Consider the following 57671-nt stretch of genomic DNA (forward strand, 5'->3'; position numbering starts at 1 on the left):
AGTCATGATTCTCATCGGCATTGGGTGACAATGCCGACAGGATCGCCGGGTTCACATCGCACTCGTCCTTGGGGAACAGGCCCTCGTAGCCGAGGTTCATCAGCGCCTTGTTGGCGTTGTAGCGCAGGAACTTCTTGACGTCCTCGGTGAGACCGACCTCGTCGTACAGATCCTGGGTGTACTCGACCTCGTTCTCGTACAGCTCGAACAGCAGCTCGAAGGTGTACGCCTTGAGCTCATCGCGCTCGGCCTGCGAGATCAGCTCCAGGCCCTTCTGGAACTTGTAGCCGATGTAGTAGCCGTGCACGGCCTCATCGCGAATGATCAGGCGGATCATGTCTGCGGTATTGGTGAGCTTGGCCCGCGAGGACCAGTGCATGGGCAGGTAGAAGCCGGAGTAGAACAGGAAGGACTCCAGCAGGGTGGAGGCCACCTTGCGCTTGAGCGGGTCCTCACCGTTGTAGTAGTCCAGCACGATCTCGGCCTTGCGCTGCAGGTTCCGATTCTCCTCGGACCAGCGGAAGGCTTCGTCGATCTCCTTGGAGGAGCAGAGCGTGGAGAAGATCTGGCTGTAGCTCTTCGCGTGCACGGACTCCATGAACGCGATATTGGTGTAGACCGCTTCCTCGTGCGGGGTCAGCGCATCCGGAATGAGGCTGACCGCGCCGACCGTGCCCTGGATGGTGTCCAGCAGGGTCAGGCCGGTGAAAACCCGCATGGTCAGCTGCTTCTCGCTGGGGGTCAGCGTGGCCCACGACGGAATGTCATTGGAGACCGGCACCTTCTCCGGCAACCAGAAGTTGCCGGTGAGTCGATCCCAGACCTCCGCGTCCTTCTCGTCCAGCACACGGTTCCAGTTGATCGCCGATACCCGACTGATCAGTTTCACGCCCGTTCACTCACCCTCTCCAGCCCACCGGCCCGTTGCAGACTTCCTTACCTTGAACACTACTACTGGTGCCGGACAAGAAAGCCCATCACAAGACCTTGTGTCTTCAAGTGGTTGCTGATCAGATGCCGAGCACCAGTTTCGCGGTCATGAAATAGATCACCAGACCGGTCGCGTCGACCAGCGTGGTCACCATCGGGGCCGAGATCACAGCCGGATCGATGCGCAGCTTCTTGGCCAGCAGCGGCATGGTGCCGCCGATGGTGGCCGCCCAACCGCAGATGATGATCAGCGTAATACCAACCACCAGACCGATTTTCGCGCCCACGAAGAGCGCGGCGATGACCATGCCGACCACGGCCAGCATGGCCCCGAGCAGCAGGCCCACCCGGCATTCGCGCCAGATCACCTTGAACAGGTCCGAGACACGCACCTCGCCAACGGCCAGCGCACGCACACACGTGGTGGCCGCCTGCGCTCCCGCATTGCCGCCCGCGCCGATGAGCAGTGGAATGAACAGCGCCAGATGCGCTGCCTGCGCGAGGGTTCCCTCGAACACATCCGTCACCGTCACCGTGAGCGTGGCCGCCACCAGCAGCAGCATCAGCCACAGCGCGCGGTAGCGGGCCAGCTGGAATACCCCGGCCGCCATATAGTGACCGGCCCACGGGGTGGTGCCCGCCTGGCGCGCCACATCCTCGGAGTCGGCGGCCTCGATGACCTCGATGGCGTCATCGATGGTGAGCAGGCCGACCAGTCGGTCCTCGCTGTCCACCACCGGCAGATTGATCAGGTTCGCGCCCTGCATGAGCCGGGCCGCCTTCTCCGCCGAATCGGTGGCGCGAGCGAAAACCGGTTCGGAGACAACGAGATCCGCGATCATGGCATCGGGCGAACTGAGCACCAGATCACGCAGTTCGACCACGCCGATCAGGCGGCGGCCCGCATCCACCACGGGCAGGGTGTAGACGGTCTCCGCGTTCGAGCCCTTGGTGCGCACGGTCTGCAAGGCGGCCGAGACCGGCAGATTACGCGGCAGCGCAACAACTTCCGGTGTCATATAGAAGCCGACCGAACCCTCGGGGTAGCCCAGCAGCAACGCCGTCATCCGACGCTCCTCCTGGCTCAGCCCGGCCAGCACCTTCTTGGCGACCTTGGCGGGAGCCTCGCGCAACATGCGGGCGCGATCGTCCGGATCCATCTCCTCGACCAGATCGCGGAAGCTCTGATCGCGCAGACCGGTCAGGATCTGCTGCTGATCGACGGGCTCGAGCTCCTCGAACACATCGAGGGCGCGATCCTTGTCCAACAGCCGGAAGGCCATGCCCGCCTCGACGGCGTCCATCCGCGCGAGTTCATCGGCGATGACGTGCGGCGGATGATTGTCCAGCCACTCCAGGGTCGCGGCCAGGTGATGGCAGTCGACGATATCGCGCAGCGAATCACCTTGCGCGCGAAGGGAATCGGCGCCCGCATCGGTATGGGCGGGCAGCGTGAGGACAGTGGGCAGCGTCGGAACGACGGGCAGATCGGTCTGCGTCATGGCGGAACACCTCAGCCGAGTGGCGAGTCAGGGGTGAACGGATGGAAGCACCAGGTCACACCGCGAGGCACCTACCCCGTCGCCGCGAAGAACTACCGGCAATACGAGGGGGCGGCGCCGCGCGGCCTTCGACTAGGGGGCTCGCTACGCATGCGACCCACCTCCTCGAAGCCGTCGTACACCGATAGATTCACCCGCCGTTTGCGGGTGCGCCTGCCGCACCGGGTTCGAATTCCCCCGCATACGACATAAAAGCAGTCCATGTGCAGAATACAGGCAGTAGCTGCGACCCGCCCGCGCGGTGTAGCACCTCACGGCGCGAAGGACGCTGACAGGACAGCCTCGACCCCGCCGACCATTCCGTGAGAGGGTCGGGTGGGGTGGATCCCGGCCACGAACACGTCGGGATGACGCGGGGACCGCATGCCGGAATGGCAGAGACCGCGCGCCGGAACGACAAGGGCCGCACGTCATGGTCGGCGGGACGCCGGAATGACAGGCGGCGGGACGTCGAACATTGTGGGGTGACAGGCAGATGGGCGGCTGATAATTTTCCGATCATTTCGCCGTCATGGGCGCTCCGGATACGTTGGGCGGCCGTTCGACATGGCCTACGCTCTGGCTCTGTGCGTGTTTTGGTGTTGGAGGACGATCAGCAACTCAGTCGAGAAGTGACCGATGGTTTGCGGTCGGCGGGGTTCGCGGTGGATTTCGCCTATGACATCGCCGACGCCGACTTCAAGATCGCCATCAATCGCTACGACTGCCTGGTCGTGGACCGCGGCCTGCCCGATGGCGACGGCCTGGACCTGGTCGCCGGGGCCCGGCACGCCGGGCACACCATGCCCGCGCTCATGCTCACCGGCCGCGACGGACTCGATGATCGGCTCGCCGGATTCGAACAGGGCGCGGACGACTACCTGACCAAACCCTTCGCGCTCCCCGAACTGGTGATGCGGGTGCGGGCGCTGTGCCGTCGGCGCGAACAGCCCACCGCCTCGCGAATAGCGGTGGCGGACATCGATATCGACCTCATGCGGCGCCGGGTCACCCGCGGCGGCATCATGCTGTCGCTGACACCGAAGGAGTTCGCGGTGCTCGAACTCATGGCGACCCGGCGCGGCAGTGTGGTCACCCGCACCGACCTCATCGAATGCTGCTGGGACGAAATGGCCGAGCCCGCATCGAATGTGGTGGACGCCGTGGTGGCGAAGTTGCGCCGCAAGCTCGGCGAGCCCTCTGTCATCGAAACCGTGCGTGGCACAGGGTTTCTCATCGGTGGGGCCGCATGAGTTCGCATCGTTCGCCAGCGGTCGCGCGGTTGCGCCGGGCGCGCTGGATGATGACCGGGCTGGTGACCGTCATCACCGCGACCGCGGTGCTGGTGCTGGGTTTCGTGGCCGCCACCATCGATTCGCATTCGCGCGCCATCGAAGCCGACCGGCAGGTCGAGAAGGTGGCGGCCGGGCTCGCGCGCGCCATTCAGCACGATGAGAAGAACGCGCTGGACCTGTCCACGGTGATAGACGACGAGCTGGCGCAGAGCTCCACCGCGGTGGTGGTGCTGGTGCGCGAGCAGGGTCAGCCGTGGAAGCAGTCGCATACCTATCAGCGCTCACTCATGCCGGCCGACAGTGAGATCAGCACCCTGGCCACGCAGGTCGAGGACAATTCCGAAGGCGCGCTGTACAAGTCGCTGCGGCGCACCTCCACCGATATCACCGGGCGGTCGGTGATCGTGGTGGGAACGCCGGTGTACTGGACGGATTGGGACAATATCGTGGTCATCCTGGCCGCCGACCAATCCATGGACAATCCGGATCAGCATCGAATGCTGTTGTGGGCGTTGGCGATCGGTGGCCTCGCGCTGATCGCGGTCTCCACCGCCGCCGCGTATCTGCTGTCGGGCCGCAGCCAGAGTCAAGCGCTGCGCATGCTGGACGAACACGAACAGTTCCTGGGCGATGCCGCACACGAATTGCGCACGCCCCTGACCACTTTGAAGCTGCTCACCGAATCCCGCCCGAAACCCGATGAGGTCCAGCACACCCTGGCCGAGGCCCGCCGCCTCGCCGACCGGATGGCCCGCCTGGTCACCGGCCTGCTGGCGCGCGCCCGAATGCAAACGGGCATAGCCGAGCCCGAACGCACCATGCTGCGCCTGGACCAACTCGCCGAAGCGGTGGCCGAGGAGGCCGCCGATGAGCGCATCCTCGTCACCGCCCACCCCTCGGTGGTCGTCGGTGACCCCCAACTACTGGGCCTGGCCATCCGAAACATGCTGGAGAACGGCCTCACCCACGGCGCGGTGAACCGCTCCGCCCCCGTCGAGGTCCATATCGCCGAGGGCCGGGTGAGCGTGCGCGACCACGGCCCCGGCGTAGACCCCGTCATGTCCGCCAGCCCCTTCAACCGCGGCTCGGCGGGCCGCACCGGCCGCAATGGCATCGGCCTGGCCCTGGTCGCCTGGGTCGCCCAGGCCCACGGCGGCAACGCCTCCATCGAACCCGCGGTCGGCGGCGGCACCATAGCCACCCTCTGGCTGCCGCCCGCGGACCTCACCGCGGGCACGCCGACCGGGTCACGAATGTAACCAGGAGGGGCTCAATTGGGGTTCACGAGAACGAATTTGCTCGCGATACCGTCGTTCAGATCTCGATAGACCGCTACCGCGTCCTCCAAGGGGCGCGACACCGCCGGATCGGGGACGGGTAGTTCGCCGCATTCGAAGGCACGGCGCAGTTTCTCGAGTGCGGCCGCGCTGGCGACCACATCGTGCAGTAGCGAATTGACGCCGATGATGTCGGCCCCGCGACGGTACAGGTCCAGCACCGGAACGTGGGCATGGCCGTCGGCGGGTGCCGGAGGTCACCGCGGCGCGGTCGAGTGCCTCGAGCGCGGTGAGGTACGGGACACCGCACGCGGCGGCCTGCTCGAACGAGAGATTGGCGGGTTTGAGCGCTATGCCGTCCGCGGCGATGGTGAGCAGTTCGGCGTGCGTGCCGTTGCGGGTGAAGCCCAATCCTTTACCGCTGCCCCATACTTCACGGCCGATCAATCACTTCAACTTTCAGATCACATTAGCAGCGGTAAAGAGATTTGCTGCGGTAGCGGGCCGCTCGGGGTAATCTGGGCGTCCCATGGCTCTGGAATCACTCACAATGGTGCGGCACGGCGAGAGCGCCGGGAATGCCGCGGCGGCGCGGGCGGCGCTCGCCGAGTCGGAGGTATTCGACAGCGGTACAAGAGATCCCGATTCGCCGCTGACCGAGTTGGGGCGGCGGCAGGCGGGGGCGGTGGGCGCGTGGCTCGCCGGACGGCCCGAGCGGCGGTGGACGGTGTGGTGTTCGCCGTATCTGCGTGCCCGGGAGACCGCCGATATCGCGCTGCGCGGGACGACCGTATCGGCGTCTCGGGTGGATGAGCGGTTGCGGGATCGGGATATCGGGAGTTTGCACGGGCTCACCGAATTGGGGTGGAGGCGGCGCTATCCCGAGGAGCTCGCGCGGCGGGAACGGCTGGGGCGGTTCTACTATCGGCCGCCGGGTGGGGAATCGTGGACCGATGTCGCACTGCGATTGCGGACGTTGCTGCCCGAATTGGACGGGCACGTACTGGTTTTCGCGCATGACATCGTCGTGGTGATGATGCGGTATGTGCTCGACAATCTCGACGAGAACGCCATACTGGCCATCGAGAAGAACCAGATCCGCAATGCCTCGATCAGTCGCTGGGAGCGATCGGGATCGCGACTCGTGCGCGCCGGATACAACGAGACCGCGCACCTGGGCTGAGCGAGGGTCGCGCAGGTTCTTGTGAGATATCACCGAATGAGGGGCCTCACATTGCGCGCCTTCACAGCGAGCCACCAACTTCACCCTCTCCGGCCCGCCGTGCGTTAGCGTTTCGTTACCGGAGGGCCTGCCCCCGGTGGGTGGAAGGAGCGCCGATGGCCGTCGAAATTCCGGCCCGCGCCGGACTCATTATCTCCGGCACCCCGATGTCCTCGCCATTACAGGACGTCGGACCGTTGGCCCGGCATATGGTCGGGCACTTCATGGAAACCGTCGCACCGTGCGGAACCCTGCCCGGCGACGCCCTGCACGGGGATGTCACCGCCATCACCCGCATGTGCCTCGAGTTGGCCGTGGGCATGCTGGATGGGAAGGACCTGCCGGAGAAGACCAAACGACTCGAGGAGGCCGCCGGGCAGTGGGCGCGCGAGGGCATCCCCATCGACACCATTCACCGCGCCATCCACGAGGGCTTCAAGATCGGGTCCGATCTGGTGATGGGCAATGCCATGTCCCGGCATTTGCGGCAGGACAATCCGGACGGAGGCGCCGAACTGGTGATCGCCGCCGCGGATATGGACAACATCCTGGGCGGCGCCGCCATGGTGGTGGAGTTGCTGGAACGGATGACCTGCGCGGTATCGCTGGCGTATGTCCGGGAACTGCGATCGGTGGTGAGCGAACATCACACCGCGGTGCATACGCTCAGCTCGGCGCTGCTCGGCGGGCACAGCACCTCGACCATGGCCCGCGAATGCGGTATCGAGATCGCCGAATCGTATTACGTACTGGCGGTATCGATTCCGGAGCATCCGGAGGAGCATTCGCCGACCGTGGAGGGCGCGGTGGTGGCGCGGCGCAAACTGCGGCGACTACAGGCCGAGCTCGCCACCGGATACACCGCCAAGGTGCTGTCACTGCTCAGCGTGGACGGCGGGACGATTCTGGTGCCGGGCTGCGCGCTCGCCGACGATCAACTCGACGAACTGATCGAGCGACTATCGCGGGCGGCACGGGTACCCATCGCGGCGACCATGATCTCGGCTACGCCGCAGGGGATTCCGGATGCCGCCGATCAGGCGCATGAACTCCTCGATATCGTGCACCGGCTGCGCTTGACGCGCGGACTGTTCCGCTTCGACGAACTGGCCCTGGAGTATCAGCTCACCCGGCCGGGGCCGGGGCGCGATCATCTCGGCTCGGTGCTCGATCCCCTGGACCTGCACTCCGAACTGCTCGAGACGCTGCGCACGCATATCAGCAATAATCTGAATCGGCAGCGGACGGCGCGAATCCTGCACGTGCACACCAATACCGTGGATTACCGGCTGAAACGGATCGGACAGTTGACGGGCTTCGATCCGACCCAGGCCGCGGGATTGTGGTACTTGCGGTCGGCCTTGGTGGCACGTACCTATCGGGCGGGGTGAGCACATTCGCCCGGGCCCGCGGCGACTACCGCGAAACGGGCTGCGGCACCAGCGCGGTCGCCAGGGTCTGCCAGGCCGGTGCGAGTTGGGTGGTGAAATCCGCCCAACCGTGTATACCGGCGTCCTCGTAGTAGACGGTGGTGGGAATTCCCAAGTCGCTCAGGTGTTTCGCGAACTGCTCGGTGCACAGGCGCGCGCCCGCCTCCAATGCGATACCGCCACCCGCCGCACGCAGCGCCGTGATCGGATCGGCGGCGCGGGCCAGCTGCGTCAGATCCGGGACCGTCGGTAGGCCGGTGGCGGCGGAGAGGTGAATAACCATGCCGCGCAAGGCTTCCGCGCCCAGCGTGCTGTCGTGGGTACGCCAATCGCGGGTGCCCGGCGGGCCCCATAGATTCACTACATCGCCACCCCGGGATGCCACAGTGAGAGTGGTGACGGCCGCGCCGGTGTCATCGAGTGTGGAGTAGCAACCGCTCATTCCAGCGACGGCTTTGTAGAAGCCGGGGTGGCGGTGCGCCAGCATCATCGCGCCCTGCGCGCCCATGGAGACGCCCGCGACGGCGCGCCGGCCGTTCGAATTCAGATACGGCTCGATGGCGCCGGGTAGCTCCGAGGTCAGGAAGGTCTCCCAGCGATTCCAGCCCAGCACGGCATCGGGGCGCTGCCAATCGCTGTACATACTCCCCGTACCGCCCGACGACAGCACCACATCGACCGGTTTGTCGGCGAAGAATTCGGCCGCACCGCCCTTGGTCAGCCAATCCGAAACCTGTTCGGCGTCAACGCCATCCAGTAGATAGAGGGTCGGACGCGGGCCCTGACCGGAGCCGTGCAATACATCCACCGCGACGGCGCGGCCCATGGACTCGGACTCGACGGAGACGCGCTCCCACCGCGGACCGATCGACTCGGCACCGATCACGCTGGACTGCAACGTGATCGGCTTGGTCGCAGATCTGACGGCCGTCGCGCCCGGTAGACCCGCCGCCAGAGTCAGCGCGGCAGCCACCCCGACACCCACCCGCCGCACCACTGCCCCTGCGTGTCCGTTGCGTACTGCTGATTCCTGTCGCACTGCGGTTCTGCTCACGGTCCCCGCATGCCCGAATTCCGATCACGGAAACCCGCCGAGCGACTGCGAGGTTGCACCGCTCGACGGGTGGATCTCCGGCTGTATGCGGCACGGCCGCGCCGGTGTTCCGTTGTCGATTTGCTCAGCGGTCCTTTTCAAGGGCAGGAAGGACCCGACCTCACCTCCAAAACCCTTGTCCCGGTGTGATTTCCGATCACAGCATCGACCGCCCAGCATCTTGATATCCGATGCCGTGACCGAGGCGAGCGTATCCACGGTGACGGGCCGAGCACATCGGTGCGCGCGAGGTTCTGGAGACCTCACAATGCGAGCGCCCCAAGCTCCGGCACCGGCCACGGCACACCTGCGCGTCGGCGCCGCGAAAACGCCCTGCCCATCAGTCATTTCGGTCCCGGAAATCACATAGACCGGCATGATTGGACCCAACCCGGCTGACAATCAAACCCCACAGACTTCTGAAAAGGATTGTTTGGACCATGGATGCGAGCTGTGGTCACCCCAGAGCGACCGAGTAGTCCGCCGACTCACCCATCGCAAGGGCAGCGAAAACAACGAGGGCGCTTCCGGTTTCGTACCGGGAGCGCCCTCGTTGTGGTCAGTGGGTCAGAGCATGCAGCTTACGCAGCCCTCGACTTCGGTTCCCTCCAAAGCCATTTGGCGGATGCGGATGTAGTAGAGGGTTTTGATGCCCTTGCGCCAGGCGTAGATCTGGGCGCGGTTGACGTCGCGGGTGGTCGCGCTGTCTTTGAAGAAGAGGGTGAGGGACAGGCCCTGGTCCACGTGCTGGGTGGCGGCGGCGTAGGTGTCGATGACCTTTTCGAAGCCGATGTCGTAGGCGTCCTGGAAGTAGTCGAGATTGTCGTTCGTCAGGTAGGGGGCCGGGTAGTAGACGCGGCCGATCTTGCCTTCCTTACGGATCTCGATCTTCGAGGCGATCGGGTGGATCGAGCTGGTGGAGTGGTTGATGTAGGAGATGGAACCGGTCGGGGGGACGGCCTGCAGGTTCTGGTTGTAGATGCCGTACTCCATGACCGACGCCTTCAGCTCGCGCCAATCCTCCTGGGTGGGGATGTGCACGCCGGCCTCGGCGAAGATCTCCCGCACCCGCGCGGTCGCGGGCTCCCACACCCGATCGGTGTACTTGTCGAAGTACTCGCCCGAGGCGTACTTGGACTCCGGGAAGCCACCGAAGTACGTGCCGCGCTCCTTGGCGATCAGGTTCGAGGCGCGGACCGCGTGGTAGGCGATCGTATAGAAGTAGATGTTCGTGAAGTCGACGCCCTCTTCGGAGCCGTAGTGCACGCGCTCACGAGCCAGGTAGCCGTGCAGGTTCATCTGCCCCAGGCCGATGGCGTGAGACTCGTTGTTGCCCTGCTCAATTGACGGCACCGAGTAGATGTGCGTCTGATCCGACACCGCGGTGAGCGCCCGAATCGAGGTCTCGACCGTCTTGGCCAGATCCGCCGAATCCATCGTCTTGGCGATATTCAGCGAACCCAGATTGCACGAAATGTCCTTGCCCACCTTGGAGTAGGTCAGGTCATCGTTGTACAGCGACGGCGTCGAAACCTGCAGGATCTCCGAGCACAGGTTCGAGTGGGTGATCTTGCCCTTGATCGGGTTCGCCCGGTTCACCGTGTCCTCGTACATGATGTACGGGTAGCCGGATTCGAACTGCAGCTCGGCAATGGTCTGGAAGAACTCGCGAGCCTTGATCTTGGACTTGCGAATTCGCCCGTCGTCGACCATCTCGTAGTACTTCTCGGTGATATTGATATCCGCGAACGGCACCCCGTAGATGCGCTCCACGTCGTACGGCGAGAAGAGGTACATGTCCTCGTTCTTCTTCGCCAGCTCGAACGTGATGTCCGGAATGACCACACCGAGGGACAGCGTCTTGATGCGGATCTTCTCGTCCGCGTTCTCCCGCTTGGTGTCCAGGAAACGGTAGATGTCCGGGTGATGCGCCTGCAGGTACACCGCGCCCGCACCCTGACGCGCACCCAGCTGGTTCGCGTAGGAGAACGAATCCTCCAGCAGCTTCATGATCGGAATGACACCCGAGGACTGGTTCTCGATCTTCTTGATCGGCGCACCGGTCTCACGAATATTGCTGAGCAGCAAGGCAACACCGCCGCCGCGCTTGGACAGCTGCAGCGCGGAGTTGATGGAGCGCCCGATGGACTCCATATTGTCTTCGATACGCAGCAGGAAGCAGGACACCGGCTCACCGCGCTGCTTCTTGCCCGAGTTCAGGAAGGTCGGGGTGGCGGGCTGGAAACGCCCGGCCATGATCTCCTCGACCAGTTCCTGCGCGAGGGTTTCGTCACCGGCGGCCAGGGTCAGCGCCACCATGCACACGCGATCCTCGAAGCGCTCCAGGTAACGCTGACCGTCGAACGTCTTGAGCGTGTACGAGGTGTAGTACTTGAACGCGCCGAGGAAGGTCGGGAAACGGAACTTCTTGCCGTACGCCTGCTTGAACAGCTTCTTGGTGAAGTCGAAGCTGTACTGGTCGAGAACCTCTGTCTCGTAATAGTTTTCCTTGACCAGGTAGTCGAGCTTCTCGCGCAGGTTGTGGAAGAAGACCGTGTTCTGGTTGACGTGCTGCAGGAAGTACTGGTGCGCGGCCTCGCGGTCCTTGTCGAACTGGATCTCACCGTTCGGGCCGTACAGATTCAGCATCGCGTTCAGCGCGTGATAGTCCAGTCCCGCGGTGGACTCGCCGCTCACGGGGCGTTCTACGCGGGCAGTCTTTCCGACCGGTGCGGTTGTCGTTGCCAAAACGATTCCAATCCCTCTCGGACGCGCTCGACGTCCTCAGCAGTTCCCATGAGTTCGAAGCGATACAGGTACGGCACTCCGGTTTTGCGCGAAATCACTTCGCCCGCAAAGCAGTACGTATCACCGAAGTTCGTATTGCCGGCCGCGATGACGCCGCGCAGCAGCGCGCGGTTGTGGGGATCATTGAGGAATTTGGCCACCTGACGGGGGACGAAATCCTTATCGGATCGCTCACCACCCAGTACATGCCGACCGCCACCGTAGGTGGGGACGATCAGCACGTAGGGTTCGTCGACTCGCAGTGAATCGGCGGTATGAAGCGGTATGCGAACGGCGGGGATACCCAGCCGTTCCACGAAGCGGTGCGTGTTCTCCGATGCGCTGGAGAAGTAGACCAGATTCGTTGTCCGCGTGGACAACTCGGTCATCTCAACTCCTCTCGTCCCGGTCGACCCGCGGGAGCCTCTGATCCGTAGTCAGATGCTCCGGCCCGCTAGGCGACGGCGACGGATTCGGCGAGCGCCTTGATGCGATCCGGGCGGAAGCCGGACCAGTGCGCGTCACCGGCGACGATGACGGGAGCCTGAAGGTAACCCAGTGCCATCACGTAGTCGCGGGCCTCCGGGTTCTCGGAGATATCGATGACGTCGTACGCGACGCCGGCCTTGTCGAGGGCTCGGTACGTGGCGTTGCACTGGACACAAGCTGGCTTGGTGTAAACGGTGATGGTCATTGGTATCTCCCCTTCTCCTTGCCTTCGATCCGTATGCAGTGCACGGCTGAAACAAGAACCATGTTGTAAGTGCGCAAACCCCTGGACGCGGGATCGAAATCCCTGGTCGCGCAGCTCCCTTCGAGGGTCTCGCCGCACGCCTTTCCAGCTCCCAAGACACTACACCTAGTGGCAGACAGATTCATCCAACACGACATGTTGCGACTCACAAAGATGAAATTCATATGAACGAAGTACCAGGACGCTCGATTCGCAACCCGGCACAAGTGAGGCGCAGATCACAATTTCGGCATACAGCACACTTCCGGCAAACACACTGTTCACGCTGATGAACACGCTTCCCGCGAGCCACACGGGTCACGGCCGAAGTGCGGTTTCGAGGTCCGGCGGAGGGGGTGCGCGGAGGTACGAAACCTCCGAAATCGGTCAGCCCTCCGGCGTGTCGCAGTACGGCTCAGCCGATGGTGAAGCTGGAGCCGTCCACCGGACCGGGAGCGAGCAGCCGATTGGTCGCGGCGATGCCGTAGGTCTGGGCGTTGTAGGCCGAGAGCGGTTTGCCGTCGATCTGGATATCGGTGAAGGTGATCGGCGCGAAACCCGGGAGCGCGGCATCGAGGTGACCCTCGAGGACGATCTCGGCGGTGCGCGCGGGCACATCGGAGGGCCGCACCGTGGTGCGCGTCCAATTCGCGGTCCGGTTCTCCAGCGTCATCACGTAGTTGTGGCCGTCCCAGGCCACCGACGAGTGCATGGTGTCACCGGGACGCACCTCGACATCGTCATAGGTCACCGGCGGTGCGGGGTAGCCCTCCCACCACGCGTCGACATCCTTTTCGGGAGTACACACGCCACCGAGGACACCCGTCGCGCAGATCCCGTCCATCGTGCCGCTGATGGCATTGGAGACCCGATCACCGGCATGCATGACCAGCCCCGAGAGTCGCAGATCGGTATAGGCCAGCCCCGCGGCGATGTTCTCGAACAGCAGACCCGGCAGCGCGGCATAGAAGGCAGCGTCACTCGCACACAGGGATTCGACACCCGTCTGCATGAGCGGCAGTGCCACCTGACCATTGAGGTCGCTCGCGCCGTTCAATCCGACCCAGGGCACGACCCGCTGCAGCGTGCCCTCATTGAGGCAGGAGATCTCGGGCTGCGTCCAGGTGGCGCTGACCTCGCGGAAATCGCCCTTCACCACGTATCCGGCCCAATTGCCCAGATAGAGGCTGACATTCGATTCGGCGGCGGCTTCGCCCGCGGTGACCACGGCCGCGGTGGCGGAGACTGCCAGTGCGGCGGTCAGGAAATACCGGCTCCAGGACGAGTTGCCACTCGATAGCTTCATGAGCTGAAGTTAACCCAGAAGCCCACCGAATTGCGCTAGGCCACGGCTGAAAAGCCGTGGCCTAGCGCGGGATTCAGCGACTACCGCCGGAGTCTTCTATTTGTTGCCGGAGAAGTGCCGTTCAGACGTTTGCCTTGACGACCGACTCGGCCAGCAGGCGCACCGTGGCGGCCAGCTGGGTGAGCGCCTCGGCATCGTCGGCCGGGTGCGTCTCGACGAAGCGCTGCCCGATGGTGCCGAAGTTGAGCGAAGCCTCCTCGACCACCTTCGCGCCCGCCACACCGAGGGCCTTGACGGCGTCGGCATGCGACCATTTGGCGGCATTGGCGCTGATGGACGCGCTGATCACGGCCACTTCCTCATCCTTGAGCGCGCCGGCGCCGTACGGGCGCGAGGCCCAGTCGATGGCGTTCTTCAGGACGGCGGGCAAGGTGCCGTTGTATTCGGGGGTCACCAGCAGGACCGCGTCGGCGGCGGCGACGGCCTCGCGCAGGGCAACTGCGGCGGCCGGGACTTCACCTTCTACATCGAGATCCTCGTTGTAGAAGGGGATATCGGCGAGGCCCTCGTAGATGGCGATCTCGACGCCCTCGGGTGCGGTGCGCGCGGCGGCCTCGGCGAGTCGACGGTTGATGGAGGCGGCGCGGAGGCTGCCGACGAGGGCGAGAATGCGAGTCTGCGACATGGTGTTCACTCCTGCGGGTGCTGATCCGGTGGCGGTAGTTTCACGAGAGTAACCGGACTATGGTCCGCTTCCATTCCCGACATTGCCGCGCGAGACCGTGACCTGCGACACCGCATTCGAATCCGGGAAAGCAAAAGGCCCCGCTCTCTGGCGCTCGGCGGCGCTTACGGTAGCATTTAACCGGACCACGGTCCACTTTCATCCCGGCGATTAAGAGGTCCACTGTGACATCGGGCAAAGCACCCGGCACGGGCGCGGAAATACCCATCGGCGTGATCGGCATCGGACCCGCGCTGCCGATCATCGACAGCGAGCCCGCCGAACGCGCGGACGCCGCCCGCAATCGAAAACTGTTGCTGGACGCGGCAGCCGAGCTGGTGCGCACCGGCGGCGCGGACGCGCTCACCATGGACGCCGTCGCCAAACAGGCCGGCGTCGGCAAGGGCACGGTCTTCCGCCGCTTCGGCAATCGCGCCGGACTCATGTATGCGCTACTCGATGAATCGGATCGAAAGCTGCAGGCCGCGTACATGTTCGGGCCACCGCCACTGGGTCCCGGCGCACCGCCGCTGGAGCGACTGTGCGCCTACGGCCGAGCCCGGCTGGCCTTCACCGAAATCGAGGGCGATGTACGGCGCGCGGCCACCGACAACTCCAGCCACTACGGCGGCGCACCGTACAACCTCACCAAGACGCACGTCTCGATCCTGTTGCGCCAGGCCGGAACTCCCGGCGATATAGCACTGCTGGCCGACGCGCTGCTGGCTCCGCTGGGAGCAGCGCTGGTACTGCATCAGATTCGGCGACTCGGCTTCACTCTCGAGCAGGTCGGCGACAACTGGGAAGCGTTGGTGCGCCGAATCGTTCCGGCCACGGACGCGCGGCACCCGGACGACAACCGCACAGTAGAGTGAGCGCATGGGAGACCTGCGCGAAGCGATCATCGCCGAACTCGGCGTATTGCCGAACATCGAACCGAAAACCGAAGTGCGGCGGCGCATCGACTTCCTCAAGGACTATCTGCGCTCCACGCCCACACAGGGTTTCGTCCTAGGTATCAGCGGCGGCCAGGACTCCACCCTGACCGGCCGCCTCTGCCAGCTCGCCGCCGAAGAGCTGCGCGCCGAGGGCCGCGAGGCCACCTTCGTCGGCGTGCGACTGCCCTACGGCAAGCAGTCCGATGAGCAGGACGCGCAGATCGCACTGCGTTTCATCAAGCCCGACCGGTCGGTCACCGTGAACGTCAAGCCCAGCGCCGACGCCGCCGCCGAAGAGGCCGCCTACGGCATCGACGAACTGCTCGGCGGAGCCACTCGACTGCGAGACTTCGTGCGCGGCAATATCAAAGCCCGCGAACGCATGGTGCTGCAGTACGCGGTCGCCGGACAGCTGAACCTGCTCGTCGTCGGCACCGATCACGCCGCCGAGGCGGTCACCGGCTTCTTCACCAAATTCGGCGACGGCGGGGTCGACATCACCCCGCTCACCGGACTGACCAAGCGCCAGGGCGCGGCACTGCTGCAGGAACTCGGCGCACCGCCGAGCGTCTGGCAGAAGGTCCCCACCGCCGACCTCGAGGACGACCGCCCCTCCCTCCCCGACGAGGAAGCCTTGGGGCTCAAGTACTCCCAGATCGACGACTACCTCGAGGGCTTGGATGTCGAGCCGGAGGTCTCCGAGAGGGTGGAGTCGATCTTCCAGAACACCCGCCATAAGCGCGCGGTTCCGGTGACCCCGCTCGATACCTGGTGGAAGTAGCCGGCCCGCCTCTCCGCGACTTCAGCGCACGGCTGAGTGCCGTTCACCGTCATGCACGCGTACCGGCGGTCAGGTGCCACAACCATTCTGGGCGTACCCCGGGAGTTACCCCGAACTCACGAAATCAGTAGTCCCGCCCACCGCGCCCGCTGCACCAACGTGCAGCGGGCGCGATTTTATGTTGGGAGCGGCGGCATTTCAGCGATACACCGAAGGCACGGGGAGGTGGTACAGCTCTTGCTTACAGTGCAGTGAGGTCACTGCGCTGCCATTGGCCAGGGCTGCTGCGGCGAGCAGGAATGCGCCGAGCAGTAGAGCGGGCAACAGTCGCGCCACGGCGACACCTCCCGATCAGAGGGACTGGACAGTCCGGATATCGGGAGAGCGAACATGTCGTTACCAACCTTTTTGCTGTTCAGGTGACCTGTTCGGGGTTGGAGGGTGCGGGGATCAGCCGCCGGCAAACGGGGGCAGCACGTCAACGCGGGGAGTCAGCACCGTCGAGGCGTCGCGGGTGAGTTCATCGCCGATGAGGTACGCGCAGACCTTGAGCATCGGCTCCAGCTTCTCGCCGTAGGTTTGCGTGAGTGTGCTGCGCAGATCGCCGACGGTCGCACCGGACGGTAGGTCCAACTGTTCGCTCGGCTTGCCGACCGCATCGGCTATCGCGGCGAAATAGCGAACCTCAACCACCGATGGCTCCCATCGTTCGTGCGGGCGGGACGAAGCCGGCGGCATCGATACCGTGCCCGGCCGATTTGTTCCACATGGCACCGCGCCACAGCGTGGCGATCTCGGCATCCGAGGCATGCGAGCGCAGGGCCGCGCGAATGTCGTACTCCTGATCACTGAACAGGCATGAGCGTAGACGGCCGTCCGCGGTGAGGCGGGTGCGATCGCAATCCGAACAGAAGCTGCGGGTCACCGAGGCGATAATGCCGACGGTCGCGGGACCGCCGTCCACCTGCCAGCGTTCGGCGGGCGCGGACGGATCGTCGCGGCCGAATTCGGTAAGGGTGAAACGGGTTCCGAGCACGTCCAGGAGTTCGGCGGCGGTGATCATATTCGCGCGCGCCCACTCGTGATCGGCATCCAGGGGCATCTCCTCGATGAAGCGGAGTTCGCAGCCCTCGTCGATACACCAGCGCAGTAGATCGGCGGCGCCGGCCAGGGTCTCGCGCATGAGCACGGCATTGACCTTGATCGGGGTGAGTCCGGCACTCTTGGCCGCGCGGATTCCGGCGAAAACCGACTCGAGTCGATCACGGCGGGTGAGCTTGGCGAAACCCTCCCGATCGACGGTATCGAGGGAGACATTGATGCGATTGAGCCCGGCTGCCACGAGCTTGCTCGCGCGATGTTCGAGGCCGACGCCATTGGTGGTCATGGCCAGCGGCGTATCCGGTAGTTCGGCGCGGCAACCGGCGATGATTTTCTCCAGGTCACGGCGCATGAGCGGTTCGCCGCCGGTGAAGCGCACCTCGTGCACGCCGAGTTCTCGAACAGCCAGCGCGACCAGGCGCACGATCTCGTCGGCGGTGAGCAGTTCATCGACCGGAATGGGCGGCAAACCCTCCTCCGGCATGCAGTACGTGCAGCGCAGCGAACACTTCTCGGTAATGGATACTCGCAGGTCACGTGCGGTGCGGCCGAACCGATCCAGGAGATACGGAGTGTCCGGACGGCCGTCGAGAGAGGGCAGCCCGGTTCGTACTGCGGGCATCCCCATAGCGACCACGGTCATTCGACCATTATGTCCGGCCGCGCAACCCCCCGGGCGGTTCGTCGACCAGGGTTCTCCACATCGGGCTCGCGTATAGGCTCACCGGCATGAGTTCCCGGCATGCACTGGCCCCGGCCCGTTCCGTCGACGACCACCGGCAACGCATCGAAGATCTGCTGCGACCGCTGGCCGCACGCGAGACCGAGGCGGTACCGATGGCGCAGGCGCTCGGACGGCGGCTCGGCGCCGATATGTACTCCCCCCTGGATCTGCCGGTATTCCGGAACTCATCCATGGACGGGTACGCGGTGCGGGCGGAATCGGTGACTGTCGTGCCGGTCACGCTGCCCTTGGGCGGGGTGGTCGCGGCCGGAAACACCGGGGCCGCAATACTGCCCGCCGGCGGTGCGGTGAAAGTCATGACGGGAGCACCGATTCCGGCAGGCGCGGACTGCGTCGTGCCGGTCGAGCACACCACCTCGGACGGCGCCTCGGTGACCATCGAAAGGAGCCGGGGCGCAGGCGATTTCGTACGCGAAGCCGGAACCGATGTGCGCACCGGACAGTTGCTGGCGGCAGCGGGGACATTGCTGAAGCCACGACATATTGCCGCACTCGCGGCAGTCGGATTTCCGGAGCTGCCGGTGTACCGGCGGGTGCGGGCGGCGGTCATCACCACCGGTGACGAGCTGGTTCGAGCCGGACTGCCGCTGCTCCCGGGGCAGATCTACAACTCGAACGGGCTGGCGCTGGCCGCCGCGCTCACCGAGAACGGGGTCGAGGTGGTGTCCATTGCCCACTCGACCGACGACCATCGCGAATTCCGCGGCCGGCTCGACGAGGCCGTCGCCGCGGCCGATGTGGTCTTCACCTCCGGCGGGGTGTCGATGGGCGACTTCGAAGTCGTGAAGGAGGTGCTGTCCACCCTCGGCGGCGAATTCGGCCATGTCGCAATGCAACCCGGTGGGCCGCAGGGCATCACCATCGTCGACGGGACGCCCGTCCTGAACTTCCCCGGTAATCCGGTCAGCACCATGGTGTCGTTCGATATGTTCGCGCGGCCGATCCTGCGCGAGCTCTCCGGGCTGCCGGCTATCACGAGTTCCGAACTCCCCCTGGTGGATTCGCTCCGCTCGCCCAAGGGCAGGCGACAACTGTTGCGCGGCAAACTGACCCCCGCGGGCGTGCAACCTCTGGCCGGGCAGGGGTCTCATCTGATCGCCAACATGGCCCAGGCCGATGTGCTCATCGATATTCCCGCCGAGGCCGTCGAGGTCGCCGCCGGAACCGTTGTCCGCACCTGGCCCCTGTAGATCCGACCGGATGAACCGCCGCCGGTGGGGCCGGATCTGTGCTGCCCTCTGGTGTTGCGGCGCAGACGGCTGTGCAAGGCTTGAGGCATGAGTGAGTTGTCCCACGTCGATCGCGAAGGCCGCGCTCGCATGGTCGATGTGAGCGCCAAGGCCGACACCGCGCGAGTGGCCGTCGCGGCCGGTGAGCTGCACACCACCGCCGAGGTGATCCGCCTGGTACGCGCCGACGGCATGCCCAAAGCCGATGTACTGACCACCGCCCGGCTGGCCGGAATCAATGGCGCGAAGAAGACCTCCGAGCTGATCCCGCTCTGCCATCAACTGGCCCTGTCCTCGGTGAATGTGAGCTTCGGGTACACCGACACCACCATCACCATCGAGGCGATCGCCAAGACCAAGGGCCCCACCGGCGTCGAAATGGAAGCCCTCACCGCGGTCGCCGTCGCCGGACTCACCCTGCACGACATGATCAAAGCCGTCGACCCCGCCGCCTCCCTGCACGCGGTCCGGCTACTCACCAAAGACGGTGGCAAGCACGGACATTGGGTCCGCGAGCAGCAGACCGGGGAGAGTGCCGAAGCAGCGGACCGACCGGCCGATGCGGCAGCGCACACGACCGACGCGGCGCACAGCACAACACATCGCGTAAGCGATGCGGCGGTAGACGCCGAGGCTCCAGCGCACTCCTCCGGTGCGGAGCCGCACATGGCCGCCCAGAGCGCGCAGGCCGCTACGCATCATGGTGCGCATCAGCATCATTCGCACGAGCACGCGGCCGAGCAGGGCGCGGATTCCGGGGCGGCTCCACATCTCACGCCGACACCGGTATTCGGCCGTGGGCAGTCAGCGGTCGTGCTGGTGGCCTCGACCGGCGTCGCAGCGGGCTCGCGGGTGGATACCACCGGTCCAGTGCTAACGAAATGGCTTGGTGATCAAGGCTTCTCGGTGCGAGGGCCGCTCGTTTACGCGGACGCCGATATCGCCTACGGCTTGTCCGAGGCGCTGGCATCGGAACCGGCGCTGGTGATCAGCACCGGCGGCACCGGAGCCTCTCCCACCGACGCCACCCCCGAGGCGACGCTGGCCGTGCTGGACCGCGAACTCCCCGGCGTAGCCGAATCCATCCGCCAGCGCGGCACCGCGAATTTCCCCCTGGCAGCCCTGAGCCGCGGCGTAGCCGGGCTCTCCGGCCGCACCGTAATCGTCAACCTGCCCGGCTCCCCCGGTGGCGTCGAAGACGGAATCGCGGTCCTGGACCAACTTCTCGAACATCTGCTGGCCCAGGTGGCCGGAGGAGGCAGCCATGAGTAGCGGCGGCGACCCACTCACCCGAATCAGCGACCAGCCCCTCGACCCCACCGAGGTCGAGAAGGCGGTGATCGGCCCCGAACACGGCGCGGTAGTCCTGTTCACCGGCACCGTCCGCAATCACGATGGCGGCCAACCGGTCTCAACCCTCGAATACTCCGCCCACCCCGAAGCAGACAAATTCCTCCACCGAGTCTGCACCGAAGTCTCCGAATCCACCGGCCTCCCCGTAGCCGCCATCCACCGCATAGGCCACCTCGCCATAGGCGACCTGGCCATAGCGGTCGCGGTAGCCGCCCCCCACCGCGCGGAAGCCTTCACCACCTGCGCCACCCTCGTAGACCGCATCAAACACGAAGTCCCCATCTGGAAACGCCAACTCTTCACCGACGGCCTCTCCGAATGGGTAAACGCCTGCGGCTAACCCAACCCCCGCGCCCCGAATGCCCGCCCGCGGACCTTGCCGAAGTGCGGATCCCGGCCACAAACATGCCGGGATGACGGGGAGATTCATGGGCATAGGGCAATGGCACCGTTGCACACGACTTTCGAGCCTCGACTCCGACCGACAGGGGCCCTGCGGGCTGGCGAGTCGCCGTCGAATACGACGGCACTCAGCACTGGACCGATCCAGCTCAACGCTCCAAAGACATCGACCGCTTCGCATACCTGGAGGCCCTGGGCTGGCGCGTAATCCGCGTCAACTCCGACCTTCTGCGCCGACGCCCCCGCCTGGTCCTGGAACGAATCCGCGCTGCCCTCCGCGCCCAAGGTGCGCGACTGGACTATTGATCACCAGGCAATGGCCGGGGCATATCGCGAGTGGCCTCCACGGTGAGTGCCTGGTGATCTCGATTGGCCTATTGGATTGGCTCGGTGGAGGGTACGTAGCGCCAGATGGGGAGGAGGGATTGGGGGTCGAGGGGGGTGTCGGCCGTGTGGATGGTGGATTCGAGGCGTTTGGTTAGGGCTTCGGGGTTTAGGCCGGGGCCTATGAGGACGAGGGTGGTGGTGCGGGGTTCGTGGCGGGACCAGGTGGTGGGTTCGATGGTTATGTGGCGGCCGACCATGTGTAGGAGGAATTTTCGGGAGTCTTCGGGGACTGCGAAGGCCAGGAAGCCCTTGGCTCGGAAGAGGCCGGGGGGTGGGTCTTCCAGGAGGGCTATCAGGGCTCGGGGGTTGAGGTCGGTGGGGGTGGTGAAGGTGACGGTTTCGTAGGCGTCGTGGAGGTGGGGGTGGTCGTGGCCGGCGCCACATCCGTTGCCGCACTCGCCGTTGCCGTCGTGGGTGGCGGCTTCCTCCAGGAGGAGTTCGTCGAAGCTGAGTTGTTGGGGGGCGCGGAGGTCGGCGGGGGCGCGGGTGGGGATGTCGAAGAGGAGGGCGGGGTCTATGTGGCCGTGGGTGGTGGCGTAGACGGGGACCTGGCCTACCAGGTCGGTGATTTCGGTGCGGAGGGCGGCCAGGGCTGCGGGGGTTACGCGGTCGGATTTGTTCAGGACCACGAGGTCGGCCATGCGGAGGTGGGTGGCCAGTTCGGGGTGTTGGGTGCGGGATTCGGGGAAGTGTTCGGCGTCTACGAGTTCGATGAGGCCGCCGTAGCGGATGCGGGGGTTGTCGCTGGCGGTGACCATGCGGATGAGGTTGCGGGGTTCGGCCAGGCCGCTGGCCTCGACGACGATTACGTCTATGCGTTGTTTGGGGTGGGCGAGGCGGTCGAAGAGGTCGTCGAGTTCGGTGACGTCGACCGCGCAGCAGACGCAGCCGTTGCCGAGCGAGACCATGGCGTCGACCTGACCGGCCACCAGCATGGCGTCGATATTCACCGCGCCGAAGTCGTTGACCACCACGCCGATACGCAGCTCGCGACTGCGCAGCAGGCGGTTGAGCAGGGTGGTTTTGCCGGCGCCCAGGAATCCGGCCACGATCAGGACTGGGATGCGCCGACTCATTCGGTCCACCCTACCGAGGGGCTGTGCGGCGGACGCCGCATGGATGAAACGGGGCGGAAATACCGGCGTTCTAGCGTGGCGGACATTCGGACCGATCACGGGAGGTGCGCCGTGCTGGTGCGGGACATTCTCGACGCGCCGCAGTTGCGTATGCGACTGCTGCACGGGGATACGGCGGAACTGGAGCGACCGGTCGCTCGGGTCTGCGCCACCGATATGCCCGACCCACGGCCGTTCGTGACCGCGGGCGCGCTGGTGTGCACCGGATTGGTGTGGCGGCAGGACGCCACGGATTCGGATCGATACGTCGGCATGCTGGCCGAGGCCGGAATCGCGGGAGTGGTCGCGGGCCAAGCCCTGCACGGGCATGTACCCGAGGATGTCGTGGCCGCCTGCGAAAAGCATGGACTGCCACTGCTTTCCGCACCGCAGAGCGTGCCGTTCAGCCGGATCATCGAATACCTGGCGGAGCAGGCGGCCGAATTGCGCTGGCGACGTGTGCAATCCCGGGTCGATCGACAGCGCAGACTGCTCGCGGCGATGGCGGGTGGAAGCAGCGTCGGTGATCTGATCGCCGATATGGCACTGGAGCAGGATGTTTCGGCCTGGGTGGTCACCGCGACCGGCCGGGTGATCGCCGGAACGGCGCCCATCTCCGAGGATGAACTGGATCGGATTGTCGGTACCGCGCTCACCGCGCCCCGATTGCCGGCGGTCACCACGGGAGCCGTGCGCGTATTGCAGGTCGGGGCCGGGGATCGAATTACCGCCTGGTACTTGGCGATTCGACCGGCCACCACCGAACCGGAGGTCTTCGGCGCGGACCTGGCCGCCATGACCGAGCTATACCGCCAGCGCAGTATGGAACGCCTGCACCTGGACTGGGAACTCATCGACCGCTTCCCCGCCCAGCCCGCCGATCGCGCCGATGCGCGCGCGGTCGCGGTGGTGTGCGAGCTGCGTCCGGACGAAACCCTTTCCGGGATAGGACTTCCCGAGGTGAGGGTCGCGCTGCACGATGTACTACCCGGCGTCACCACCTCGGTGGACCGGGACGGCCGGCTCATCGCCATTGTCGATGGCAGCCAGGACGATACGGCGGATGCGCTGCGCCGCCGCCTGGGCCGGCTCGCGCCCGCCCTGGCCGGTGCTCGCCTCGCGTTCGGCGTGAGCGCCCAGCAGAGCGACGAAACCCTTCCCGGCACCATCGCCGCCGCGGCGGCCGCCGCCACCGCAGCCCAAGATGACGGCGCGGCGGTAAGCGTCCGAGTCGCCGATATCGACACGGCGGTAGGACTTTTCACCGCCGTCCCGGGCGGCCTGCAACGCCGCTTCGCCGAACGCGTCCTCGGCCCGGTGGTCGACTACGACCGCAAAACCGGCGCGGGCCTGCTGGAAACCCTCGAGGTCTACCTCGGCTGCGAAGGCTCCTGGCGACAAGCCGCCGACCGAATGCACCTGCACCTCAACACAGTTCGCTACCGCATCGGCCGCATAGAGGAACTCACCGGCCGCGACCTCGGCCACATGGAAGACCGCCTGGACCTCTATCTGGCCATGCGCACCCTCACCGCCCACGCCGCCCCGGCCTAGACCCCCGCATCCCAAATCTCGCCCTCCCTCGGGCCCCTTCCCCAGGCCACCTTCCCAAGCCACTTCCCCGGGCCGCTTGCCTGGGCTGTTTTCCCGGCGCTTCCCCGAGGCTGCCTCTTCGGGTCATCCCGGCATGCTTTTGGCCGGGACCCACACCCGCAGCAGTGCAGCATGTCTCGGTGGATCCCGGCCAAAAGCGCGCCGGGATGACGCGGCGGCGGATGACGAGAGAGTCAGACTGCGCCGGTGTGATGACGAGGGCGTACGACCGTACCGGGGTCAGCGCCGGTCCGATGACCAGCGGTCATACCGCGCCGGTGTAGGGGTCCCAGGCGGTGCCGGGGGCGGGGGCGTCTTCGCGGAGGACGGCGGCGTGGATGAGGCCGTAGGGGCGGTCGTCGGCGTAGAAGACTTCGCCGTTGTTGGGGACGTCGAAACGGGTTATGTCGAAGGGCCAGTGGTGTTTGTTGGGGGCGGACATGCGGATTTCGGCTAGGCAGGGGTAGGACTCGAGGGCCGCCCTGCCCATTTCGAAGAGGGTTTGCTGGAGGGCTTTGGAGTGCAGGGTGGCGAATTTGGCGATCATGACCGCGCGGATGCCGTCGTATGTGGCGTTCCAGTCGTCCGGGTCGGTGGCGAAGCGCCAGCGGGCGGTCAGGCTGGTGGCGAGGATGCGGTCGTAGGCAGGTTCCAGGACGGTGAACTCGTCGGTGAGGAAGCCCGCGAACTCGGAGCCGGTGGATTTGAGGATGACGAGGTCCTTGACACCGCCTATCACCCATTCCTGTTGTGCCGCACCGGTTCCCGTCACCGTGACGGCGGCGATACGAACCTCCGGGCCGACCCGGGTCCAGGTGTGGTCGTGACCGCTGCCGGACACCGGAACCCGTTGCCACGCATACTCTTCGATTTCGATGCGCGCCGATGCCACGGTCGCGATGTCATCGGCGAAGTGCCGGGCCAGCGCCTGCCCGTACTGTTCGATACTCCCGTCACCATGCGTCTTGGCGTAGGTGAAGATGGTCTGCTTCTGCGAATCGGTCGGCAGCACCGCGCCCTGATCGCCGACGGTATGCGCTTCATCGAAAGCCCCACGCAGGCAGGACGATACGTTCAGATCGCGGATCTCGTGCCGCGCGGTGTCGCGATAGATGCGCACCACCCGGTTCTCGGCCTTGCCATACTGATGCGGGCCGAGCACGATCTTGCCGGACAACTCGGTCATGGTCGCCTCCCGTGGTCGATGAACACCTTGCCCCACTGTGGCCTATCCGCGCCGCCGCACACGCTGGTTCCGATGACAAAACACCGCACCCGATCCGCCCTCCGCTTAGGCATTTCGGACAAACCACCGGATGGCCGCGGCTGCCTAGCCTGAATCAACCGCACGCGCCGCAAGGAGCCATCATGACCTCGCCCCACCCCGTCGACACCCGATTGCCGTGGCATCGACTGCTGGCCTTCGGCATTCAGCATGTGCTGATCATGTACACCGGATGCGTCACCGTGCCGCTGGTATTCGGCGCGGCCGCCGGTCTGGACAAGACCACCGTCGGATTGCTGATCAGCGCGGACCTGCTGGTCGCGGGCATTATCACGCTGGTGCAGAGTCTCGGACTGGGGCGTTTCGCGGGCGCTCGGCTGCCGATCATCACGGGCGCGACCTTCGTGGCGATGACCCCGATGATCTTGATTGCCAAGCAGTACGGGCTGCCCGCCGTCTACGGCTCCATGCTCATCGGCGGCCTGGTGGGTATAGCGCTGGCGTGGCCGTTCGCCATGGTGGTGCGGTTCTTCCCGCCCCTGGTGACCGGGACCGTGCTCACCGTGGTGGGTGTCTCGCTCATCGGCGTGGCGGGCGGACTCATTGTGGGTAGCAATCCGAAGTCGCCGTCGTTCGGTGCGATCTCCAATATCGTGCTGGCCGCGGTGGTGCTGCTGATTGCCTTGATCGGCACCGTGCTCGGACGCGGAGTCTGGTCGCAGCTGAGCATTCTCATCGCCCTCGTGGTCGGTGTGCTCATCTCCATCCCCATGGGTCTGATCAAACTGGACGGCGTCTCGGGTACGGCGTGGCTGGGCGCGCCGCACGTGTTCCACTTCGGCGCACCGCAATTCCCGATTACCGCGGTGGTGGCCATGAGCATTGTGATGGCCGTGGTCTTCGCCGAATCCACCGCCAGCATGCTGGCAATCGGCGAGATCACGGGTAAGAAGCTGGAGCGCGCGGATCTGGCACGCGGCCTGATCGGCGACGCCCTCTCGGCGGTGCTGGCCGGTGTATTCAGCTCGTTCGTCGACACCATCTTCAACCAGAATGTCGGCGCGGTCTCCGCCACCCGGGTGTACAGCCGCTATGTGACCGCCGTCAGCGGCGCGATCCTGTTAATTCTGGGCCTGGTACCGCGTTTCGGTGCGATCGTGGCGGCGGTGCCGCAGCCCGTGGTGGGCGGCGTGGGTCTGGTGTTGTTCGCGACCATCGCGGTCATCGGCATCGATACCCTGCGCCGCGCCGATCTGTCGGACCGCGTGAATCTCACGATTGTCGCGGTATCCATCGGCATCGGCCTGGTTCCGGTGCTCACCAAGGGCATGTTCGACAAGTTCCCCACCTCGGCGCAGATCCTGCTCAATAGCGGCATCGCCCTGGCGGCGGCCACCGCGTTCCTGCTGAACCTGCTCTTCAATCACACCAAACTCGGCGAAATCGCCCGTGGCACAGTGGAATCCACCCCGGCCGAACCGGAGCCCACGGACCCGATCGCCGCCTGACCCCGCCTCCTCATCGGGGATCGAAGCCGCGGATTCCGCCGACGCGAACCAACTGGGCGTCAGTGGAATTCGCGGCTTCGGCTTGTCCGAACTAGTCGGCGAGGTAGCGCTCGACCGTGGCGACCTTGGCCGTCAGCATGTCGGTATGGCCGGGCCGCATATCGGCTTTGACCATGATGCTGCACCGGTTGGAGATGGCCAGCACGGCGTCGGTGGCCTTCTTGATGACGGCGAAGACCTCGTCCCACTCCCCCTCGATCTCGGTGAAACTCGCCGAAGTGCGGTTGGCCAGTCCACTTTCGCGTATTACGCGAATGGCCGCGGCGACCGGTTCGCCTACGTCTTCACCTGCGCCGATAGGTGTGATCGAGAATGCTGCGAGCATGGCGGTGGCCTCCTGGTGCGGGGACGTGTTTCCGGCACTGTGAGGTTACGGGTGAGATAGTCGCGATAGGTGGGTGTGTGAATGGTGAGTCGCCCGCGATGCGTGGCCTGCCAGGTGGCGGGGGTGTGCCGGGTGCCCAGGGCCAGCCCGGTGCGGGACAGGCCGTGCAGTGCGCGCCGGGCGGCACCGGCGGTGAGACCCGTTGCGGCGCACAGTTGCCGGACGGTGAGTGCGGCCGGGAACTGCGGCAGCGATAAGGCGGCGAGCACTCTGGCTTCGGATTCGGTCAAGGCCATGTGTGGGCCTTCCATCGGTCGATCGCTGAGCGAATGGCTGGTATCCATTGCTGCTACCAGCGTCGCTCACCGACGGCCGACCGTAAAGGTCTACAAAACCTTCGCACCCCAACACCCGGCGTGTCGCATTGAGGAAGTGGATCCCGGCCAAAAGCACGCCGGGATGACGGGAGCAACTCACACCCGGCCGGCGCGAGGATTCCCTGAATCAGGCGATGGGGAGTTCGGGAATTCGGGTGGCTCGGGCGAATACGGTTTCACCTTCGGCGAGGTGGAGGGCTTCGGCGTCGCCTCGGGTGACCTGGGCGGTGAAGAGGTCGCCGGTGGCGGCATTACGGAGTTCGACGCGAACCTCGAAGCCCAGGTGGACGACTCGCTCGACCGTGGCGCGAGTGACGCCCGCGGATTGGGCGGTGCCTTCGTGGGCGGCCAGGGCCATGGAGGGGTCGCGGCCGACGCGGATGTCGTGCGGGCGGACGAGGTGACCGTTCAGCTTGGCCACCGCGCCCAGGAACGACATCACGAAATCGTTTGCGGGACGGTCGTAGACGTCCTCGGGGGTACCGACCTGTTCGATGCGACCCTTGTTCATGACCGCGATCCGGTCGGCCACATCCAGGGCTTCTTCCTGGTCGTGGGTGACCAGAACAGTCGTGACATGCACCTCTTCATGCAACCGGCGCAGCCAAGTGCGCAGGTCCGCACGGACTTTCGCATCCAGCGCGCCGAACGGCTCGTCGAGCAGCAGCACCTGCGGGTCCACCGCGAGCGCCCGCGCCAATGCCATGCGCTGGCGCTGACCACCGGAAAGCTGTGCGGGATACCGGTGTTGAAACCCGTCCAGCCCGACGATCTCCAGCAGGTCGTCGACCTTCTTCTTGATCTCAGGCTTGGGCCGCTTACGAATCTTCAGCCCGAATGCCACATTGTCGCGCACGGTCATGTGCTTGAACGCCGCGTAATGCTGGAAGACGAATCCGATATCGCGTTTCTGCGGCGACACATTGGTCACATCGCGTTCGGCGATGGTGACAATGCCGCTGTCCAGGGTCTCCAGTCCGGCGATCGATCGCAGCAGCGTCGACTTGCCCGATCCGGACGGTCCCAGCAGCGCGGTCAGCTCACCGGACGGAATGTCCAGGCTGACATTGTCGAGAGCCGCGAACGAACCGTAGTTCTTGTTCGCATTGGTCACAGTGATCATTTGGCCGTACCCCGCTTGCGTTCGAGGAGAGTCATGAAAAGGAGAACGACGAGCGCGATACCCATGAGCAGGGTCGCCGCGGCATAGGCGCCGAAGGTGTTGTGATCCTGATAGCGGCTGTTCACCAGCAGCGTCAGCGTCTGCGATTTTCCGGGCAGCGCGGTGGAAACCATAATCACCGCACCGAATTCGCCGAGGGCGCGCGCCACGGTGAGCACCACGCCGTAGGTGAGACCCCAGCGGATGGCGGGCAGGGTGATCCGCCAGAACGTCTGCCAGCGCGAGGCACCGAGCGTCGCGGCGGCCTGTTCCTGATCGTCGCCGATCTCGTGCAGCACCGGCTCCACCTCGCGCACCACGAACGGCAGCGTCACGAAGATGGTGGCGATGACCATGCCGGGCAGATTGAAGATCACCTTCAGCCCGTGCTCCTCGATACCGCCGAACCAGCCGCCCGCACCCCACAGCAGGATCAGCGAAACACCAACCACCACAGGCGAAGTCGCGAACGGCAGGTCCACCAGACCCTGCACCAGATTGCGTCCGGGGAAGCGCCCGCGCACCAGCGCCAGCGCGGTGATGATGCCGAACACCACATTGATCGGGACCGTGATGGCCACGATGATCATCGACAGATTGAACGCGGAGATGGCCGCGGGCGTACTGATCCAGTCGATGAACGTGCCGAAACCCGGCTCGAAGGTGCGCCACAGAATCAGCCCCAGCGGCAGCACCAGCAGCATCAGCAGATAGCCCAGCGCCAGCACGCGCAGCGAAAGACGGGTCGGGGTGGAGAGTTTCATCGTGCATCCACCTCCTTGCGAACCGAACGCTCGGCGAACAACCGCAGTACCAGCAGCGTCGCGAACGAGATGACCAGCAGTGCAACCGAAACCGCGGCGGCATTGATCGGCCGGTCGATCTCGATCTGCTGCTGGATGTACTGCGAGGCCATCTGCGTCTCACGCGGAATATTGCCGCCGATCAATACAACCGACCCGTACTCACCGAGAGCGCGCGCGAATGCGAGCCCGCCGCCGCTGATCACAGCCGGAGCCAGCGTCGGCAGCACGATGCGCCGGAAGGTGGTCCAGTTGTCCGCGCCCAGGGACGCGGCCGCCTGCTCCACCTCTCTATCGGCCTCGATGAGCACCGGCTGCACCGACCGCACCACGAATGGCAGCGTGACGAATGCCAGCGCCACCACCAGACCCGGCTGAGTCGCGTTCAGATGGATATCGATCGGACTCTGCGGTCCGTACAGCGACAGCAGCACAATGCTGGCCACAATCGTCGGCAACGCGAACGGCAGATCGATGAGCGCGTTCACAATGCTCTTGCCCGGGAAGTCGTCCCGCACCAGCACCCACGCGATGAGCGTGCCCAAGATGACGTTCACGACGGCGACGATCACCGAGACGAACACCGTCACCCGCAGCGCGTCCAGTGCGGCGGGCGCGGTGACGGCGTTCCAGAATCCGGCCCAGCCGTCATCGAAGGCGTTGAAGGTCAAGGCCGCCAACGGCAGCAGCACGATAATGCTGAGCCACAGCACCGTCGTCGCGATGCCGAGTGGACCGACCGAGCCGGTCACCCGCAGCCAGGACCGTCGGCGCGGACGGACGGTGCTGCGCTTGTCATCGGAGACGCCGGTGCGCGGTCCGGCGTCCCCACTGCTGTCGTTCACAATCGCCAAGTATCCCGTGTGTCCCAGCTCACCCGACTACTTGGTGGCCTTGTCGTAGATCTGGGCGATGCTGCCCGTGCCCTGAGTGAAGAGTTCCTTGTCCACGGTCTTCCAGCCGCCCAGGTCGGTGATGGTCCACAGCTTCTGCGGGGTCGGGAAGTCAGCGGCGAAGGCGGCGACCACCTTCGGGTCGACCGGACGGAATCCGGCCTGCGCCCAGGCCAGCTGGCCGGTGGGGGTGAACAGGAAGTCCTTGAACGCGATGGCCTGCGCCGGATTCTTGGCGTTCTTGAGCACCGCGACCGGGTTCTCGATCTTGAAGGTGGTCGGCGGAATGGTGTGCTCGACCGGATCACCCTTGCGCTCGGAGAAGATGGCCTCGTTCTCATAGCTGATCAGCACATCGCCGACGCCCTGCAGGAAGGTGTCGGTGGCCTCGCGGCCGGACTTGGGCTGCACCTTCACGTGCTTGACCAGTTCGGTCAGGAAGTCGAGGCCGGCCTGCGGGTTCTTACCGCCATCGCTCTTGGCCGCGTACGGGGCCAGCAGATTCCACTTCGCGGAACCGGAGCTGAACGGGTTCGGCGTGACCACCTCGACACCCGGCTTCAGCAGATCGTCCCAATCCTTGATGCCCTTCGGATTGCCCTTGCGCACCACCAGCGATACGACCGAGCCGAACGGAATTCCCTTGTTGGCGTCCGCATTCCAGCTCGCATCCACCAGGCCGGCATCCACCAGACGGGTGATATCGGGCTCGACGGAGAAGTTGACCACGTCGGCCTCGGCGCCGTCCTTCACCTTGCGGGACTGATCACCGGAGGCACCGTACGAGCCGAGCACCTCGACGCCCTTACCGGCATCGGTCTTGTTGAACTCGGGAATCACCTTGTCGAAACCGGGCTTGGGCACCGCGTAGGCGTACAGATTCAGCTTGCCGCCCTTGCCATTCGGGCCGCTGTCGGCACCGACCGTATCGCTGGAACCGCCGCTGCACGCGGACAGTACGACGGCGGCGACAGCGGTGAGCGCGACCGCGAGGTAGCGACGGGACAATCGGGTATTGCGTGACATCGGTGGACCTTCCTACCGCTCGCCGGGGTGCGCACACCACCGGCGGAAATCTGGGGACTGCCGTAGACCCGCCGCGTCAGGACGTGGCGGTCGCGCTATCGACCCGGGGGCCGCTGGGGAACGAGCAGTGCTGCGAAAGGCACGCGCGCCAGTCTACAAAGGGGACGGGCAGCACAGCTCGGTCGACGATCAGCGACAGTGAATGTCCGCGACAGCGAGGCAGCCCACAGCGATCAACGCCAATTCATGGCGGACCTGGGGCACAACACTCGACGACACGCGGCAGACTGTAGCAGAGCGGCCGGTCACGCCGCGAATCGAAGTGAGTATCCACACGGGGGAAATACATGACGAGCCCTGATCGCCTCCGCCGGAAATTCCCCGGCATCTCGACCCGCGCCTGGGAGCATCCGGCCGACCGCACCGCGCTGGTGACCCTGCGCTCGCTGTCCGGTTTCGACGTGCTGCTGCGCACGCTCTCCGGACTGCTCGCCGAACGCCAGCATCGGCTGATGTACCTGGCCACGGCGGTGCGGGTGGATGAGCGGCAGTTCAAGAACCTGCATCACCTGCGCGCCGACGCGGTACGCATCCTCGATGCCCCGCGGACACCGGAAATGTTTGTGCTGCAGGACCCTTCGGTCAATGCCTTCACCATCGGCATGGATCGGCCGTTCATCGTGCTCACCACCGGACTGCTGGATCTGCTCGATCCCGAGGAGTTGCGCTTCACGGTCGGGCATGAGCTCGGGCACGCGCTGTCCGGGCATGCGGTGTACCGGACCATGCTCATGCATTTGATGCAATTGGCCGCGGGCATCGGCTGGGTTCCGGTGGGCGGCTGGGCATTACGCGCGATTGTGGCGGCGCTGATGGAGTGGAGCCGCAAATCCGAATTGTCCGGGGACCGTGCGGGATTGCTCTGCGGACAGGACGTGGACGCGTCCGTACGCGTGCATATGAAGCTCGCGGGCGGCTCCCGTGTGGATGAGATGAGTCATGCCGCGTTCCTGCAGCAGGCGGACGATTACGACCGCGCCGGGGACCTGCGCGACGGGGTTTTGAAGCTGCTCAATCTGGAATTGCAGACGCACCCGTTCTCGGTGCTGCGCGCGGCCGAGCTGCGGCGCTGGATCACCAGCGGTGACTACGACCGAATCCTGTCCGGCCAGTACCCATTACGCGAGCAGGACAAGAACGCGAAGATCAGCGATCAGGTCAAGGAGGCGGCGCGCGCCTACCGGCACAACTTCGACCAATCCGAGGACCCGCTGATCCGCACCGTGCGCAACCTCGGACGCGATGTCGGATCCGCGGTCGGCACGGTGGGTCAGGAAGTGGGCGAAACGGTTTCGAAGATCGGAAAACGCTTCAGCGAGTGGCGAGAGCAGTAATCACTCGTCGTCTTCGACGACGGGCGGGGTCTCCAGGATGTCGAGAATCCACTCTTCGGTGGCGCTCTCGGCATCCTCTTCGTCGGGGCGGATGCGGTTGCTGAGCCGGACGCCCAGGCCCAGCAGCTGTGCCGCCTTCACCATTTCGATGGCCTCATCGGGCCCACACAGGTGAGTAGCGATCAGGCGCGGCTCGTCCTCGAAATCCTCTTCGGACAGCAGCGTTTCCAGTTCCAAGCCTTCATCGGTTGACATGGTGCAGCAGCGTACGCGCAGCATCCGACAAAGTGGGCCGCAAGGCCGATTCGACACGATGAACAGCCGACGAAATCAGCGGGTGCACAACCAGGCCACGACAACCAGGACAAGCAGCGCGATCAGGGCGAGCTGAACACGAGAGCGGGGCATCAGGCTGCTTCCTTACGCATACGACGCGGCTGCGCGGCGGGCACCGCGGCCTCCTGGGCGGCAATCCGATCACGGCCCAGCGCGTGCAGCGCAACCCGCAGCACACGATCCAGCACGTAGGCGATGGCGAAACAGACGGGCACCATGGCGGCAAGCACCACGGCGAACTGGGGAACGAAGGGCAGGCCGGCCACCCATAATTCGACGCCGTCCCACCATCCTGCAATCCGATGCACGACATCAGCCTAGGCCGAACACCGGATGGTGGACGATTCGGGCCGATTGGACTGATGATTAGGAAATGGAGTCCTACGACGAACCGGAGTCCGTGAACCCGCCACTCGGCAGCGAAATAGACGACGCCGCCTTCGAAGCGCCCGGCCCAACCCGCGAATCGATCGATCCGCCCGACACCACCCTGTCCGGCGGCTTTCTGCCCACCGCTACCGGCGGCTCTCATCAATCGGCTTTCCCGCCCATCGACGATTACGCCTTCCTGTCCGACTGCGAATCCAATTGCCTCATCGCCCGCAATGGCTCGGTGGAATGGATGTGCGTGCCCCGGCCGGACTCCCCCAGCATTTTCGGTGCCGCCCTGGACCGCAGTGCCGGACACTTCCGAATCGGGCCGTACGGGCGCAATGTGCCCGCCGCACGGCGGTACCTGCCCGGCGGGCTCATTGTCGAGACGACCTGGCAGACCGAGACCGGATGGCTCATCGTGCGCGACGCGCTCGTACTCGGCCCCTGGCACAACAATCAGCAGCGCAGTCGCACGCACCGCCGCACACCCGAGGACTGGGACGCCGAGCACATTCTGCTGCGCACCGTGAGATGCGTGAACGGCGTGGTCGAACTGGAGATGAGCTGCGAACCCGCCTTCGACTACCACCGCACCCCCGCCCAGTGGGAGTACAGCGGTGACGTGTACGAACAGGCAACGGCCACTTGCGATGTCGACGGTGTCGCACCGTTGACCATCACCACCAATATGCGGCTCGGCATCGAGGGCCGGGAGGCTCGCGCACGCACCCGCATGAAGGAGGGTGACGAGATCTTCGTGGCCCTGTCCTGGTCGGACCTGCCACCACCACGCACCTTCGCCGAGGCCTCGGAGAAGATGTGGGCGACCACCGAGTGCTGGCGGCAATGGATCACCCTGGGGCGCTTCCCCGATCATCCGTGGCGCGGCTTCCTGCAGCGCAGTGCGCTGACCTTGAAGGGCCTCACCTACGCGCCGACCGGGGCGCTGCTCGCGGCGCCCACCACCTCGTTCCCGGAAACCTCCCGCGGGGAACGCAATTGGGACTACCGGTACACCTGGGTGCGCGATTCGTCCTTCGCGCTGTGGGGCCTGTACACCATGGGCCTGGACCGCGAGGCGGACGACTTCTTCGCCTTCCTGCACGATGTCACCCACGACGGCGAGGGCAATCCCGTTCCGCTGCAGGTGCTTTACGGTATCGACGGGGAACGCGAGATCACCGAATCCGAACTGCCGCACCTGTCCGGATATGACGGGGCGCGGCCGGTGCGCATCGGCAATGGCGCGTACAACCAGGACCAGCACGATATCTGGGGCACCATCCTGGATTCCGTTTACCTGCACGTGAAATCGCGACGGCAGGTGCCGGAGACGTTGTGGCCCATGCTCGAACGACAGGTGCACGCGGCAATCGAGAACTGGCGCAAGCCCGATCGCGGTATCTGGGAGGTACGCGGGGAACCGCAACATTTCACCTCGTCCAAAGTGATGTGCTGGGTGGCGCTGGATCGCGGCGCGAAACTCGCCGAACTGCACGGTGAACTCGACTATGCCAAGAAATGGCATGACATCGCCGACGAGATCCGACAGGACATTCTCGACAATGGCGTGAACTCCGAGGGAGTGTTCACCCAGACCTACGGCGGCGAAACCCTGGACGCCTCACTACTTCTCGTGGTGCTGCTGCGCTTCCTGCCACCCACCGACCATCGGGTACGGGCCACCGTGCTCGCCATCGCCGACGAACTCACCGAGAACGGCCTGGTACTGCGCTACCGCACCGAAACCACCGACGACGGACTCCTCGGCGAGGAGGGCTCCTTCACCATCTGCTCATTCTGGCTGGTCTCGGCGCTGGTGGAGATCGGCGAACTGCAGCGCGGACGGCAACTCTGCGGACGCCTCCTCGGCTTCGCCAGCCCGCTCAAGCTGTACGCCGAGGAGATCGACACCCGCACCGGGCGACATCTCGGCAACTTCCCGCAGGCGTTCACCCATCTGGCGCTCATCAATGCGGTCATGCACGTGATCCGCGCCGAGGAGACGCATCACGCCGGGCAGTTCAATCCCGCCCACCCCGGACGCTGACACCGCCACTTCGGGACGCCCCATCCTCCGTCATCCCGGCGCGTTTTTGGCCGGGATCCACCTTGGCGCAGTGGATCCCGGCCAAAACCATGCCGGGATGACGGAGGGGGTCAGGCCGCGGTGTTTCAGTACGCGGAGGTCTGGCCGCCGCGGGCGTCGGCGCGTTCGCGGAGGTCGTGCAGGCGAATCAGCGAGGATTCGATTTCGGTGAGGCGCTGTTCGCGGCGCTGACCCGAGTGCACGGCGGCGGCCTCTTCGGCGGCGCGGAGCGAGGCATCGACCGAACGCAGTGTCTCATTGGCGATTTCGGTGAAGTGGTCGCGCAGGTTGCGTTGTACGGCGCGCAGGCGGTAGCGGGATTCCTTGCTCACCTGGAAGATCACGTCGTCCATGAGCCGCGCCACGGCGACCTTGGCCTCGGCTTGGCGGCGCTGTTTGCGCGCTTTGCGGTCGTCCCACAGCGCGTTGATGCCCAAAAGCACGCCGGCGCCGGCGGAGTACCAGTTCACCAGTGACATGCCGAGCAGGCTGGTGGCCAGGCCGACCATCAGCACGCCGCCGTAGGATCCGCGCAGCATATTCAGGAACTGTTGTGCGACAGCAGGTTTGGCGCTGTCCAGCTTGTCGAGGGAGGTCACCGGTTCCAGCACCTCGCCGACCTCACCCGGATTGTCCAGGCGCAGTTCGGGTGTCGGGATACCGCGGTCGGGGAATTTGGCTGCCACCTGCTCGGCCAGCTCCACCGAGCGGTAGTGCGCGATGACGAAGTTCTCCTCCACCGCCTCGCAGATCTTGGCGTCCAGGTCGCCGCCGAACTCGGCCCAGCGCCGGGCCGGATCGCGCTTCATGATGTCGGATTCGGCATCGCGGATCAGGCTCCGAAGCCGGTGTCGCAGATCATGTTCGGTATCGGCCATCAGCTCGCCCGCACCGTCGGCGAGGGTGACCTGCCAGTTGGCGCTGCGCTGTCGCAGCTGCTCGGCCTCCTCGCGGGTTCGGCGCAGCTGTTCGGTGATGACCCCGTAGCGGCGTGGATCGCGCAGCGTCTCGGCCTCGGTGCGCAGGGCGAGCGCGAGATGGTCGGTAATGAGCCCGATATCGCGCACCGCGGCCGCCGCGGCCGCCGCATCGGCATTGCCGAGCACATATCCGCGCAGATGGTCGAGCAGTTGCGGCACACCGGATTCCAGGTCCAGTTGCGCATCGCCGGTGCCCGCGGCCTGCTCGTGCAGCCGCGCCGAGGCGGGCGCGACCGCGAAGGCGAGTCCGGCGGCGTCGAGCAGGCGGCGGTCGTGCTGCTGCACCTCCGGCCAATGCGGATACTGGTCGATCTTGTTGAGCACGCAGACAACCGTCGGGCACACCTGCTGAATGCGCTGCAACTGCCCGATCTGCGCGGCGGTGAACGGCGTGCCCGCATCGGCCACGTAGAGCACGGCGTCGGCGACGGCCAGCAGCGACCAGGTGGCCGGGGTGTCACCGGGCGATCCGGGTGCGTCCAGCACCACGAAGCCCTCCGCCAAAAGCGCACTGGGCTCGGTGAATTCGGCCCGAATGACGCCCGTGGCGGCGAGTTCGACGACCGCGTGCTGCGGATCCACCGGCTGGCGTTCGGCGGTGCCGCCGCGGCCCGCGCGCACCAGGGTGGCGGTGGATTGCGGCCCGTACTCGGCGATCACCGGCACGCTGGCGGCGCCGTCGGTGGCGCTGACCGCCGCCCCGACGAGGCTGTTGACGAGCGTGCTCATCCCGCTCTTGGACTCACCGACCACGACCAGACGCACCCGCGGGTCGGACAGCCGGGCGCGGGAGATGCCCAGGCGCCCGGCCAGGTCGGCGCGGCCCGCGGTGTGCACCGGCTCGAGCAGCTCGTCGAGCAGCGCGAGCAACGGGCCCATCGCGTCCGGATTCTTCACTGCGACAAGGTGTTCGACGCCGCTCACAGCAGCGTATGGTCGAACGCCGCGTACAGCGGGAGGTGACTGACGACCAGGGCGGTATCCGGTATGAGGTGTGAGGTCAGGCCGGCGTCGTGCACCAGGTAGATCGGGTGCAGGGCGGAGTCGTCGGCGATCGGCATCAGGTGCTGACCCGAATCACTCATATCCGCAATGGGTTTCACCGGTTTGGGGGCGTCCCCGCCCTTGGGCGGGGTGACCGGCGGCTGGACGGTCGGCACCGTCGGGGGCACGGTCGGCACCGTCGGATCCAGCGTGATGGTGGGCTGATGCGTCGGCGGATCGATATCCACGGTCGGCGCGACCGTCGGCACCGTCACATCGGATCCGCCCGGATGCGTGGGCAGCGTCACCGGCGGCTGATGCGTTGGGACGGTATCGGTTTCGGTCGGCAGCGTGATCGTGGGGCCGTGCGTATCGGTGTCATCGCTCGGGCCGTGCGGGCGGGTGGTGCCCCCGTCCGGATCCTGGGTCACGGGCGGCACGGTGACGTGCGGCTGGGTGGTGACCGGCGGCACCGTGGTGTGCGGTGCGGTCGGAACCGTCAGGCCGGGCAGCTTGGTCGAGGCCGGATCGGTGATACCCGGCACCTTGGTGATCACCGGAACCGACGGGGCCACGGTGAGGCCCGGGTCGGTCTTGGTGGGCACGCTGATCTTCGGCACCGTCGGATCGGTGGTCACCGGCATCGGCTTGGCGACCACGATCGCCGGATCGGGCTGACCGGCGGCGAGCAGCGTCGGATGGTTTCCGTGACCGAAGAGCGCGGGTGCGTTCGCGGCCGAGGCGTACAGCGGCGACTGGCCGGGCGTGGTCAGCAGATTCGCGATCGGATGCGAGGCGGCATCGGGCTGAATGGTCGTCTGCAGCGGAGTCGTGATGACCGGCTGCGCCATCGCGGGGGCGGCCATGGCGGGTGCGGCCGCGACCGGAACCGCCGGGGCGGCATAAGCCGGTGCGGCCGGAGCGGGGGCCGCCGGCGCTACGTAAGCCGGTGCGGGAGTACCGAATCCGCCCGGGATGGACGGGCCGGGCGCACCCAGCCCAGGGCCACCGGCAGCACCCGGAATCGTGGAACCCGGTGCGCCCACTGTGGATCCGGGAATCGCGGAACCCGGTGCGCCGACCGTGGATCCGGGAATCGCGGAACCCGGTGCGCCGACCGTGGATCCGGGAATCGCCGATCCGGGCGCACCCGCGGATGCGCCGTGCGGGCCGGTCACGGTCTGCGAATTCGGTTGCTGCCCGGGAACATTGGCTGCCGCACCGTTCTGCGTGGCGGGCTGGACGGTGCCCTCGGCGAAGGGATTGGAACCGGCGGGGAGCGGATTGCCGTCCGGGTCGATGCCGTTCGGAATGTGCGACATCCCCTGGCCCATGTCCTGGGTGAACTGGTCGAGCTGGCTGCCGACATGGCCGACGGCGATGTCCACCTGCAATTCCGATTGGAAACGCACACCGTCGAGACCGATATGCATATCCACGGCCCAGTTGGTGGCGACCGAGATACCGACCGAGCCATCGTCGATGCCGTCGAAAATGCCTGCGTGCGAACCGTTTCCGAACGGGTCACCGGTATGGGGCAGATTCGCCAGCCCGGCCTGGTGGCCGTCGGCGCCGGGTAGTTTGAGCCCGCCGCCCGGAATCTGCCAGCCCTGACCGTCCTCCATGTCCGGGAGCTGCCAGCCCTGGCCGTCCGTACCCGGAATGTGCCACGGCGAACCGTCAGCGCCGGGGATCTGCCACTGCTGACCGTCCGCACCCGGGATCTGCCATTGCGATCCATCCGCGCCGGGGATCTGCCACTGGGAACCAGCGGCTCCCGGCTGCTGCCCGGACCACCCGGCGCCGTTCTGCGGTAGGTCGAAGTCGGAATCCTGTTGGTAGTCCGGCAATGTGAAGGACCGGGGTAGTTCGGTGTCGGGTATGCCGACACCGTTGAACCCGGCCATGCTCATATCGTGCGCGGCGACCTGGTGGTCGAGTTCCGGCGGGAAAAGTCCCGCATCGCTGCCGTAGTGCTGATTGTCCGGCGCGGCGACGGGCGCGATTCCGGACGGCAGGTGCGCGGGCGGCAGCTGATCGGCGGTAAGGTCCGGGAAGGTGAGGGTCGGGCTGGGCTCGTCCGGCTGCGGATCGTTCGCCTGCGACCAGCTCACATTGCGACTGTCGTGATCGATGGCGGGGGCCGGGCCGCCGCGGGTGCCCGCGGAGGCGATGAGCGCGCCGCCTGTCACATACGCGCCCGCCCTCGCCGTGCGCGCCACGCCGGTGGCAATGCGGTAGGCGGCGTCGTCCGCGTACTCGTCACCCGCACCGGCTGCGTCGTCGTCGAAGGACCGCTCACGCGTCATCAAGGCTCCGCTCTCAAGGATCGGCGATCCGCCGCTGGCGGACCGCCGTCTTCAAACTCGTTTCACACCCTATTTCCGGATATCCGGTCTGTCACATCCACCAGGTAGAGGCGATGCGTACAGCGATGCGACACATAGCTTGTCACCCTGCATATCAGTTCGGAAGCCCCAGATTCGACCTGCACACCGAACGCCCCGCTCGAACCGCAGAACGCCTCGCTACAAACCTCGCAAACCTCAACACAGCACTGTGTCTCTCCCCAATCAGCACTGTGCCCCACTACCGCAAGGCAGCGAGGCAACACTCTTCCCCAATTCAGCACTGTGCCCCGCTGCCGAACGGCAGCGGGGCACGAGAGTTCGAGAGTGGCTTCTCGCCTTACTTTTTGGGCTTGTCCGCAACGGAATCGGTGGACAGCGCGGCCACGAAGGCTTCCTGCGGGACCTCGACGCGGCCGATGGTCTTCATCCGCTTCTTGCCTTCCTTCTGCTTCTCGAGCAGTTTGCGCTTACGGCTGATGTCACCGCCGTAGCACTTGGCGAGCACGTCCTTGCGGATGGCGCGAATGTTCTCGCGCGCGATGACCTTCGATCCGATGGCGGCCTGAATCGGCACCTCGAACTGCTGACGCGGAATGAGTTCGCGCAGCTTGGTGGTCATCTTGTGCCCGTATGCCTGGGCGGCGTCCTTGTGCATGATGGCAGAGAACGCGTCGACCGCCTCACCCTGCAGCAGGATGTCGACCTTGACCAGATCGGCCTGCTGCTCGCCGACCTCCTCGTAGTCGAGGGAGGCGTAGCCGCGGGTGCGCGACTTCAGCGAGTCGAAGAAGTCGAAGATGATCTCCGCCATGGGCAGCGTGTAGCGCAATTCCACGCGGGTCTCGGACAGGTAGTCCATGCCGAGCAGCTCTCCGCGACGCTGCTGGCACAGCTCCATGATGGTGCCGATGAATTCGCTCGGCGCGATCACGGTGCACTTGGTGATCGGCTCGAAGATCTGGCGCACCTTGCCCTCGGGCCAGTACGAGGGGTTGGTGACGACCAGTTCGGAGCCGTCCTCCATGACCACCCGGTAGATCACGTTGGGTGCGGTGGAGATCAGCTCCAAGCCGAATTCGCGCTCCAGGCGCTCACGGGTGATCTCCATGTGCAGCAGGCCGAGGAAGCCACAGCGAAAGCCGAAGCCCAGCGCCACCGAGGTCTCCGGTACATAGGTGAGCGCGGCATCGTTGAGCTGCAACTTGTCCAGGGCGTCACGCAGGTCCGGGTAGTCGGAGCCGTCCATCGGGTAGAGGCCCGAGTAGACCATCGGCCGCGGTTCGCGGTAACCGGTGAGCGCTTCGGCCGCACCGTCGCGCATGGTGGTGACGGTGTCACCGACCTTGGACTGACGCACATCCTTCACACCGGTGATGAGGTAACCGACCTCGCCGACGCCCAGGCCCTGAGTGGCTTTCGGCTCGGGCGAGACGATGCCGATCTCCAGCAGTTCGTGCGTGGCGCCGGTGGACATCATCTTGATTTTCTGGCGCGGGGTCAGCTTGCCGTCCACCACACGCACATACGTGATGACGCCACGGTAGGTGTCGTAGACGGAGTCGAAGATCAGTGCGCGCGCGGGCGCGTCGGGCTGGCCGACCGGCGCGGGAATCTCGGCGATGACCTTGTTCAGCAGTTCGGCCACGCCGACGCCGGTCTTACCGGAGACCCGCAGCACGTCCTCGGGCTCGCAGCCCACGATGTGCGCGATCTCGGCGGCGTACCGGTCCGGGTCGGCGGCCGGGAGGTCGATCTTGTTCAGCACCGGGATGACGGTGAGGTCCTTGTCCATCGCCAGATACAGATTGGCGAGGGTCTGCGCCTCGATGCCCTGGGCGGCGTCGACCAGCAGGATCGCGCCTTCACAGGCTTCCAGCGCACGCGAGACCTCATAGGTGAAGTCGACGTGGCCGGGCGTATCGATCAGGTGCAGGACGTAGTCCTCACCGTCGACCTGCCACGGCAGCCGCACATTCTGCGCCTTGATGGTGATGCCGCGCTCGCGCTCGATATCCATCCGGTCCAGGTATTGGGCGCGCATGGCCCGTTCCTCGACCACACCGGTGAGTTGCAGCATCCGATCGGCCAGGGTGGATTTCCCGTGGTCGATGTGGGCGATGATGCAAAAGTTCCTGATCCGGGACGGATCGGTGAACGTCGTATCGGCGAAACTGCTAATCGGAGTCACTCCTCGGCATGGCGAAACAGCGGCATGTCAACCCCGAAGTCTACGGTGCACGCCGGACCGCACTCGCCAGTGGAGCCACCAGCGCGCGAACTGCCCATTCACACAGGCGAATCCGGCCCGGATGAGAACCTGGCCTCCCGCCGTTAAGCTGCCCCGCATGGCAGCCAGGTGGAACGCTTTGGGGAAGCAGTTGGGGCTCGTGGCCAAAGAGCAGGGGTCTCATCTCGTCAAGCAGCAGGGGCCCAAGTTGATCGGGCGGATTGCGCAGTCGCCGGTGTGGGGGCGGGCGGTGCGGGCGGTGGTGCCCAAACCGGCCGCGCCGGCGGTGCGGCCGACCTCGTCGGCGGGGGTGCCGTCCAGGGAGCGGGCGCGGCAGATCGTGTACAGCCCGCAGTTGGACGGGCGGGCGGATCCGGGCGAGATCGTGTGGACCTGGGTGCCGTACGAGGAGGATCCGAGCAATGGGAAGGATCGGCCCGTGCTGGTGGTCGGGCGGGATCGGGGCACGCTGCTCGGGTTGATGCTCTCCTCGAATGAGGATCACGCGCGTCACGAGAACTGGGTGGGGATCGGCGCGGGGGCGTGGGATCACGCGGAGCGGCCCAGCTGGGTGCGGCTGGATCGAGTGCTCGATGTGCCGGAGGACGGTATTCGCCGGGAAGGCGCGATCGTGCCGCGCAAGACATTCGACCTGGTCGCGCATCGACTGTGCGCCGAATACCACTGGCACTGACCGATATTTATTCGAGTGTATTGACGTAATGCGGTAATGCCCCGAGACTCTCCCCGTGCGGACGGGTGAAGTGTTCGCGGGCTTTCGGATCGAACGCAAGCTCGGCGCGGGTGGTATGGGTTCGGTCTATCTGGCGCGCCATCCGCGACTCCCCCGGCAGATCGCGCTCAAAGTGCTCTCGGAGACAAGCAGTTCCGATGACGAGTTCCGGGCGCGCTTTCTGCGCGAGGCCGAACTCGCCGCGCGGCTGGCGCATCCGAATGTGGTGGCCATCCTCGACCGGGGGATGCAGGACGAGTCCCTGTGGATCGCAATGCAGTATGTGCAGGGCTCGGACTCCGCCGATCTGCTGCGCGAGTACCCGCTCGGCCTGCCGCCCGAGCGCGCGGTGCATATTGTCACCGAGGCGGCGCGCGGGCTCGATGCGGCGCACGCGGCGGGCCTGCTGCACCGGGATGTGAAGCCCGCCAATATCCTGGTCTCGCCTGAGCCGGACGGGCCCGACCGGGTACTGGTCACCGATTTCGGAATCGCCCGCGCCATAGGTGATTCCACCGAGCTGACAATGGCCGGGGAGGTGCTGGCGACCGTCGCCTATGCCGCACCCGAGCAGCTGCGCGGCGAAACTCTCGACCATCGCGTCGATATCTATGCACTCGGCGCGACGCTGTACCAATTGCTCACCGGCTCAACGCCTTTCCCCTACATGTCGGCCGCTGCCGTAATGCAGGCGCATCTGGTGGAGCCGCCACCGCTACCGAGCGTCGTCAATCCCGCACTGCCGCAATACCTCGACCGGGTGATCGCGCGGGCGATGGCGAAGGAACCCGATCAGCGATACCGGGACTGCGGGGAATTGGCCGAGGCGGCCGCCGCCGCGCTGCGCGGTGAGGAGGTGGCGGATGTACCGCCCGTGCGCGAACGCGGTAAACGAATCCTTTCCGGCGCGATCGCCCTTGTCGTGCTTGCGCTGGGCATCACCGCCACGGTATTCGTGATCGGTGCGGATAGCTCCGAAAACGCTTCTCCCGCACCGGCTTCCCCCATCCCGGTGGCCGATGAATCCGGCCCCTGGGGCACCGCTGGATTTGCCGTCGCAGCTTTCCCCGAACTGCTACCGCACTCGCCGACAAGTAGCGGCTATCGCGGACTGTGGTGCGAACCGCACGACCAAGCCGGCAATGTGGTGCCCCTGGATGTGCGGCGGGCCGGAGTCTGGCTGGCGTGCAGCGCCGACGGCGATCCCGTGGACATGGTGTGGGCAAACTGTATGACCAGCCGCCTGACCTGGCCGGATGTTCCCTGGCCGATTACGAAATCGGGCGAACGGCAGTGGACGCGCGGCAATAGCAACGGCCGAATCATGTGGGGCGACAGTATTGTCAACGGTCGGCGACAGGGCAATGTGCGGATCAATTTCGATGATCCGGCGCGCAACTTCTGTGTGCTGGATCTGTTCAGTTCGATTGTCTCCGGACAGGCCATAGTCGACTCCTGGTGGCCTGATGCTCCGATCTAGACTCGCGGCGCTCACGAGTCGCCCGATAATCGCGGCGCCGGCCTGCCTCGTCGTCGCGATACTCGTGGCCGCGCTGTTATTGGGCGCGCGCACGGTCCCCGGTACGCCGGTCTCCGCCGATATCACGTTGAGCGGCTTGGACTTCGGCGAGTTCGGCGCGGAGACGGTCACCGAACCGCGCAATGACAAAGAGCGCTACAGCCGCCTCATCGAGTCGGCGCGGATGTCCGAGGCGGTGGCCGATCCCCGCGAGGTCGACGCTTCGCTGAACCCGCGCATGCCCGCGCCGCTACCGCGTCCGGCCGATACCACCGGCATACTCGCCGATGTCGCCAGCCCGATTCTCACCAAATACGGCATGCTGGCCGGATATTCGGTGGTCGGCTGTCCACCCGCCAATTGCCCGACCTTCAATCGCCCGTGGTCGCTGCGGATCACCGCACTGCGACTACCCGATGACACGGCGGCCCGCAGCGCCGCCACCGAGATCGAAGCGGCGGATTTCGCGGTGAGCCCTGAGAACGTCGCGGTCGCCCTCCCGGATTATCCTGCGGCACAGGGACATTGGCGGCCGGCGGTACCCACCCTGGGCATGGTCATGGCGCACGGGCCGTTCGTGGTCGCGGTCTTCGTCAGTTATTCGAATCCGGATCTGGGTGAACTGAGCAAGCTGGCAGCCAAGGCATTCGCCGTGCAGATCCCGAAACTCGACCGCTTCCAGCCGACCCCGGTCGCGGAGATCGCGAACCTGCACTTCGATCCGGACGGCATGCTGCGCCGCATGGTGCCCACCACGAGCGGCGAATGGTCGTATCCCTACATCACCAAGATGCAGCCCGATACCACTGCGGGCGAGGGCTTCTACATCGAATCGAGCGGTGTGGTGTACGGCCCAACCGGTGCGGCGCACGCCCTGCCGGGAGCCGCACAGGCCGCCGGAATACCCGCCGACGCCATCGAGAGCATTGCCCTGATCGACCGCAATTGGATGATCCGCCTGCGTGACGCGTCCGCCGCTCGCAAACTGGCCGCCGAGGAGTCCACGTACGGGCGGAACCAAACACCGATGGCGGATCCCGCCGTGCCTGATACGAAATGTCTTCGGCGCGAAGGCATTCTGCCGGTCTACTACTGCGTGGTACGGGACGGCCGCTATGTGGCGGTGGTCAACGCGACCGATGAGAAATCCGTTCACCAGCGCGCCGCCGCGCAGTACGCGCTACTGGTACGGAACCGGTAGGCGGCGCGCGTGCGCACATTCGGGCCGGGTGCGGTGGTCGCCGGATATCGGATCGAACGGCGTATCGGCACGGGCGGAATGGGCAGCGTGTACCTCGCCCAGCACCCGCGCCTGCCGCGTAAGGACGCGCTGAAGATCCTGACACCGGGTGCCGACGCCGAGTTCCGGGCGCGGTTCCTGCGTGAGGCCGAACTCGCCGGACGGCTGGATCACCCCAATATCGTCACGATCTACGACTGCGGCAGCGATGCCGAAATGCTGTGGATCGCCATGCAATTCGTAGACGGCTACGACGCCGCGCAATTGCTGAAACAGCATGCCCGCGGACTGCCCGCCGAGCGCGCGGTAGCCATTGTGAGCGGCGCGGCGCGGGGACTCGACGCCGCACATCGAGCCGGACTACTGCATCGAGATGTCAAGCCCGCCAATATCCTCATCGAACCCGGCACGGCCGCCGGTGCGGATCGGGCGCTGGTCACCGACTTCGGAATCGCCCGCACGACAACGGAATCCACGGGGCCCACCGCCGTCGGCAAGGTGCTCGCCACACTGGCTTTCGCCGCACCCGAGCAGATCAGCGGCGGGGTGCTGGACGAACGCACCGATGTCTACGCCCTTGGCGGCACCCTCTATCAACTACTCACCGGCGCGGCCCCGTTCCCGCGCGAGACCGCCGCCGCGGTCATGCACGCCCATCTGACCGCACCCCGCCCGGTGCCCAGCGCCATCGATCCGTCCCTGCCTCCCGCACTCGATTCGGTTGTCGCCCGGGCGATGTCGCAACACCCGGGCGACCGCTATGCCGGCTGTGGCGAACTGGCGGCGGCAGCGGTGGCGGCCCTGCACGAAGAACCGTCCGGTCCGGGTCGACGTCCTCGTGCGCCGGGCACGACCGGGGGCAGACGTGGCGCGGTGCTGCTTGCGGCGGTCGCGGGGCTCGCGGCAGTCGTGGCCGTGGCGGTGATGGTCACCCGCACAACGGATTCCGGGCCGGGTGCGCCGGATGCGCCGAGCACCTCGGCTGCCGCCGGATCTCCCTGGCAGGCTTTCGGTGTCATTGTCGACGCCTTCCCGACGCTGCTTCCGGCGACGCCTTCGGGTCGGGGGTATCAGGATCTGCGCTGCACCGCCTCCGACGACAAGAGCAAAGCGGTGCCCATTGCCGAGGTGCTGGATCTGCCGGTGCTGGTCTGTTCGAATGGCGATACCACCCTGTGGGCGACCTGCAACTCCGATCACTCGACCATGCCCGCGGTGGAGATCACCGATAAATCGCAGGGCAATGAAGCCTGGTCGCGTGCGTCCGGCACCGGAACGGCGGAGTGGAAGACCTTCGACAGTGACGGAAAACCCCGGGGCCAGTTGAATATTCGCTTCGACGCCGCGCGCGGATTCTGCAAGCTGCGGATCACCGGCGCGAATTCCGGTCGCGAACTCTACGACCAGTGGTGGCCCACCGCCCCGATCTAGCGAGGACCAGGTTGTGACGAACGAACAGATGCGGCGGGCGCTCCGGCGCACGGCGACCATCGCCGCGAGCCTGACCATGCTGGCCGGAGTGCTCAGCGGCTGCGGCGGCGAGGTCGTACCGGGCACCGCCCAGCCGGCCAAGCCGAAGCTGCCCGCACTCGACGTGGGCGGGGTTGCCACCGAACAACAGGCCGCGCCCGCCAATGACAATGACACCTACGGGCGTGTCCTGGAATCGGTGCGCCTGGGCGAGGCGGTGATCAAGCCGACCGATTTCGACAAGGATCTGGTGTACGGCGGTTCGGCACTGCTGCCCACCCCCGGTCGCACGGCGGTACTCGCACCGGAGATCGCGCTCGATCCGATCGCCCAGTACGGCATGATCGCCGGTTACGCCGTGAATGGCACCGATGATCCGAACGCCGGCGGACCGGCAATCGGCGAGTCCAAGGTGCTGCGCATGACGGTGCTGAGCTTCCGCGAGGACCCGATCGCGCGGCTGGTGGCCGGGCGGATAGCCGCGGCCGCCGCCGCCCTGAGCCCCGGTACCCGCCGGGTCGACATCCCGGGATTCGCTGACGCGTACGCCGTTTCGCGAGTGCGGTCACCGGTGCTGATCACCGCCATGGCGCATCAGTCGTATGTCGTGGTGGTGTACGTGGCCGATCGGACCCCGGATACCGCGGCGCTCGGCGCACGCACGGCGGCCGCCCTCACCGCGGAGCTGCCGTTGCTCGACGGGTTCAAGCCGACCGCACCGGACAGGCTGTCCGCCATGCCATTCGACAGCGACGGCATGCTGCGCCGGCTACTGCATCCCGATCCCGCGAAGTGGCCGTACCCGGCGGCCGGTCCGACCGGTACCCCGGCGGAGACGACCTGGTTCGCCTTCGCCAATGGCACCGGTGTCGTCTACGGGCCGCGCGCACTGACCCACCTGTTCGGCCGCCGCCCGGCCACCGGCGAACCGAACCGCGACGATGTCGACCGCGCCGCGTTCATCGGCAACTGGTGGCTGCTGCGGCTGCCGGACGAGACGCACGTACAGGCCATGCACACCCGCGTCCTGGCGGCCGCCACCTCGAACGGCGACACCCCGACCACCGCACCCGAAGGCGTCCCGGACGCCGCCTGCTTCCGCGCGAAGGACGCCACCGACAACCAACGCGAAACCCGCTACCGCTGTTACGTATCCGACGGCCGCTACTGGGCATTGGTCACCGCCCAGGACGAGAAGACCGTCCGCCAGCGCGCCGCCGCCCAATACGCCCTACTCCTCAACAACCGCTGACCCGACCCGTCAACGCTCAACAACCACCGACCCGACCGGTCAACGCCCACCCACCCCAAACGCCCGCCCGACAGCAGATGCCCCACCCCTCCCGCACAACAGAGTTCCGCTCCGAAAAGAACGGAACCCCCTTCCCTCCCACGCACCGCGCCCCCGTTCTGAAGGCACGGAACCCCCTTCCCCACCTACGCGCCGGGCCCCCGTTCCGAAAGGAACGGGGGCCCGGGAATCCCGAAGAGGTATCAGCTCACCATGTTTCGTGAGCGTCCGAACAGGAGGCCGTAGACCAGCGCACCGAGCACGCCGCCGATGAGCGGGAACACGATGAACACCCACAGCTGTGCGGGCGCGCCATCCTGGAAGAATGCCACCGCGATGCTGCGCGCCGGGTTCACCGAGGTGCCGTCCACCGGGATCGAGATCAGGTGAATCACGGTCAGGGTGATGCCGATCGAAAGACCCGCGAGGGGCACGTCCGAGAGCTGATCGGTGGAGGCCAGCACCACGAACACCAGCAGCGCGGTCAGCACCACCTCGACGGTGATCGCCGCTGCCAGCCCGTATCCGTTGACGGTGATCCCGGCGAGTTCGACACTCGACGGGCTGTGCGCGCCCCAGCCATTGGCTGCGAGCCCTTCCTCGGCCCGGCTGTAGGTCGGCAGGTTCTTGGCGATCGCGTAGATCACCGTGCCGCCGAGCAGACCGCCGACGATCTGCGCCACCCAGTACATTCCCGCGACCGCGACCGAAATCCGACCGAGCAGTAGCTGACCCACGGTGACCGCCGGATTCACATGGCAGCCGGAGATCGGCCCGATGGCGTAGACCAGGAACATCAGCGTGAAGCCGAAGGCCAGCGCCACGCCGAGCGCACCGACCCGGTTACCGGCCAGCACCGCGGTGCCCACACCGCCGAGCACCAGCACGAAGGTGCCCAGACCCTCGGCGAACAGTTTCCTGCCCAGTGCGATCGGTTCGAGCTCGGCGAGTTCTTCGGTTACTTCCTGCGCTGTGGGAGACATCAGCCACCTTCCCGGATCGACCCGCCCTGGAGGGAGAGCACCTGTGTTCTGCTGCATCACGCATTACGCGAGTCGTGTGACCTCGACTTCCACCTCCAAGTCAGTGGACCCGCTTCCGCTGAAGATACCTTTCAAAGGGGGCACATCCGCGTAATCACGGCCCACTCCGACCGATACGTGTTGCTCGGTGACGGGGATGTTGTTGGTCGGGTCGTAGCCCCACCATTGCCCGGTCCATGCCTCCACCCAGGCGTGCATCTGCCCGGCGACCGTGCGCCCGACCTCGGCGGCTGGGTCGGGATGTAGATAGCCGGAGACGTAACGGCTGGGAATCCCCATGGTGCGCAACAGCAGCAGGGTCAGGTGCGCGTAATCCTGGCAGACGCCTTGCCTTTCCGCGAAGGCTTCGACGGCGGAGGTGTGTACATCGGTGGTTCCGGCCAGGTAGTTCATTTCGCGGTGTACCCATTCCGCGCCGCGCACAACGGCTTTGGCGGGCGGGACGCCGCGGGCGAGTTGCCGGGCCACCGGGGCGAGGCGGCGTTCGCGCGGCACATACGCGGTGGGCGTGAGCAATTCGTCGAAGCGGTCGACGATATCGTCGGCGCGCAGTTCTTCCCAGGCGAGCTCCTCGGCGGGTCCGACGAAGGGTTCGGTCTCCACCACCGAGGCGCTGGTGACCTCCAATTCGGTGTGTGGGGCGTGCAAGTCGAAGGCGGTCACCGTGGTGCCCCAGTAGTCGACGTAGCGGAAGGAGCGGGTGGAGGGCACCGTCTCGACACGATTGAGGATGACGTTCTGTCTGCTGTCGGCGCGCGGGGTCAGGCGCGCCTCATTGAAGGAGCGGGACACCGGGGCCTCGTAGACATAACCCGTGGTGTGCACCACTCGCATGCGCCAACTCATACCGCCTCCTCGACCCTGTTGCCGTTACGGCCGTGCAAACCGGTCCAGGCGACCCAGGTTTCGGCGTGAAAGTACTGCAGCGCCACGGCTTCTCCGACTTCGTGGCAGGTTTCCTGGAGCCAGAGCAGCCGACTGGGTAGGTCCTCGAGCAGGACCGACGCGGGCAGGAATTCGAGTTCGCTGCGGGCCCGGCCCAATAGTCGATGTGCCTCCTGTCTGGCGGCGAAGCGACTGTTGGGGCGTTGATCCAGTTCCTGCAGGCAGGTTTCGGCGACCCCCAGGGAGTGGAATACCGAGCGCGGGAAAAGCCGGTCCAGCAAAATGAATTGGGCGATCTGATTGGCGTCGAGAACGCCACGATGCGTTCGCAAATAGGGGTCGTGCGCTCCGGCCGAGCGTAATACCGTCACCCACGCCGGGGACGATGTGCGATCACCCGCACGTGAAAGCAATAGTCGCACAGTCATATCCACTCGTTCTATGGAGCGGCCGAGCAGCAGGAATCGGTATCCGTCATCCCGGCTCAAAGTGGAGTCCGAGAGTCCGGCGAACATGGCGGCACGATCGGTGATGTAGTGACAGAACTCATGTGGGCCGAGTGCCCGGGCAGCCCGCTCGGCGGCGGCAAGACCGTTATAGGTGGCATTGAGACACTCCCACATTTCCGTGGACGCGACTTCTCTTGCGCCCCTGGCATTCTCGCGGGCTCTGCCGACAGAGTCGACAATCGAACCGCCATGGTCGCGACCGAAGGCGACGCGCTCGGTCACCGACCAGACATCGAGCTCCTCCTCCGGTGGATCAATGCTCAAGACCCGCAGCAGAACTCGGGAGGTGCGGTCCGGGTCCACCGTGGCATCCTCGAGCAATTGATGTACCGCGACATCGAGAATACGCGCCGTGTACTCGGCGCGTTCTATATACCGGCCGATCCAGAACAGGGATTCGGCATTGCGCGCCAACATATTTCAACCGCCTAGCTGTATCTAATTTGCCTCCGCTACGCTGCGGCTGTTCGCGGCCCTGGTGACCCCGCTTCTTCCCTTCTACGCTCCTCCGCTTCGCTCCCCCGCTCCGTCAGTCCAGAAGCGGGGCGGGCCGCGAACTTTGGGCTGGAGTCGACGGAGCGCACTGCTATTGCTGTTGTTGATTTGCCCGTGCGGGCGAGGGGTCACGCGACTGATCGCGATCATTGGGAATGGCCAGTTCGCTGACCAGCTGTTCACCGGCCAGTTCCCGTTCTGCCACAGAGGTTCTCGGGGCCAGCACCCAGGTGTCCTTGCTCCCACCGCCCTGGCTGGAATTCACCACCAGCGAATCCTCCGGCAATGCGACGCGGGTCAAACCGCCGGGCAGCACCCAGATGTCGTCACCGTCATTGACGGCGAAGGGGCGCAGGTCCACATGCCGGGGTGCCAGTCGCGGGCCGATTTTGCTTGGCACCGTGGACAATTGCACGACGGGCTGGGCGATCCAGCCGCGCGGGTCGGCGCGCACCTTGCGGCGCACCGCGTCCAACTCCTTCTGGGTGGCGTCCGGGCCGATGACGATGCCGTAGCCGCCGGACCCCTCCACCGGTTTCACCACCAGTTCGGCGACCCGATCGAGCACCTCGTCGCGCTCGTCGGGCTCCCAGCAGCGGTACGAATCCACATTGGGCAGAACGGGTTTCTCGCCCAGGTAGTACTCGATGAAGGCGGGTACATAGGTGTAGACCAGCTTGTCGTCACCGACGCCATTGCCGACGGCATTGGCCAGCACCACCGAGCCCGCGCGGGCCGCGTTCAGCAGTCCGGCGATACCGAGCATGGAGTCCGGGCGGAACTGCATCGGATCGAGGAAGGTGTCGTCGATGCGGCGGTAGATGACATCCACCTGCCGCTCCCCCGCCGTGGTGCGCATATAGACGACACCGTCACGGCAGAACAGGTCCCGGCCCTCGACCAGTTCGACACCCATCTGCCGGGCCAGCAGCGAATGTTCGAAATAGGCCGAGTTGTAGACGCCGGGCGTGAGCACGACCACGGTCGGATCGGCCTCATTGGGCGCGGCGGCGCAGCGCAGGGCCCGCAGCAGATTGCTCGGATAGTCGCCGACCGCACGCACCCGATGCGAGGCGAACAGGTCCGGGAAGACGCGCGCCATGGTGCGGCGGTTCTCCATCACATACGAAACCCCGGACGGGGAGCGCAGATTGTCCTCGAGCACGCGGAAATCACCGTGCTCATCGCGAATCAGGTCGATACCGGCGACGTGAATGCGAACGCCATTGGGCGGAATCAATCCGGTGGCCTCGCGATGAAAATGCGCGCACGAGGTGACGAGCCGTTTCGGGATGACCCGGTCGCGCAGAATCGTCTGCTCGCCATAGACATCGGCGAGGAAGGCCTCGAGCGCGCGCACCCGCTGTTTGATGCCGCGCTCGAGTTTGGTCCACTCCGCGGCGGCTATTACCCGGGGTACCAGGTCGAGCGGGAAAGGCCGCTCCTGGCCCGAGAGCGAGAAGGTGATGCCCTGATCCACGAAGGCGCGGGCCAGTGCTTCGGCCCGGGCTGCCAGGTCGGATGCGTCGATGGTGGCCAAAGCGGCGAAAATGCCGCGATAGGGCGCTCGGGGCCGACCGGACGAGTCGAACATCTCGTCATATGCGTGTGCGTAGCGCCCGGGGCGATATCCCTCGAACACTCCTGTGCGCGCACCGGCTATCTCGGTGCGGCCGTTCGTTTCATGAGCGGCCGCGGCCGCTCGTGCGGCTGCGGCGGGGGTCATGCAAAAATAGTCCATCACGCAGGAGCAACACGCAGTTCGACGGGGATAAATTTCTCGTATCGGGGCGATTGCGGACAGGGTCGATTTCTTACCCTGGGCCGTGTCCTGGTAACCTCGACCGTCGGTGCTGCGCTACAGGCTGCGTAGTGCGCCCGAAGACTTTGCTTCCCGCATAAACCACCAAACGAAGGAACACGAGGAAACAAGCGTGGCCAACATCAAGTCCCAGATGAAGCGGATCCGCACCAACGAACTTGCGCGTCAGCGCAACCAGTCGGTCAAGTCCGCGCTGCGCACCTCGATCCGCAAGTTCCGCGAGGCCGCTGCTGCGGGCGAGAAGGACAAGGCGATCGAGCTGCTCCAGACCGCGAGCAAGAGCCTGGACAAGGCTGCCTCGAAGGGCGTCATCCACGCCAACCAGGCCGCCAACAAGAAGTCGGCGCTGTCGCTGGCTTTCAACAAGCTCGGCTGATTACCCCGGTATACGTACCGACCTTTATGCATCGAACAGCCGCCGTGGCCACGAAGACCACGGCGGTTTTGTCGTGCTCGCCCTCCTCTCCGAAACTCGAGCGCGCGGCTGAGTGCCGTTGACCGTTGGGCACGCGTACTTGCGTTGGGTGCCCACGCGATTTTGGACGTACCCGGTGAGTTACCCCGACCGTACGAAATCAGTTGTTGCGTCACATTTTCCAGGGGTTACTTGCTCAGGGAGTCGGTTCCCTGCAGGATGGCTGCGACTGGGCTGTGGCCCGCATAAACGTCGGGGGACGTTTTTTACCACCTGCGTTGGGAGATCCTTTTGATACCGCTACGCCGTAAGAATTCGTCCTTGACGCGTGGGGCGGTGGCCGCCGGTGCGGTCGCGCTCGCGTTGATCAGCGGGGTTGGCACGGCTGCCGCCCGGCCGATCGGGCCGTTCGATGTGGGCGGGGCGATCGAGGTCGAGTACGACCAGGCGGGTGGGCCGGGGTTCTTCGGGGATCCGACCGGGCCGGAGACCGATTCCGGCGGTGGGGGTAAGACGCAGGAGTTCGCGAACAATATCGCCATCTACTGGACTCCGGCGACCAATGCGCACGCTATCGGCGGGGCCATTCGCGATAAGTGGCGCGGGGTGGCCTCGGAGTCCGGGATGCTGAAGTACCCGACCACCGATGAGGGGTCGACGGGTAAGCCCGGACGGTTCCAGCACTTCCAGGGCGGGTCGATCTACTGGTCGATCGGCTCCGGCACGCATGTGCTGAGCGGCGCGATTCGCGACAAGTACGCCGCCGCCGGGTGGGAGAACAGCCCGCTGGGCTTCCCCATCTCCGATGAGGCCAAGACCAATAAGGGTGACGGCCGCTACCAGCTCTTCGAGGGCGGGGCCATCTACACCTCACAGAAGGGCGGCACCCGCACCGTCTGGGGCGCGATTCGCGACGAGTGGGTGCGCAACGGGTCGGAGAACGGGCGCTACGGCTACCCGACCAGCGATGAGTACGACTACAAAAACGGCAAGGCACAGAAGTTCGCCGGCGGCGAGATCACCTGGACGCCATAGCGCGTTCGCAATCCTTTGCCGGTCAGGCGGATTCGCGGAGGTCCAGGATGCGGGCGAGGGCGTGTTCGAGGGCGTAGTTGGTATCTGCCGCACCGCCTTTGACGTCGGCGTTGAGGCCCGCGACGATCTTCAGGGCCGCGCCGATGGTGGCTCCGGTCCAGCCTCGGGCCTGGGCCTGGGCTTTTTTGACCTTCCAGGGGGGCATGCCGAGATCGCCCGCGAGTTTGAACGGGTCGCCGCGGCCCGCGGAGCCGACGCGGGCGATGGTGTGCACCGAATCGGCGAGAGCGTCGGCGAGCAGGACGGCGGGGACGCCGCGGTCGGTGGCCCAGCGCAGCGCCTCCATGGCGGCGGGGCGGTCGCCGGAGACGGCCAGGTCGGCGACGTCGAAGCCGGTGACCTCGGCCTTGCCGGAGTAGTAGCGGTGCACGGCGGCGACATCGATCTTGCCGCCGGTGTCGGCGATCAATTGTGAAGTGGCGGCGGCCAATTCGCGCAGATCGGAGCCGATCGACTCGATCAGCGCCTGCACCACGTCGGGTGCGACGCGCACATTCGCGGCGCGGAACTCATTGCGCACGAACTCGACTCGCTCACCGCCCTTGGTGAGTTTGGCGGCCTGATGCACCACCGCGCCCATCTTCTGCAGCGCCGGTGCGAGGGCCTTGGCGCGCCCGCCCCCGGAGTGCAGCACCACCAGCACCACGCCCTCGGGCGGCGAGGACGCGGCATCGGTGAGCACCGCGACCGCTTCCTTCCCCGCCTCGGCGGCGGCTTCCAGCACAATCACCCGATCCTCGGCGAAGAGCGAAGGACTCAGCAGCTCCGCCAACTCCGGAGCGCTCGCATCCCCCGCCCGCAACCGATCCACCGGCATGGAATTCGGCTCCGACGAGGCGGCCCGCGCCTGCGCGGTAATCGCCGACACCGCCCGCTCGATCAGCAGTTCTTCATCACCGAGCACGAGATGCAGGGGCGCGGGTCGTTGGCTCACCCCGCCGATCCTACGAGCCCGCCCCGACAACCCCGGCACCCGTTCGCCCTCGGCCACCGAGTCGCCCCGCACCCGCCGCAGATCGTCCCCGGCGTGTCCCGCTCAGGGCGGTACGTCCACCCGCTGCGGACGCGGACGCAACCCCGCGATGAGAAGCGCACACAGCACGGCGGCGATCACGCCCGAGCGAATCCCGGTCGGCAGGGTGACCGAGGCTCCGAGTTCGGCGGCATGATCGGCCACGGTGAGCAGCCACCATAGTGGTGGTGCGGTACAGAACAGAACCAACTCTCCGAGCGGAGCCCAGCAGCAAGCCAGTACGGCCCCAATGGCTCCCAGCACGGTGATCGGCGCGATCACCGGTTCCACCAGCACATTCACCCCGATGGCGACCAGGCTCAGATGCCCGGTAATAGCAATGACCACCGGCGTGGTGACCACGAATGCCGCGGCCGCCACCGCGAAGGCGTCGGCCGGCACCCGCCACCACCCATGTGCGCGAAGCCAATCCGACCAGCCTGGTGCGAGCACAATCAGCCCCGCTGTGGCCAGCACCGACAGGGCGAACCCCGCATCGACCGCCAGCTGCGGCGACCATGCCAATAGTCCGATGATCGCGGTACACAGTGCGGGTAGTGCCTGCTTCCTACGTCCGGTGCACAGCGCCAGCAGCGCGACCGCCCCCATCACCGCCGCCCGCAGCACACTCGGTGACGGCCGCGCGAGAATCACGAACAGCGCCAGCGCAATCCCCGCCGCCACGGCCCCCACCCGCGGATCGACGGTCAGCGCGCGCATCGAAACCACCACGGCTCCAAGCAAAATGGTGATGTTCGCACCGCTCACAGCGGTCAGGTGTGCCAGGTCGGTCTCCTTGAAGTTCTCCCGGACCCGTTCCGGGAGCCGCGAGGTGTCGCCAATCACCAGCCCGGGCAACAATCCCGCCGCATCGCCCGGCAGGGCCCGCTGCGCCGCCCCCGCGAAGTCCTCCCGGACGCGTCCCGCTGCCCGCTGCCACCAGGGCGCTGCTCCCACCGCGATGGGTGGACCGTCGGCCCGCAGCACAGCCACGGTCAAATCCGCCCGCCAGGCTCCCGAAACCCGGGCCCGAAACACCACCTCTTGTCCCGGCAACAACCCTTTCCACCCCACCTCGGGTGCCAGCACCAGCACCGCTCCCCCACCCCGCACCACCTCCCCTCCTGCCCGAAACTCGACCAGATCGGCCCGCAACATCACCTTCTTCCCGCCGAACTTCTTCTCCACCAATGCCTTCGGGTCATCCGCTACCGCGACGGTCACCCGAACCCGCTCCCCCTTCCCCACCGACCGCAATGGATGCCCCGCCACCTCCCACTCATGCCAAGCCCCCGCTCCCGCAAACCCCGCCCCCACCGAAAACGCCGCCAACATCACCCACCCCACTCCCTTGCGCCACCCACTCCCCTCCGGCCGAATCATCAACCCCCACAACCCCACCGCCAGCAACAAACACCCCACTGCGGTACAAACCCCCACCCGCCACCCACCTACCAACGCCACAATCGTTGCCCCCCAACAACAAAATGCCGCAGGCACCAACCGCGCATCCAACTCCTCCGGCACCTCTACTGCCGCGTTCTCGGCACTCCGCTCGCTCTTCTCATCGCCGGTCATATCGTCACCGCCGTACGGAGGCGGTTGAGGCGGGCGGGGCCTATGCCTTCTATTTCGGCGAGTTGGTCTATGGAGGTGAAGCGGCCGTGTTGGGTGCGCCAGGTGAGGATGGCGCGGGCGGTAATGGGGCCTACGCCGGGGAGGGTGTCGAGTTGGGCTTCGGTCGCCGTATTGAGGTTGATCTTCGCCGCGGGGCCGGTGGTGCGGGGCGGGCCGGTGGATGCCGATGCGGCCGAGGGGGTTCCGGCGGCGCTGATGACTTTGCTACCGACCTGGACCTGCTGGTTACCGGTGCGGGGGCCGGTGCGGCCGATTACGAGTTGATCTCCGTCGCAGAGGTGTTGGGCGAGGTTGAGGCCGGAAAGGTCTGCTTCGGGGCGGGGAGTCGCGGCTTTGAGGGCATCCGCGATGCGGGCTCCGGAGGGGAAGCGACGCAGGCCGCCGTGCTCGACCAAACCGATTACGCT

53 protein-coding genes and 1 pseudogene (2 of these 54 running past the window's edge) are annotated in these 57671 nt (G+C 66.0%); 21 read left to right on the forward strand and 33 right to left on the reverse strand.

The window, feature by feature from the left end:
* Together nrdF and mgtE are read right to left on the reverse strand one after the other, a co-directional pair.
* Positions 1–889 carry the 5' portion of a class 1b ribonucleoside-diphosphate reductase subunit beta gene (gene nrdF, locus GFY24_RS16515; protein WP_309230938.1) on the reverse strand. Its footprint begins 74 nt before the window's first position, so 889 of the gene's 963 nt are visible here — the first part of the coding sequence; it begins with the start codon at positions 887–889; its stop codon lies off the left edge, out of view.
* A gap of 121 nt (positions 890–1010) precedes the next feature.
* Positions 1011–2432: a magnesium transporter gene (gene mgtE, locus GFY24_RS16520; RefSeq protein WP_153805947.1), complete on the reverse strand. Its 1422-nt coding sequence runs from the start codon at positions 2430–2432 to the stop codon at positions 1011–1013.
* A gap of 626 nt (positions 2433–3058) precedes the next feature.
* Here mgtE and GFY24_RS16525 point away from each other — a divergent pair.
* Both GFY24_RS16525 and GFY24_RS16530 read left to right on the forward strand, forming a co-directional pair.
* The gene (locus GFY24_RS16525; protein ID WP_309230939.1) at positions 3059–3724 is read left to right on the forward strand and encodes a response regulator transcription factor; all 666 of its coding nucleotides are present in this window, start codon (positions 3059–3061) and stop codon (positions 3722–3724) included.
* A complete protein-coding gene (locus GFY24_RS16530) occupies positions 3721–5025 on the forward strand; it encodes a sensor histidine kinase KdpD (RefSeq protein ID WP_153805949.1) in 1305 nt (434 codons plus the stop codon). The genes GFY24_RS16525 and GFY24_RS16530 overlap by 4 nt, the downstream gene beginning before the upstream one ends.
* 11 nt (positions 5026–5036) lie before the next feature.
* Here the strand turns inward: GFY24_RS16530 and GFY24_RS16535 are convergent, their stop codons facing one another.
* Complete coding sequence (locus GFY24_RS16535) at positions 5037–5264, reverse strand: hypothetical protein (protein WP_153805950.1); 228 nt, start codon at positions 5262–5264, stop codon at positions 5037–5039.
* A 308-nt stretch (positions 5265–5572) separates the two neighbouring features.
* On the opposite strand from GFY24_RS16535, the gene GFY24_RS16540 reads away from it, so the two are divergent.
* Together GFY24_RS16540 and GFY24_RS16545 are read left to right on the forward strand one after the other, a co-directional pair.
* Complete coding sequence (locus tag GFY24_RS16540) at positions 5573–6226, forward strand: histidine phosphatase family protein (protein WP_153805951.1); 654 nt, start codon at positions 5573–5575, stop codon at positions 6224–6226.
* 155 nt (positions 6227–6381) lie between these two features.
* Positions 6382–7656, forward strand: a complete 1275-nt coding sequence (locus tag GFY24_RS16545; RefSeq protein WP_153805952.1) for a CdaR family transcriptional regulator — start codon at positions 6382–6384, stop codon at positions 7654–7656.
* Positions 7657–7681: 25 nt separating this feature from the next.
* On the opposite strand, the gene GFY24_RS16550 is transcribed toward GFY24_RS16545, so the two are convergent.
* From GFY24_RS16550 to GFY24_RS16575, 6 genes are all read right to left on the reverse strand, one after another.
* Positions 7682–8680: an alpha/beta hydrolase family protein gene (locus tag GFY24_RS16550; protein WP_309230940.1), complete on the reverse strand. Its 999-nt coding sequence runs from the start codon at positions 8678–8680 to the stop codon at positions 7682–7684.
* A 675-nt stretch (positions 8681–9355) separates the two neighbouring features.
* Entirely contained in the window at positions 9356–11437 is a 2082-nt protein-coding gene (nrdE, locus tag GFY24_RS16555; protein ID WP_255458692.1) for a class 1b ribonucleoside-diphosphate reductase subunit alpha, read from the reverse strand.
* A gap of 56 nt (positions 11438–11493) precedes the next feature.
* The gene (gene nrdI, locus GFY24_RS16560) at positions 11494–11964 is read right to left on the reverse strand and encodes a class Ib ribonucleoside-diphosphate reductase assembly flavoprotein NrdI (protein WP_153805953.1); all 471 of its coding nucleotides are present in this window, start codon (positions 11962–11964) and stop codon (positions 11494–11496) included.
* A 65-nt stretch (positions 11965–12029) separates the two neighbouring features.
* On the reverse strand, positions 12030–12269 hold the full coding sequence (locus GFY24_RS16565) for a redoxin NrdH (protein ID WP_153805954.1): 240 nt from the start codon (positions 12267–12269) through the stop codon (positions 12030–12032).
* 454 nt (positions 12270–12723) lie between these two features.
* A complete protein-coding gene (locus GFY24_RS16570; protein WP_153805955.1) occupies positions 12724–13614 on the reverse strand; it encodes a G1 family glutamic endopeptidase in 891 nt (296 codons plus the stop codon).
* Positions 13615–13735: 121 nt separating this feature from the next.
* Positions 13736–14299 (reverse strand): NAD(P)H-dependent oxidoreductase, encoded by a 564-nt coding sequence (locus GFY24_RS16575; protein ID WP_153805956.1) that lies wholly within the window; start codon positions 14297–14299, stop codon positions 13736–13738.
* A 260-nt stretch (positions 14300–14559) separates the two neighbouring features.
* Between GFY24_RS16575 and GFY24_RS16580 the strand changes: the two genes are divergently transcribed.
* Together GFY24_RS16580 and nadE are read left to right on the forward strand one after the other, a co-directional pair.
* A complete protein-coding gene (locus tag GFY24_RS16580; RefSeq protein WP_375336059.1) occupies positions 14560–15213 on the forward strand; it encodes a TetR/AcrR family transcriptional regulator in 654 nt (217 codons plus the stop codon).
* Between the two features lie 4 nt (positions 15214–15217).
* Positions 15218–16057: an ammonia-dependent NAD(+) synthetase gene (gene nadE, locus GFY24_RS16585; protein ID WP_153805957.1), complete on the forward strand. Its 840-nt coding sequence runs from the start codon at positions 15218–15220 to the stop codon at positions 16055–16057.
* 198 nt (positions 16058–16255) lie between these two features.
* On the opposite strand, the gene GFY24_RS16590 is transcribed toward nadE, so the two are convergent.
* The 3 genes from GFY24_RS16590 to moaA form a co-directional block, all read right to left on the reverse strand.
* Complete coding sequence (locus GFY24_RS16590; RefSeq protein WP_153805958.1) at positions 16256–16393, reverse strand: hypothetical protein; 138 nt, start codon at positions 16391–16393, stop codon at positions 16256–16258.
* 114 nt (positions 16394–16507) lie between these two features.
* Complete coding sequence (locus GFY24_RS42045; protein WP_309230941.1) at positions 16508–16750, reverse strand: MoaD/ThiS family protein; 243 nt, start codon at positions 16748–16750, stop codon at positions 16508–16510.
* Positions 16743–17801, reverse strand: coding sequence for a GTP 3',8-cyclase MoaA (moaA, locus tag GFY24_RS16600; RefSeq protein WP_153805960.1), 1059 nt, complete (start codon positions 17799–17801; stop codon positions 16743–16745). The genes GFY24_RS42045 and moaA overlap by 8 nt, the downstream gene beginning before the upstream one ends.
* Positions 17802–17887: 86 nt before the next feature.
* Between moaA and glp the strand changes: the two genes are divergently transcribed.
* The 4 genes and pseudogenes from glp to GFY24_RS16620 form a co-directional block, all read left to right on the forward strand.
* Complete coding sequence (glp, locus tag GFY24_RS16605; RefSeq protein WP_153805961.1) at positions 17888–19093, forward strand: gephyrin-like molybdotransferase Glp; 1206 nt, start codon at positions 17888–17890, stop codon at positions 19091–19093.
* Positions 19094–19180: 87 nt separating this feature from the next.
* A complete protein-coding gene (gene moaCB, locus GFY24_RS16610) occupies positions 19181–20404 on the forward strand; it encodes a bifunctional molybdenum cofactor biosynthesis protein MoaC/MoaB (RefSeq protein WP_153805962.1) in 1224 nt (407 codons plus the stop codon).
* Positions 20397–20825, forward strand: coding sequence for a molybdenum cofactor biosynthesis protein MoaE (locus tag GFY24_RS16615; RefSeq protein ID WP_153805963.1), 429 nt, complete (start codon positions 20397–20399; stop codon positions 20823–20825). Before moaCB ends, GFY24_RS16615 begins: the two co-directional genes overlap by 8 nt.
* A 143-nt stretch (positions 20826–20968) precedes the next feature.
* A pseudogene (locus tag GFY24_RS16620) lies at positions 20969–21193 on the forward strand (DUF559 domain-containing protein); the annotation flags it as partial.
* 68 nt (positions 21194–21261) lie between these two features.
* On the opposite strand, the gene GFY24_RS16625 reads toward GFY24_RS16620, so the two are convergent.
* Positions 21262–22350 (reverse strand): GTP-binding protein, encoded by a 1089-nt coding sequence (locus GFY24_RS16625; protein ID WP_153805964.1) that lies wholly within the window; start codon positions 22348–22350, stop codon positions 21262–21264.
* 111 nt (positions 22351–22461) lie between these two features.
* Here GFY24_RS16625 and GFY24_RS16630 point away from each other — a divergent pair, with 111 nt between their 5' ends.
* Positions 22462–23943, forward strand: coding sequence for a PucR family transcriptional regulator (locus GFY24_RS16630; RefSeq protein WP_309230942.1), 1482 nt, complete (start codon positions 22462–22464; stop codon positions 23941–23943).
* A 304-nt stretch (positions 23944–24247) separates the two neighbouring features.
* Here GFY24_RS16630 and pucL read toward each other — a convergent pair whose 3' ends face one another.
* Positions 24248–25168, reverse strand: a complete 921-nt coding sequence (pucL, locus tag GFY24_RS16635) for a factor-independent urate hydroxylase (RefSeq protein WP_153805966.1) — start codon at positions 25166–25168, stop codon at positions 24248–24250.
* Between the two features lie 182 nt (positions 25169–25350).
* Between pucL and GFY24_RS16640 the strand changes: the two genes are divergently transcribed.
* On the forward strand, positions 25351–26715 hold the full coding sequence (locus GFY24_RS16640) for a uracil-xanthine permease family protein (RefSeq protein WP_153805967.1): 1365 nt from the start codon (positions 25351–25353) through the stop codon (positions 26713–26715).
* 91 nt (positions 26716–26806) lie between these two features.
* On the opposite strand, the gene GFY24_RS16645 is transcribed toward GFY24_RS16640, so the two are convergent.
* From GFY24_RS16645 to GFY24_RS43730, 7 genes are all read right to left on the reverse strand, one after another.
* Positions 26807–27100 carry an MTH1187 family thiamine-binding protein gene (locus tag GFY24_RS16645; protein WP_153805968.1) on the reverse strand — a complete coding sequence of 98 codons (294 nt, stop codon included), beginning with the start codon at positions 27098–27100 and terminating at the stop codon, positions 26807–26809.
* The gene (locus GFY24_RS16650; RefSeq protein WP_228566386.1) at positions 27052–27411 is read right to left on the reverse strand and encodes a hypothetical protein; all 360 of its coding nucleotides are present in this window, start codon (positions 27409–27411) and stop codon (positions 27052–27054) included. Before GFY24_RS16650 ends, GFY24_RS16645 begins: the two co-directional genes overlap by 49 nt.
* Before the next feature lie 193 nt (positions 27412–27604).
* Complete coding sequence (locus GFY24_RS16655) at positions 27605–28600, reverse strand: sulfate/molybdate ABC transporter ATP-binding protein (RefSeq protein ID WP_153805970.1); 996 nt, start codon at positions 28598–28600, stop codon at positions 27605–27607.
* Positions 28597–29403 carry a sulfate ABC transporter permease subunit CysW gene (gene cysW, locus GFY24_RS16660; protein ID WP_153805971.1) on the reverse strand — a complete coding sequence of 269 codons (807 nt, stop codon included), beginning with the start codon at positions 29401–29403 and terminating at the stop codon, positions 28597–28599. The genes GFY24_RS16655 and cysW overlap by 4 nt, the downstream gene beginning before the upstream one ends.
* Entirely contained in the window at positions 29400–30200 is an 801-nt protein-coding gene (gene cysT, locus GFY24_RS16665) for a sulfate ABC transporter permease subunit CysT (RefSeq protein WP_153806214.1), read from the reverse strand. Before cysT ends, cysW begins: the two co-directional genes overlap by 4 nt.
* Positions 30201–30323: 123 nt before the next feature.
* Complete coding sequence (locus tag GFY24_RS16670) at positions 30324–31361, reverse strand: sulfate ABC transporter substrate-binding protein (protein WP_153805972.1); 1038 nt, start codon at positions 31359–31361, stop codon at positions 30324–30326.
* Positions 31362–31550: 189 nt separating this feature from the next.
* Positions 31551–31640 carry an Ms4533A family Cys-rich leader peptide gene (locus GFY24_RS43730; protein WP_328601465.1) on the reverse strand — a complete coding sequence of 30 codons (90 nt, stop codon included), beginning with the start codon at positions 31638–31640 and terminating at the stop codon, positions 31551–31553.
* A gap of 68 nt (positions 31641–31708) precedes the next feature.
* On the opposite strand from GFY24_RS43730, the gene GFY24_RS16675 reads away from it, so the two are divergent.
* On the forward strand, positions 31709–32755 hold the full coding sequence (locus tag GFY24_RS16675) for a M48 family metallopeptidase (protein WP_153805973.1): 1047 nt from the start codon (positions 31709–31711) through the stop codon (positions 32753–32755).
* Here GFY24_RS16675 and GFY24_RS16680 read toward each other — a convergent pair whose 3' ends face one another.
* Positions 32756–33010: a hypothetical protein gene (locus GFY24_RS16680; RefSeq protein ID WP_153805974.1), complete on the reverse strand. Its 255-nt coding sequence runs from the start codon at positions 33008–33010 to the stop codon at positions 32756–32758.
* A gap of 152 nt (positions 33011–33162) precedes the next feature.
* Positions 33163–33399, reverse strand: coding sequence for a hypothetical protein (locus GFY24_RS16685; RefSeq protein ID WP_309230943.1), 237 nt, complete (start codon positions 33397–33399; stop codon positions 33163–33165).
* Positions 33400–33464: 65 nt separating this feature from the next.
* Between GFY24_RS16685 and GFY24_RS16690 the strand changes: the two genes are divergently transcribed.
* Positions 33465–35516 (forward strand): glycoside hydrolase family 15 protein, encoded by a 2052-nt coding sequence (locus GFY24_RS16690; RefSeq protein WP_153805975.1) that lies wholly within the window; start codon positions 33465–33467, stop codon positions 35514–35516.
* Positions 35517–35641: 125 nt separating this feature from the next.
* Here the strand turns inward: GFY24_RS16690 and GFY24_RS16695 are convergent, their stop codons facing one another.
* The 3 genes from GFY24_RS16695 to lepA form a co-directional block, all read right to left on the reverse strand.
* Positions 35642–37459, reverse strand: a complete 1818-nt coding sequence (locus GFY24_RS16695) for a hypothetical protein (RefSeq protein ID WP_309230944.1) — start codon at positions 37457–37459, stop codon at positions 35642–35644.
* Positions 37456–39828 carry a hypothetical protein gene (locus tag GFY24_RS16700; protein WP_153805976.1) on the reverse strand — a complete coding sequence of 791 codons (2373 nt, stop codon included), beginning with the start codon at positions 39826–39828 and terminating at the stop codon, positions 37456–37458. The genes GFY24_RS16695 and GFY24_RS16700 overlap by 4 nt, the downstream gene beginning before the upstream one ends.
* A gap of 379 nt (positions 39829–40207) precedes the next feature.
* The gene (gene lepA / locus GFY24_RS16705; protein ID WP_309230945.1) at positions 40208–42058 is read right to left on the reverse strand and encodes a translation elongation factor 4; all 1851 of its coding nucleotides are present in this window, start codon (positions 42056–42058) and stop codon (positions 40208–40210) included.
* A gap of 157 nt (positions 42059–42215) precedes the next feature.
* On the opposite strand from lepA, the gene GFY24_RS16710 reads away from it, so the two are divergent.
* Genes GFY24_RS16710 through GFY24_RS16730 form a run of 5 tightly spaced genes read left to right on the forward strand, consistent with a single transcriptional unit; the run spans position 42216 to position 48311 of the window.
* A complete protein-coding gene (locus GFY24_RS16710; protein ID WP_153805977.1) occupies positions 42216–42791 on the forward strand; it encodes a type II toxin-antitoxin system PemK/MazF family toxin in 576 nt (191 codons plus the stop codon).
* Positions 42792–42846: 55 nt separating this feature from the next.
* Complete coding sequence (locus tag GFY24_RS16715; RefSeq protein WP_309230946.1) at positions 42847–44310, forward strand: serine/threonine-protein kinase; 1464 nt, start codon at positions 42847–42849, stop codon at positions 44308–44310.
* Positions 44297–45550, forward strand: a complete 1254-nt coding sequence (locus GFY24_RS16720; RefSeq protein ID WP_153805978.1) for a hypothetical protein — start codon at positions 44297–44299, stop codon at positions 45548–45550. Before GFY24_RS16715 ends, GFY24_RS16720 begins: the two co-directional genes overlap by 14 nt.
* Before the next feature lie 9 nt (positions 45551–45559).
* Positions 45560–47020 (forward strand): serine/threonine-protein kinase, encoded by a 1461-nt coding sequence (locus tag GFY24_RS16725; protein WP_153805979.1) that lies wholly within the window; start codon positions 45560–45562, stop codon positions 47018–47020.
* Between the two features lie 13 nt (positions 47021–47033).
* Positions 47034–48311: a hypothetical protein gene (locus GFY24_RS16730; RefSeq protein WP_153805980.1), complete on the forward strand. Its 1278-nt coding sequence runs from the start codon at positions 47034–47036 to the stop codon at positions 48309–48311.
* A 242-nt stretch (positions 48312–48553) separates the two neighbouring features.
* Here the strand turns inward: GFY24_RS16730 and GFY24_RS16735 are convergent, their stop codons facing one another.
* From GFY24_RS16735 to GFY24_RS16750, 4 genes are all read right to left on the reverse strand, one after another.
* A complete protein-coding gene (locus tag GFY24_RS16735; protein WP_153805981.1) occupies positions 48554–49333 on the reverse strand; it encodes an aquaporin in 780 nt (259 codons plus the stop codon).
* Between the two features lie 63 nt (positions 49334–49396).
* Positions 49397–50239 (reverse strand): transglutaminase family protein, encoded by an 843-nt coding sequence (locus GFY24_RS16740; protein ID WP_153805982.1) that lies wholly within the window; start codon positions 50237–50239, stop codon positions 49397–49399.
* Entirely contained in the window at positions 50236–51204 is a 969-nt protein-coding gene (locus tag GFY24_RS16745; RefSeq protein ID WP_153805983.1) for an alpha-E domain-containing protein, read from the reverse strand. The genes GFY24_RS16740 and GFY24_RS16745 overlap by 4 nt, the downstream gene beginning before the upstream one ends.
* 169 nt (positions 51205–51373) lie before the next feature.
* Positions 51374–53008, reverse strand: coding sequence for a circularly permuted type 2 ATP-grasp protein (locus GFY24_RS16750; protein WP_153805984.1), 1635 nt, complete (start codon positions 53006–53008; stop codon positions 51374–51376).
* Positions 53009–53216: 208 nt separating this feature from the next.
* On the opposite strand from GFY24_RS16750, the gene rpsT reads away from it, so the two are divergent.
* Positions 53217–53480 carry a 30S ribosomal protein S20 gene (gene rpsT, locus GFY24_RS16755; protein WP_309230947.1) on the forward strand — a complete coding sequence of 88 codons (264 nt, stop codon included), beginning with the start codon at positions 53217–53219 and terminating at the stop codon, positions 53478–53480.
* Between the two features lie 360 nt (positions 53481–53840).
* Positions 53841–54554 carry an LGFP repeat-containing protein gene (locus tag GFY24_RS16760; RefSeq protein ID WP_153805985.1) on the forward strand — a complete coding sequence of 238 codons (714 nt, stop codon included), beginning with the start codon at positions 53841–53843 and terminating at the stop codon, positions 54552–54554.
* 22 nt (positions 54555–54576) lie between these two features.
* On the opposite strand, the gene holA is transcribed toward GFY24_RS16760, so the two are convergent.
* The 3 genes from holA to GFY24_RS16775 all read right to left on the reverse strand — a co-directional run.
* Positions 54577–55548: a DNA polymerase III subunit delta gene (gene holA / locus GFY24_RS16765; RefSeq protein WP_309230948.1), complete on the reverse strand. Its 972-nt coding sequence runs from the start codon at positions 55546–55548 to the stop codon at positions 54577–54579.
* Between the two features lie 102 nt (positions 55549–55650).
* Entirely contained in the window at positions 55651–56850 is a 1200-nt protein-coding gene (locus tag GFY24_RS16770; protein ID WP_309230949.1) for a ComEC/Rec2 family competence protein, read from the reverse strand.
* A gap of 350 nt (positions 56851–57200) precedes the next feature.
* Positions 57201–57671: the end of a ComEA family DNA-binding protein gene (locus tag GFY24_RS16775; RefSeq protein WP_153805987.1), read on the reverse strand. 870 nt of this gene lie beyond the right edge of the window; only the last 471 of its 1341 coding nucleotides appear in the window; the start codon falls outside the window, past its right edge; it ends in the stop codon at positions 57201–57203.

The organism is Nocardia sp. SYP-A9097, from assembly GCF_009649815.1.
GTDB lineage: Bacteria > Actinomycetota > Actinomycetes > Mycobacteriales > Mycobacteriaceae > Nocardia.

Excerpts from the sequence above, each read along its gene's own strand:
- GFY24_RS16650 (WP_228566386.1), bottom strand. The coding sequence starts at position 27,411 with ATGGAAGGCCCACACATGGCCTTGACCGAATCCGAAGCCAGAGTGCTC.
- GFY24_RS16565 (WP_153805954.1), bottom strand. The coding sequence starts at position 12,269 with ATGACCATCACCGTTTACACCAAGCCAGCTTGTGTCCAGTGCAACGCC.
- GFY24_RS16680 (WP_153805974.1), bottom strand. The coding sequence starts at position 33,010 with ATGTCAACCGATGAAGGCTTGGAACTGGAAACGCTGCTGTCCGAAGAG.
- GFY24_RS16625 (WP_153805964.1), bottom strand. The coding sequence starts at position 22,350 with ATGAGTCGGCGCATCCCAGTCCTGATCGTGGCCGGATTCCTGGGCGCC.
- GFY24_RS16690 (WP_153805975.1), top strand. The coding sequence starts at position 33,465 with ATGGAGTCCTACGACGAACCGGAGTCCGTGAACCCGCCACTCGGCAGC.
- GFY24_RS16640 (WP_153805967.1), top strand. The coding sequence starts at position 25,351 with ATGACCTCGCCCCACCCCGTCGACACCCGATTGCCGTGGCATCGACTG.
- GFY24_RS16530 (WP_153805949.1), top strand. The coding sequence starts at position 3,721 with ATGAGTTCGCATCGTTCGCCAGCGGTCGCGCGGTTGCGCCGGGCGCGC.
- mgtE (WP_153805947.1), bottom strand. The coding sequence starts at position 2,432 with ATGACGCAGACCGATCTGCCCGTCGTTCCGACGCTGCCCACTGTCCTC.
- pucL (WP_153805966.1), bottom strand. The coding sequence starts at position 25,168 with ATGACCGAGTTGTCCGGCAAGATCGTGCTCGGCCCGCATCAGTATGGC.
- GFY24_RS16720 (WP_153805978.1), top strand. The coding sequence starts at position 44,297 with ATGCTCCGATCTAGACTCGCGGCGCTCACGAGTCGCCCGATAATCGCG.
- GFY24_RS16540 (WP_153805951.1), top strand. The coding sequence starts at position 5,573 with ATGGCTCTGGAATCACTCACAATGGTGCGGCACGGCGAGAGCGCCGGG.
- GFY24_RS16740 (WP_153805982.1), bottom strand. The coding sequence starts at position 50,239 with ATGAGTTGGCGCATGCGAGTGGTGCACACCACGGGTTATGTCTACGAG.
- GFY24_RS16735 (WP_153805981.1), bottom strand. The coding sequence starts at position 49,333 with ATGTCTCCCACAGCGCAGGAAGTAACCGAAGAACTCGCCGAGCTCGAA.
- glp (WP_153805961.1), top strand. The coding sequence starts at position 17,888 with ATGAGTTCCCGGCATGCACTGGCCCCGGCCCGTTCCGTCGACGACCAC.
- GFY24_RS16745 (WP_153805983.1), bottom strand. The coding sequence starts at position 51,204 with ATGTTGGCGCGCAATGCCGAATCCCTGTTCTGGATCGGCCGGTATATA.
- moaCB (WP_153805962.1), top strand. The coding sequence starts at position 19,181 with ATGAGTGAGTTGTCCCACGTCGATCGCGAAGGCCGCGCTCGCATGGTC.
- GFY24_RS16575 (WP_153805956.1), bottom strand. The coding sequence starts at position 14,299 with ATGTCGCAGACTCGCATTCTCGCCCTCGTCGGCAGCCTCCGCGCCGCC.
- cysW (WP_153805971.1), bottom strand. The coding sequence starts at position 29,403 with ATGAAACTCTCCACCCCGACCCGTCTTTCGCTGCGCGTGCTGGCGCTG.
- GFY24_RS16645 (WP_153805968.1), bottom strand. The coding sequence starts at position 27,100 with ATGCTCGCAGCATTCTCGATCACACCTATCGGCGCAGGTGAAGACGTA.
- nadE (WP_153805957.1), top strand. The coding sequence starts at position 15,218 with ATGGGAGACCTGCGCGAAGCGATCATCGCCGAACTCGGCGTATTGCCG.
- GFY24_RS16750 (WP_153805984.1), bottom strand. The coding sequence starts at position 53,008 with ATGACCCCCGCCGCAGCCGCACGAGCGGCCGCGGCCGCTCATGAAACG.
- nrdE (WP_255458692.1), bottom strand. The coding sequence starts at position 11,437 with ATGCTGAATCTGTACGGCCCGAACGGTGAGATCCAGTTCGACAAGGAC.
- GFY24_RS16710 (WP_153805977.1), top strand. The coding sequence starts at position 42,216 with ATGGCAGCCAGGTGGAACGCTTTGGGGAAGCAGTTGGGGCTCGTGGCC.
- GFY24_RS16570 (WP_153805955.1), bottom strand. The coding sequence starts at position 13,614 with ATGAAGCTATCGAGTGGCAACTCGTCCTGGAGCCGGTATTTCCTGACC.
- GFY24_RS16675 (WP_153805973.1), top strand. The coding sequence starts at position 31,709 with ATGACGAGCCCTGATCGCCTCCGCCGGAAATTCCCCGGCATCTCGACC.
- nrdI (WP_153805953.1), bottom strand. The coding sequence starts at position 11,964 with ATGACCGAGTTGTCCACGCGGACAACGAATCTGGTCTACTTCTCCAGC.
- GFY24_RS16700 (WP_153805976.1), bottom strand. The coding sequence starts at position 39,828 with ATGACGCGTGAGCGGTCCTTCGACGACGACGCAGCCGGTGCGGGTGAC.
- GFY24_RS16655 (WP_153805970.1), bottom strand. The coding sequence starts at position 28,600 with ATGATCACTGTGACCAATGCGAACAAGAACTACGGTTCGTTCGCGGCT.
- moaA (WP_153805960.1), bottom strand. The coding sequence starts at position 17,801 with ATGACCGTGGTCGCTATGGGGATGCCCGCAGTACGAACCGGGCTGCCC.
- GFY24_RS16615 (WP_153805963.1), top strand. The coding sequence starts at position 20,397 with ATGAGTAGCGGCGGCGACCCACTCACCCGAATCAGCGACCAGCCCCTC.
- GFY24_RS16545 (WP_153805952.1), top strand. The coding sequence starts at position 6,382 with ATGGCCGTCGAAATTCCGGCCCGCGCCGGACTCATTATCTCCGGCACC.
- GFY24_RS16670 (WP_153805972.1), bottom strand. The coding sequence starts at position 31,361 with ATGTCACGCAATACCCGATTGTCCCGTCGCTACCTCGCGGTCGCGCTC.